The organism is Bacteroidetes bacterium GWF2_43_63, assembly GCA_001769275.1.
Lineage (GTDB): Bacteria > Bacteroidota > Bacteroidia > Bacteroidales > DTU049 > GWF2-43-63.
In genome coordinates this window covers 172,213-221,387 of sequence record MEOQ01000012.1, presented here as the reverse complement: position 1 = coordinate 221,387, position 49,175 = coordinate 172,213, and the positions used below count along the sequence as shown (strand labels likewise).

Annotated in this window: 49 protein-coding genes (1 of these 49 running past the window's edge); 39 read left to right on the top strand and 10 right to left on the bottom strand. The window is 44.1% G+C overall.

All coding sequences use genetic code 11. From position 1 onward, the window contains the following. Window positions 1-190: 190 nt before the first annotated feature. Together A2W93_02125 and A2W93_02120 are read right to left on the bottom strand one after the other, a co-directional pair. On the bottom strand, window positions 191-1,129 hold the full coding sequence (locus A2W93_02125; protein OFY55874.1) for a hypothetical protein: 939 nt from the start codon (window positions 1,127-1,129) through the stop codon (window positions 191-193). A 100-nt stretch (window positions 1,130-1,229) separates the two neighbouring features. Then, window positions 1,230-2,336 carry a hypothetical protein gene (locus A2W93_02120; GenBank protein ID OFY55862.1) on the bottom strand — a complete coding sequence of 369 codons (1,107 nt, stop codon included), beginning with the start codon at window positions 2,334-2,336 and terminating at the stop codon, window positions 1,230-1,232. Between the two features lie 81 nt (window positions 2,337-2,417). Between A2W93_02120 and A2W93_02115 the strand changes: the two genes are divergently transcribed. The 5 genes from A2W93_02115 (at window position 2,418) to A2W93_02095 (ending at window position 7,527) form a co-directional block, all read left to right on the top strand. Next, on the top strand, window positions 2,418-4,913 hold the full coding sequence (locus A2W93_02115; GenBank protein OFY55861.1) for a hypothetical protein: 2,496 nt from the start codon (window positions 2,418-2,420) through the stop codon (window positions 4,911-4,913). 225 nt (window positions 4,914-5,138) lie between these two features. Then, window positions 5,139-5,981: a hypothetical protein gene (locus A2W93_02110; protein OFY55860.1), complete on the top strand. Its 843-nt coding sequence runs from the start codon at window positions 5,139-5,141 to the stop codon at window positions 5,979-5,981. A gap of 27 nt (window positions 5,982-6,008) precedes the next feature. Next, window positions 6,009-6,359 carry a hypothetical protein gene (locus A2W93_02105; protein ID OFY55859.1) on the top strand — a complete coding sequence of 117 codons (351 nt, stop codon included), beginning with the start codon at window positions 6,009-6,011 and terminating at the stop codon, window positions 6,357-6,359. 76 nt (window positions 6,360-6,435) lie between these two features. Then, the gene (locus A2W93_02100) at window positions 6,436-6,711 is read left to right on the top strand and encodes a hypothetical protein (protein OFY55858.1); all 276 of its coding nucleotides are present in this window, start codon (window positions 6,436-6,438) and stop codon (window positions 6,709-6,711) included. Window positions 6,712-6,858: 147 nt separating this feature from the next. Continuing rightward, on the top strand, window positions 6,859-7,527 hold the full coding sequence (locus tag A2W93_02095) for a hypothetical protein (GenBank protein ID OFY55857.1): 669 nt from the start codon (window positions 6,859-6,861) through the stop codon (window positions 7,525-7,527). A 151-nt stretch (window positions 7,528-7,678) separates the two neighbouring features. Here the strand turns inward: A2W93_02095 and A2W93_02090 are convergent, their stop codons facing one another. Both A2W93_02090 and A2W93_02085 read right to left on the bottom strand, forming a co-directional pair. Then, window positions 7,679-8,506: a hypothetical protein gene (locus A2W93_02090; GenBank protein ID OFY55856.1), complete on the bottom strand. Its 828-nt coding sequence runs from the start codon at window positions 8,504-8,506 to the stop codon at window positions 7,679-7,681. Then, on the bottom strand, window positions 8,503-9,306 hold the full coding sequence (locus A2W93_02085; protein ID OFY55855.1) for a hypothetical protein: 804 nt from the start codon (window positions 9,304-9,306) through the stop codon (window positions 8,503-8,505). Before A2W93_02085 ends, A2W93_02090 begins: the two co-directional genes overlap by 4 nt. A gap of 147 nt (window positions 9,307-9,453) precedes the next feature. Here A2W93_02085 and A2W93_02080 point away from each other — a divergent pair, with 147 nt between their 5' ends. The 3 genes from A2W93_02080 (at window position 9,454) to A2W93_02070 (ending at window position 18,698) form a co-directional block, all read left to right on the top strand. After that, window positions 9,454-12,903: a hypothetical protein gene (locus tag A2W93_02080; GenBank protein OFY55854.1), complete on the top strand. Its 3,450-nt coding sequence runs from the start codon at window positions 9,454-9,456 to the stop codon at window positions 12,901-12,903. 11 nt (window positions 12,904-12,914) lie between these two features. After that, on the top strand, window positions 12,915-16,319 hold the full coding sequence (locus A2W93_02075; GenBank protein ID OFY55853.1) for a hypothetical protein: 3,405 nt from the start codon (window positions 12,915-12,917) through the stop codon (window positions 16,317-16,319). A 216-nt stretch (window positions 16,320-16,535) separates the two neighbouring features. Beyond that, window positions 16,536-18,698: a hypothetical protein gene (locus A2W93_02070; GenBank protein OFY55852.1), complete on the top strand. Its 2,163-nt coding sequence runs from the start codon at window positions 16,536-16,538 to the stop codon at window positions 18,696-18,698. Between the two features lie 80 nt (window positions 18,699-18,778). Here A2W93_02070 and A2W93_02065 read toward each other — a convergent pair whose 3' ends face one another. The 6 genes from A2W93_02065 to A2W93_02040 form a co-directional block, all read right to left on the bottom strand. Beyond that, window positions 18,779-19,129 (bottom strand): taxon MazF, encoded by a 351-nt coding sequence (locus A2W93_02065; GenBank protein ID OFY55851.1) that lies wholly within the window; start codon window positions 19,127-19,129, stop codon window positions 18,779-18,781. Next, window positions 19,119-19,352, bottom strand: coding sequence for a hypothetical protein (locus tag A2W93_02060; protein OFY55850.1), 234 nt, complete (start codon window positions 19,350-19,352; stop codon window positions 19,119-19,121). Before A2W93_02060 ends, A2W93_02065 begins: the two co-directional genes overlap by 11 nt. A 79-nt stretch (window positions 19,353-19,431) precedes the next feature. Then, complete coding sequence (locus tag A2W93_02055) at window positions 19,432-20,349, bottom strand: hypothetical protein (GenBank protein ID OFY55849.1); 918 nt, start codon at window positions 20,347-20,349, stop codon at window positions 19,432-19,434. Beyond that, window positions 20,346-21,656, bottom strand: coding sequence for a hypothetical protein (locus A2W93_02050; GenBank protein OFY55848.1), 1,311 nt, complete (start codon window positions 21,654-21,656; stop codon window positions 20,346-20,348). The genes A2W93_02055 and A2W93_02050 overlap by 4 nt, the downstream gene beginning before the upstream one ends. A gap of 11 nt (window positions 21,657-21,667) precedes the next feature. Next, window positions 21,668-22,822 carry a UDP-N-acetylglucosamine 2-epimerase gene (locus A2W93_02045; protein OFY55847.1) on the bottom strand — a complete coding sequence of 385 codons (1,155 nt, stop codon included), beginning with the start codon at window positions 22,820-22,822 and terminating at the stop codon, window positions 21,668-21,670. After that, entirely contained in the window at window positions 22,819-23,529 is a 711-nt protein-coding gene (locus A2W93_02040) for a hypothetical protein (GenBank protein OFY55846.1), read from the bottom strand. Before A2W93_02040 ends, A2W93_02045 begins: the two co-directional genes overlap by 4 nt. A 209-nt stretch (window positions 23,530-23,738) precedes the next feature. Between A2W93_02040 and A2W93_02035 the strand changes: the two genes are divergently transcribed. From A2W93_02035 to A2W93_01885, 31 genes are all read left to right on the top strand, one after another. Then, the gene (locus A2W93_02035) at window positions 23,739-26,735 is read left to right on the top strand and encodes a phosphoenolpyruvate synthase (GenBank protein OFY55845.1); all 2,997 of its coding nucleotides are present in this window, start codon (window positions 23,739-23,741) and stop codon (window positions 26,733-26,735) included. A 632-nt stretch (window positions 26,736-27,367) separates the two neighbouring features. After that, window positions 27,368-28,429 (top strand): hypothetical protein, encoded by a 1,062-nt coding sequence (locus A2W93_02030; protein OFY55844.1) that lies wholly within the window; start codon window positions 27,368-27,370, stop codon window positions 28,427-28,429. Further along, the gene (locus A2W93_02025; protein ID OFY55843.1) at window positions 28,426-29,202 is read left to right on the top strand and encodes a hypothetical protein; all 777 of its coding nucleotides are present in this window, start codon (window positions 28,426-28,428) and stop codon (window positions 29,200-29,202) included. The genes A2W93_02030 and A2W93_02025 overlap by 4 nt, the downstream gene beginning before the upstream one ends. 68 nt (window positions 29,203-29,270) lie before the next feature. After that, entirely contained in the window at window positions 29,271-30,005 is a 735-nt protein-coding gene (locus tag A2W93_02020) for a macrolide ABC transporter ATP-binding protein (GenBank protein ID OFY55842.1), read from the top strand. 6 nt (window positions 30,006-30,011) lie between these two features. Beyond that, window positions 30,012-30,575: an ATP:cob(I)alamin adenosyltransferase gene (locus tag A2W93_02015; GenBank protein ID OFY55841.1), complete on the top strand. Its 564-nt coding sequence runs from the start codon at window positions 30,012-30,014 to the stop codon at window positions 30,573-30,575. Between the two features lie 66 nt (window positions 30,576-30,641). After that, window positions 30,642-31,742, top strand: coding sequence for a hypothetical protein (locus tag A2W93_02010; protein OFY55840.1), 1,101 nt, complete (start codon window positions 30,642-30,644; stop codon window positions 31,740-31,742). 3 nt (window positions 31,743-31,745) lie between these two features. Beyond that, window positions 31,746-36,800 (top strand): hypothetical protein, encoded by a 5,055-nt coding sequence (locus tag A2W93_02005; GenBank protein OFY55839.1) that lies wholly within the window; start codon window positions 31,746-31,748, stop codon window positions 36,798-36,800. 348 nt (window positions 36,801-37,148) lie between these two features. Beyond that, entirely contained in the window at window positions 37,149-37,529 is a 381-nt protein-coding gene (locus A2W93_02000) for a 30S ribosomal protein S12 (protein OFY55838.1), read from the top strand. 20 nt (window positions 37,530-37,549) lie between these two features. Beyond that, window positions 37,550-38,017 carry a 30S ribosomal protein S7 gene (locus tag A2W93_01995; protein ID OFY55837.1) on the top strand — a complete coding sequence of 156 codons (468 nt, stop codon included), beginning with the start codon at window positions 37,550-37,552 and terminating at the stop codon, window positions 38,015-38,017. Window positions 38,018-38,025: 8 nt separating this feature from the next. Next, a complete protein-coding gene (locus A2W93_01990; protein OFY55836.1) occupies window positions 38,026-40,125 on the top strand; it encodes a translation elongation factor G in 2,100 nt (699 codons plus the stop codon). 30 nt (window positions 40,126-40,155) lie between these two features. After that, window positions 40,156-40,464 carry a 30S ribosomal protein S10 gene (locus A2W93_01985; protein OFY55835.1) on the top strand — a complete coding sequence of 103 codons (309 nt, stop codon included), beginning with the start codon at window positions 40,156-40,158 and terminating at the stop codon, window positions 40,462-40,464. 22 nt (window positions 40,465-40,486) lie between these two features. After that, window positions 40,487-41,116, top strand: a complete 630-nt coding sequence (locus A2W93_01980; GenBank protein OFY55834.1) for a 50S ribosomal protein L3 — start codon at window positions 40,487-40,489, stop codon at window positions 41,114-41,116. Beyond that, window positions 41,107-41,745, top strand: a complete 639-nt coding sequence (locus A2W93_01975) for a 50S ribosomal protein L4 (protein OFY55833.1) — start codon at window positions 41,107-41,109, stop codon at window positions 41,743-41,745. Before A2W93_01980 ends, A2W93_01975 begins: the two co-directional genes overlap by 10 nt. Window positions 41,746-41,778: 33 nt before the next feature. Next, window positions 41,779-42,069 (top strand): 50S ribosomal protein L23, encoded by a 291-nt coding sequence (locus A2W93_01970; GenBank protein OFY55832.1) that lies wholly within the window; start codon window positions 41,779-41,781, stop codon window positions 42,067-42,069. 15 nt (window positions 42,070-42,084) lie between these two features. Beyond that, entirely contained in the window at window positions 42,085-42,906 is an 822-nt protein-coding gene (locus A2W93_01965; protein ID OFY55831.1) for a 50S ribosomal protein L2, read from the top strand. 12 nt (window positions 42,907-42,918) lie between these two features. Next, a complete protein-coding gene (locus A2W93_01960; protein OFY55830.1) occupies window positions 42,919-43,188 on the top strand; it encodes a 30S ribosomal protein S19 in 270 nt (89 codons plus the stop codon). 19 nt (window positions 43,189-43,207) lie between these two features. Beyond that, a complete protein-coding gene (locus tag A2W93_01955) occupies window positions 43,208-43,636 on the top strand; it encodes a 50S ribosomal protein L22 (GenBank protein OFY55829.1) in 429 nt (142 codons plus the stop codon). Window positions 43,637-43,644: 8 nt separating this feature from the next. After that, the gene (locus A2W93_01950; protein ID OFY55828.1) at window positions 43,645-44,418 is read left to right on the top strand and encodes a 30S ribosomal protein S3; all 774 of its coding nucleotides are present in this window, start codon (window positions 43,645-43,647) and stop codon (window positions 44,416-44,418) included. 11 nt (window positions 44,419-44,429) lie between these two features. Next, window positions 44,430-44,852 (top strand): 50S ribosomal protein L16, encoded by a 423-nt coding sequence (locus tag A2W93_01945; GenBank protein ID OFY55827.1) that lies wholly within the window; start codon window positions 44,430-44,432, stop codon window positions 44,850-44,852. Between the two features lie 19 nt (window positions 44,853-44,871). Beyond that, window positions 44,872-45,069 carry a 50S ribosomal protein L29 gene (locus tag A2W93_01940; protein ID OFY55826.1) on the top strand — a complete coding sequence of 66 codons (198 nt, stop codon included), beginning with the start codon at window positions 44,872-44,874 and terminating at the stop codon, window positions 45,067-45,069. A 12-nt stretch (window positions 45,070-45,081) separates the two neighbouring features. Continuing rightward, window positions 45,082-45,336 carry a 30S ribosomal protein S17 gene (locus tag A2W93_01935; protein ID OFY55825.1) on the top strand — a complete coding sequence of 85 codons (255 nt, stop codon included), beginning with the start codon at window positions 45,082-45,084 and terminating at the stop codon, window positions 45,334-45,336. Window positions 45,337-45,338: 2 nt separating this feature from the next. Then, window positions 45,339-45,707 carry a 50S ribosomal protein L14 gene (locus tag A2W93_01930; GenBank protein ID OFY55824.1) on the top strand — a complete coding sequence of 123 codons (369 nt, stop codon included), beginning with the start codon at window positions 45,339-45,341 and terminating at the stop codon, window positions 45,705-45,707. An 11-nt stretch (window positions 45,708-45,718) separates the two neighbouring features. Beyond that, complete coding sequence (locus tag A2W93_01925; protein ID OFY55823.1) at window positions 45,719-46,039, top strand: 50S ribosomal protein L24; 321 nt, start codon at window positions 45,719-45,721, stop codon at window positions 46,037-46,039. Continuing rightward, window positions 46,039-46,590, top strand: coding sequence for a 50S ribosomal protein L5 (locus tag A2W93_01920; GenBank protein OFY55822.1), 552 nt, complete (start codon window positions 46,039-46,041; stop codon window positions 46,588-46,590). Before A2W93_01925 ends, A2W93_01920 begins: the two co-directional genes overlap by 1 nt. Window positions 46,591-46,592: 2 nt before the next feature. Next, window positions 46,593-46,862: a 30S ribosomal protein S14 gene (locus tag A2W93_01915; GenBank protein OFY55821.1), complete on the top strand. Its 270-nt coding sequence runs from the start codon at window positions 46,593-46,595 to the stop codon at window positions 46,860-46,862. 18 nt (window positions 46,863-46,880) lie between these two features. Next, entirely contained in the window at window positions 46,881-47,279 is a 399-nt protein-coding gene (locus tag A2W93_01910) for a 30S ribosomal protein S8 (protein ID OFY55820.1), read from the top strand. Window positions 47,280-47,300: 21 nt separating this feature from the next. Next, window positions 47,301-47,858 carry a 50S ribosomal protein L6 gene (locus A2W93_01905; GenBank protein OFY55819.1) on the top strand — a complete coding sequence of 186 codons (558 nt, stop codon included), beginning with the start codon at window positions 47,301-47,303 and terminating at the stop codon, window positions 47,856-47,858. A 14-nt stretch (window positions 47,859-47,872) separates the two neighbouring features. Beyond that, a complete protein-coding gene (locus A2W93_01900; GenBank protein OFY55818.1) occupies window positions 47,873-48,235 on the top strand; it encodes a 50S ribosomal protein L18 in 363 nt (120 codons plus the stop codon). 5 nt (window positions 48,236-48,240) lie between these two features. After that, the gene (locus A2W93_01895; protein ID OFY55817.1) at window positions 48,241-48,759 is read left to right on the top strand and encodes a 30S ribosomal protein S5; all 519 of its coding nucleotides are present in this window, start codon (window positions 48,241-48,243) and stop codon (window positions 48,757-48,759) included. Window positions 48,760-48,770: 11 nt separating this feature from the next. Then, window positions 48,771-48,950: a 50S ribosomal protein L30 gene (locus A2W93_01890; GenBank protein ID OFY55816.1), complete on the top strand. Its 180-nt coding sequence runs from the start codon at window positions 48,771-48,773 to the stop codon at window positions 48,948-48,950. Window positions 48,951-48,969: 19 nt separating this feature from the next. Beyond that, window positions 48,970-49,175 carry the beginning of a 50S ribosomal protein L15 gene (locus A2W93_01885; protein ID OFY55815.1) on the top strand. It continues 241 nt past the right edge of the window, so the window shows 206 of its 447 coding nt (coding positions 1-206); it begins with the start codon at window positions 48,970-48,972; the stop codon falls past the right edge of the window.

Below are 49,175 nucleotides of genomic sequence, written 5' to 3'. Positions count from 1 at the left end.
GGCTTGTGAACTCGAGGAACTCTGTTAACCAAAAGCAAGCAACCATGTATGCTCAATAATACATGCTCTTTGAAAGGTTTCGAACACTCATGATTGCAAATCCGCGCCATGTATTGTCACGGATTATAAAAAAACATCGCGCGGATTTGCAATCCGTGCGATGTTTTTCTTTTATTGTATTTTTTCGATTTTAATCGCGGGGCGTGTAGGCATTGCGTTTTCCGCTGCGTCCAAAGATGCTGAAATGCAGGTAACGCTGCGGATTTTGGCGAATATCTTCGAGCAGTCTGTCCAGTTCTTTCGATGATTTTTCAAGATTGTAATACAAAGTATCGTTGTTTACAAGTTGACCAAGCGAACCCTGTCCCTGATTCACTTTTGTCATCACTTCGTTGAATTTTGCCAGCGATTCGTTGGCATTATTTATCGTTGACTTGAAATTTGTTTTGGCAAGACTATCTGATATGGTGCTCAGATTAGAAAAAATATCACGAATCTTTTCATTATTATCTTTCAGATTTGAAGTGATAGATTCTACATTAGCAAAAATATTCCCCAGTCTGAATCGTTGTGCCGACATGAGTGTGTCAAGATTATAAGAAGCATGTTCAAGGCTGGCAATGGTATTTTTGATGCTTTCGAACGACCGGCTCAGATTCTCACGGGTGTCGTCGTTGAAGATAAGTTGCAGGATTACCAGAACGCTGTCGAACGAAGAAAGCAACTCTTCCGCTTTGTTTTTCAGTGGCAGAATCTGCATACTAACTTCATCTTTCAGGTCAGTCTCAGTCTCGCCTTTCAGATAGTCTCCGCTTTCAGCCGGTTCCGATGCATTGCCGAGTAAAATCTGCATGGCTTTACTGCCGAGCAGGTCGCTGCTAATGATCTTTGCAATTGAATTGGAAGGAATGTCGATATCTTCGGAGAAAAGCATTTTTACAATGAGTTTTCCTTTGCCGCCTGGCTTGAAGCTGATTTCGGCAACCTGTCCGATTTTAAAGCCATTGAGCATAATCGGATTGCCCTCCTGCAAACCGGTTACGTTTTCATATTCTGCATAAAGAATGGTTTGATTGGTGAAGATATCCTTTCCTTTGAGAAAGTTGATCCCCCAATAAACCAGCACCATTCCGAGAATGAAAAATAAGGCAATGCGTACTTCCTTTTTCTTAAACACCTTGGTTTTTTTTACAAATCTAATGTAATTTTTTAACCGGACAATGAAAAAGTTACTGTCCGCTCATCTTTCTTGCGTCCTGGACACTGATCGAGGCACCATTGCTAAATGCAACCATGAATGCATCTTTGTATCCACTGTTGCGAACTTCGGTCAGATAATTCAATGCTTCATTATACGAATTTGTCTCTCCACAAAAATATTTATAAAACGTTCCTGCTTTGCTATATGAAACGTTTTTCAGACTTTTAATCCGCGAATCGCTTAAAGGCACAATTTCCTTGAACGAAGCAAACTGAATTTTAAAAACAACACCAGCGCTTTGCATGCTTGTTTCGTTTTGCACAACGGTTTCTTCTATCTGATTCATTCCAACAGCAATATTGCCAAGATTCTCCGTTTCATTGCTGTATGAAATTATTGCGTTGTAAATGGAATAGGCAATTTTTTCTTTACCAGCATCCGTCATCAGCACTGACTCATCGTTGTAGTTCGAAATAAATCCGGCCTCGATCAGAATAGATGGCATCGCGGTGCGGTATAATACAAAAAACGGAGCCTGCTTTGTGCCGCGGTCGTAGAGTTTTAAACGATTGTTTAGGTTTTTCATGATCAGCTGCGCCATGGTCAGGCTGCGCTCGATATAGATATTCTGAAACAAGCTGAATGCAATATACGCTTCGGTGGAATTCGGATCAATGCCATCGTAACGGTCTTCGTGATTTTCTTCGAGCAGTGCGGCCGAATTTTCTTTCATGGCAACGGCCAGATTGGCTTCGGTTTTATTAAGCCCCATCACATAAACTTCAGTGCCGTTGGGACTGGTTTTTTCGTTTGCGTTGCAATGCATGGAGATGAACAAATCGGCCTTGGCATCGTTGGCAATTTTTGTGCGGCGGTCCAGCTCAACAAACACATCGGTGCTGCGGGTATAAACCACTTTGATGTTGTCGTGATTTTTCAGGTATTTCCCAACACGCAAAACAACATCCAGTACAATATCTTTTTCCTTGCTGCGTTTTCCAAGCGCGCCAGGGTCTTTACCGCCATGACCGGCATCAAGGACTACAGTCCAGTTTCCATTGGTGGAATTTTGAGCTGTGGCGATCTCTGAAACAAGCAGTCCGGCAATGCATAGAATAAAAAGAATGTGCTTCATCCGCGATTATAATTATTTTTGTAATCCGAATCTCGTTACAAATGTAAGAGGTTTTTTCCGTATCAGCAATTATACCATAATTTGAAGTTTCGCAAATTCTATATTGTCATCGTTCTATTACTGGCTGCCGGCGCGGTTTCCGGACAAGTTATAGATACCACCAATGTTGGAAACGACAGCATAAAAGCGACGGTGCAGATTGAGAAAAGTGCGCTGGATGAAGCTATTGATTACAAATCACGCGACTCCATCCGCTTTAATGTGAAACAACAAATCGTGGAAATGTTCGGCGAAGCTGTGGTTGATTACGGCTCCATTCACCTCGAAGCCGGTTATATCTGCATCGATTTTTCGAAGTTTTTGATTATGGCTTATGGAATTCCGGATTCAAACGGAGTGGTGCAGGGCATTCCGAAGTTTAAGGATGGTGAGCAGGAGTTTGAATCCGATACCATTGTGTACAACTATGAAACGAAAAAAGGGATTATTCAGCATATTTTTTCGGAGCAGGGCGGAGGATTTTTACATGGCGATCGGGTGAAAAAACTTCCCGATAACACCATTCTGGTGCGTGATGGATCGTTCACAACCTGCGATCAGAAAGACCCGCATTTTCAGATATGCTTCAACAAAGCCAAGGTAATTCCGAACGACAAAATTGTTACAGGTCCGGTGTGGCTCGAAATTGAAAATATTCCAACACCGCTCGCGCTGCCGTTTGGCTTCTTCCCGAATAAGAAAGGACGCGCATCGGGAATTTTGATTCCATCCTATGGCGAGAGCACTAATCGTGGTTTTTTTCTCGAAAATGGCGGTTACTATTTTGGTATCAGCGATTATTTCGATCTGGCTATTCGCGGTGACATTTATTCACGCGGAAGCTGGGCGCTGAAGACGCAAACGAATTATAAGAAAAAATACAAATACGACGGAAATCTGAGTCTGAATTTTGCCCGCAATATTTTTGGCGAGCGAAACACCCCTGATTTTCAGCGAAACAGTGACTTTTTTGTCAAATGGTATCATACGCAGGATCCCAAAGCCCGCCCCAACAGCCGCTTTTCGGCCAATGTGCAGGCGGGGACATCGAATTACAATACCTACAACCCTTCTTCGGCACAAGACTATCTATCTTCAAATTATTCATCCAGTATTTCGTACAGTACGACCATCGGAAATTTGTTTAATTTCACTGCGAACCTGAATCAGAGCCAGAACCGGCAAACCCATGCTTTTGATATGACCTTGCCCGAATTGTCGCTTTCATCCAACAGAATATATCCGTTCAGGCAAAAAGGTAAAAGCAGAAAAAGGTTCAAGTCCCTGGATAACATCACTGTGTCGTATGCAATGAATGCCAGAAACAGCTTGAATACTGCCGACACATCTTTGGCTGAGGATTTCAACTGGAGCAATTTCAACAATGGAATCAAGCACACCGTCCCGGTTTCAATGCCGCTGAAATTGTTTAAGGTTGTGACGATGAATAATTCTTTTACATTCAACGAACGCTGGTATTTCAGCACCATCGAAAAGCACTGGAGTGCGCCGGATACTGCCGTAATCATCGACACATTGCGTGGTTTCAGTGCCGCACATGATTTTGCAGTTTCTTCGGCATTTACTACAAAAATGTACACGTTCCTTTCTTTCAAAAGGGGGCCTTTATCTGCGTTGCGACATGTGCTAACTCCTGCAGTAACTTTTTCGTATCGTCCCGATTTTGCCGAACAGAACTGGGGCTATTACAAATATTATTTCACGCCGGGCAGCCTGACACCCACCCGATATTCCATTTATGAACAGGGCAATTTCGGTGGACCTGGAGCTGGGAAACAATCCATGGCCAGTTTTTCGCTCGGAAACAATCTGGAAATGAAAGTGCGTTCGAAGAAAGATACCATCAGCGGTTTCAAAAAAATTGCACTTATTGATAACCTGACCCTGAATGCGAGTTACAATGCTGCAGCCGACAGTCTGCGCTGGTCCATGATCAATCTGTCCGGAAGAACCCGTGTGTTTAAAGGACTTGATGTGCGCTATGCAGCTGTTTTTAATCCATATGTTACTGATTCATCCGGGCGCACCATCAATACTTTTGAATGGGATGCCAATCACCGGCTTTTTAAGCAGAAAAACGGTGTTTGGGGAGCAAGTCTGAATTATTTGTTCAACAATCAGACATTTCGAAAGAAGGGCTACAAGCCCGATTCGCTTTCGTTGAAACATTTTGTACCAACGTGGTCGCTGCAGTTTTCCTACACATTGCAATATTCGCAGGATTTTACGGCGAATGCAGCGGAGCCCGGCAAGGTGATTCAAACGCTCTCGTTCAGCGGTGATATAACCCTAACGCCCAATTGGAAAGTGAGTATGATGTCGGGATACGATTTTGTGAATAAAGACTTCAGTTACACATCGGTCAACATTCACCGCGATATGCATTGCTGGGAAATCATTTTCAACTGGATTCCTGCAGGGCCGCGCAAAAGCTACAATATGACCATTCGGGTTAAATCAAGCATATTACAGGATCTGAAACTGGAGAAGAAAACGGATTGGAGAGACATGTATTAGGAGTAAGTAGTTAGTGGTAAGTTGTATGGAGCCAGTGAGGTTAAGGTTGAGGTTAAGGTTGAGGTTAAGGTTGAGGGGCGGAGCCGTCAGAGAAGTTACTAAGTACAAAAAGCGCTGAAAGCGCTGCAGATGTTAGCTCGGGACACAGTCCCGGAAACACAAGAAGGATTAAAAAAAATTGCAGGGATGAAAAGAAGTTTTGTTTTTTATTGTGCGATGACGTTGATGACAACATCTGTTGTGGCGCAGTACGAGCCGGATACGGTGTTCACGCCGGGATGGAATCTGGGTATCAATACCGGATATTACAAGGCGTCTTCGAATCATGCGGGATATTACGATGGCCGACCGCAAAACGAAAATAACATCAATTATGTCTTGAGCAATCCGTATTGGCATCAGGATATCAAAGAAGAATTGATGGATGAAATATCGCGTGATTCGTTCTGGCTCGAAGAATATCCAGCGCAGATGAAATACAATGCTGCCATGATGTTTGGTTTTGTTGCGCGCTACAATTATTCCGCTGATTTTTCTTTAAATTTCCAGTTCAATTTTGCAAAGCTGCATTTGAATGACTTCTTCAATCTCGAGGTTTGGCCTGCTATTCCAGGCAATGTGCAATCATTTGTTTCTTGTCCCATTATCGGCGTAGAATCGCGTTCAAACATCGATTTTTCAATGATGTTTTCTTTTGCATCGGAGAAAAAATCGCCTGTAAAGCCGTTTTTCGAGATCGGAGTGAATCTGAACAGCGTGAATGTGAAGACCGCACAGATACAGATTTTTGACCTGACCTACAATATCCGCGATGTGTATGGCGGATTGCCGTATGTTCCCAATATGCCTCTTTCGGAATATCCGATCAAACAGGGCGGAGTGGGCTATGGGCTTTATTCTTCGGTAGGCGCCCGCTACATCATGTCGAAGGATTTCTGGATCGAATTGCTGGGAATGATTAACTATTCCACCATAAATCTCGAAGGTTACAAGGGCTTCGGGCTGCATTGGGCGCCTGTTTTGCGATTGGTGCTGAGCCCTGCGATGCTGAATGCCCAGGTTTACTGATGCGATTGAATATTTGAAAAAGGGTTTATGAAAGCGTTGAGAATTTTTGGTATTTGCATTTCAATCGCTGGATTTGCCTTGATTGCTTTGTCGCTGGTTGCGATGGTTGTTGTTTTCAACCACTTCGGGTATCTGCCCGTTTATGGAGAACCTGATCCCACCGCTACTGACACTTTAGGCATCACTCTGACATTTGCATATGCATTTTTTCTAATGCACTTCACTATTATTTTGCAATTTGTTTATCTGCTTCTAAAGTTGTTTCTAAAGCAGCTACAATATAAATTAGTGCTGGCTTCGTTTGTTTTAATGGTAGTTTTGCTTTTACTTTTTGAATATTCACAGCTTCATTATTTTTTCGTCTGGGCGCTTGATTAAAACGAGAGGATTTTTGAATCGCTATGTCTGTATTTAATGTTGATTTAATTCACGATTAAGAACCATCAATAATTTCATGAATTTCCTCATTGCATCCTTCATTATCTGCAGCACTGTTTTGTTCTGGTCATCAGTACAATTATTTATTATTTTTCAGAATTTCAGTTATAACGGAACATATTTCGAAATGATAGGCGCAGTGTGGTCTTTCAGATTAAAGCGAATTTGTAAATATTATAAAGTCTCAGACAAGCGTGCGCCTGTTTTTATTTTGAAAATATATTTAGCGTTATTGATGCTTTTTTTATCCTTTTTCGGGCATATGGCTTATGTGATTGTAAATAAGCCATAGCTTCTGAATACGTTCCCGCGAAGGTTTTCAAAGTTTATTAAGGTGATTATTTGCATTGTTTCATCGATGACTTAAATTTTTCAATCAGACTCGAATATTTTACTCATCAAATAAATGTAAAATTTTACTTTTGTAGAAAAATGCGATATGCTCAGATTCTCCTTTTTAGTTATTTTTTTCGCTCTGTTTTGTTCATCATTCGCTCAATTTTTTGATGGTCGGAATTGTTTTGGCGTCGGAGCTTCGTATTCTTCGATATCTTCCAAATCCTTTGATTCAAAAGGCCGCATTGGGTGGAACACCTGTTTTGGTGGCCGTATGGAAACATTGCATGATTTTGATGTAATGATTTATCTCAATTTGGGTACAATGGGCGCTACCTTGCAGGGGCGCGAGCTGGATGGAATGAATCTGAATCCGGAGCCCGTTGAGTATAAATTCTATTTCATGAATTTAATGAATAATTGCCTCATTAGTTACCCGGTGATTGATCCTACTCTGCGTTTAAATGCTGGATTTTGCTTCGGCTCGAAGTGGTTTTTGCAAAAGCAAAAAGACGAAGGCATTTTTTATTTGGGGGATTCAGACGATCCTTATGAAAACATCGATGCCGGGGCTATGTTTAATGAAATATGGGTCGATTTTGGTCTGACAGGGGGCATTTCTGCCGGCACCGAGGATTTTGAGATTGCCATTTCCTATACCCAGTTTCTTAACAACATGTGCAAGCCGGTAAATAGTTCGACTTTGAATTATCAGGCCCGAAATGGCGTGCTGGAACTTAAATTCTTTTACTTTATCGATTTGATGCTGTAATATCTCGCCGCGCGGCCCTGATATCAGTCTGGACGCAATTAGTGCTATGTGTTTAGCCCTGTCACGGATAACATCACCGATAACAATCGTGATCGCGCCAGTGAAGGGGCGTTTAGAAATTCCTCTGCGTCTCCGCGCTCTTTGCGAGATACTATTGTTCAATTTCTCTGCTTAAGTCTCCGGAGACAGGAGTAAGGGGCGCTTTTACCACAATACACCCAAAATAATTATCTCTGAAAGCGTCTGCAGAGCAGGTGATGGTCTTGCCCGGGCCATAGCCGAATGTCCAGATATTGAATGAGACTTTATCGGTTTCGTTGTCAAATGAAAAATGGCCGTTGTAGATGGCGAAATGATTTGATGTCAGCGAGAATTTCCCTTTGTGATACATCCGCGTGTTGATCAGAATGATGGGCGTATGTCCCTGCGCGAAGGCCGAATCAATGCTGCGGAGTGTTTGCAGCGCCGGTTTCCGTATGGGCCAAAACCCGTTCATGTTGTCGCTGATTTTTTCGAAGCCCAGCTTTTTCAGTGTCCGCCTGACTTCCGATGGGAAATTACTGCCGGCAATTTTCTCGTACCATTTGCACATGCGGCCGCCATAGGGCAGGAGATAATTGCATTTGTTGCGCATTGTTGCAAGCAGCAGCCAGTCAGCTTCGGGCAGTTGTCCTTTTTTGAAAAAATTCCGGTCTGTCCGGGTGATACGTGTGCGCACCCGAAGCCTGTAATTACTGTATCTGGCGGCACGGCTTTCGTTCAGGTTTATCATCAAATCGTGATAGCCCTGAGGATCGTATTTGGCAAGAGTCATGGCACAGACAGCCATTCCGCAAAGATTTGTATAGCCCTGATCGATCAGGCCCGGGTTGACCATACGTGCCTGAACCTGACTTTGCAGGATGGAATCAGGAATATGACTGATTGAATCGGGGACGGGAGAAGGGCCTGGGTTATTGACAGCAGAGCTGCTGTTCATTTTTTTTTAATAAGTTCGGTCTTATTGTCGTAATTGACCCAGTATTTTCCAGAAGGAAGGGACGTTACATCAACACTGGTGCTGGTACCTGACAGCATTTTAGCACCTTTCTCGTCGTAAATCTGATATAATGTTTCGCCGCTGAAATCGACCTGAGTATCGACTGTGGTTTTGACCAATAGCACTTCAGGTGTTTTGCTCTGTAGTTTCACCGGAGTGCTGTATGCGATATTTCCTTTTGGATCCACCAGTTTTACCCTGAAAAGATTTTTTCCGAAGTGAGGAACTATTTTGCAGGAGTAGGTGTTTTGAGAAACGCTGTCCTTTGCATTCACCGTACCGATGCGCACCCATTTTTCCCAGCGGTACTGCTCCACTTCAAACGCTTCAGTTCCAGGGGAGCCTGTGATTGTCCAGGCCATTTTTTCGGTTTTCTTTTCAAGGAAAGAGCTTTTGAAAGAAAAGTTACTGGTGGCTTCAAGGGCATCGGGATTGAAAACAATTGGATTTTCAGCTCCGATATAATAACTTATGTTGACGCTCACCGGATCGCCCTGATTGAGTTCAAGAGCTGAAAAATCGATTTCAAAAACACTTGAATTTATCTCGTCTGAAGTTTTGTTGCCATTTACCTCGACGGATTCAACGGCAAAACGGTCACCATTCATTGGATTGATAACAACCAGATTTTTACCGAAATAGTAACCAGTGATTGTCAGCCTGTCCACATTATTGTTTTGTGGTATGGCCTGAAGGACTAGAGAAACGAAAAAGAGAATAGTCAGTAATGATAATCTCATGTTAAATCGTTAAATTTTACCGTTTTAAAGTTGCAAATATAGGGATTAGCTGTTTGGCAACAACAAAAACTTTTCAACAATCAACTATTTTTATTTACTATTGCAACATATTTCAAGCATAGTTGTCTTAATCGCAAAACGGTCTTTATGAAACAGATTCTTACCCTGGCTCTGGCAATTTTCACATCGTTGATTGTGTTCAGTCAGACCTATCAACAGGCAATTGAGCCTGTTAAAATCCTGAATGCAGTTCAAGGAGGACTTCAGATAGAAATATCCGCCCCTTCTTTTGAAATTGAAGCTCAGAAGACTCCATCAGGAATGTTTAACACCATTGTCACTCAGGGAACTGTTTCGCGAAGCGAGGCCGGGGCTCCATTTCTGCCGGCCTACAGCAAACTTATTCAGGTGCCTGAAAAAGCGCAGGTGGTTATTGATGTCGTGAGCAGTAAGTTTACTGATTATCAGCTATCGGATCTGTCGGGGAATAGCTACGAACTGATGCCTTTCCAGCCCAGTGTTTCGAAAAGCCATACCGGCGAAATTCCTTTTTATTTCAACAATGCGGCCTATCAGGTCAATGAGTTTATGCAGCCTGTACGCGCAAAAGCCAGCATACATGGCAATCTGCGTAATATGCGACTGGCAACACTCGACATCAGTCCGTTTGATTACAACCCGGTTACAAACACGCTCCGCGTATATGAAAAAATAGTTTTGAGTATTTCGTTTCCTGGAGCTGATCAGGGGTTGACAAATCTTTTATCGGAGAAATATTCAGATTTCTGTTTTGCCGGATCGGCAAGCCGGATTATCAATCACGATGCTTTCAGAACCGCGAAAGATACCGCGTCGCATTATCCCATAAAAATGGTTATTGTTGCAGACCCCATGTTTCAGACAGTGTTGCAGCCTTTTGTTGCCTGGAAAACGAAGAAAGGTTTTATTGTTGATGAAGCATATACGTCGAACCCTGCAGTGGGCACAACCACAACAAGTATCAGCAATTACCTGCAGGCTCAGTATGACAATGCAAGCACATGGAATCCGGCACCGACTTTTATTCTTATAGTTGGCGACGTGGCTCAGGTCCCTGCTTTCACGGGTACTGCCGGTTCGCACGTCAGCGACATGTACTATGCTGAATTCACCGGCGATATGATTGCTGACGCATATATTGGCCGTTTTAGTGCAACCACGGTTGATCAGCTTCTGCCGCAACTCGATAAAACACTTGAATACGAACAATATTTGTTTCCGACCGAAACTTGGCTGGACACCGTGGTTATGATTGGTGGGGTCGACGCTTCCTTTGGACCCACTCATGCCAATGGTCAGATTAATTACGGGACCACCTATTATTTTAATTCAACCAATGGCATACATTCCTGGACTCATTTATATCCGGCCAGTGGAAATGAAGATGCCCTGATCAGAACTGAAATCGGGAAGGGAGTTGCATTTGCCAATTACACAGCTCATGGTTATAGCGATGGCTGGGGTGACCCGACATTTGATAAAAGTGACATTTCCGCCATGGAAAATGCACATCAATATCCGCTTATGATCGGCAATGCGTGTGTTACAAACAAATTTGAAGAATCAGAATGTTTTGGCGAAGCTTTGCTGCGGGCCAATATGAAAGGTGCTGTCGGATACATCGGAGCATCGAACAACTCTTATTGGGATGAGGATTTTTACTGGGGTGTTGGTGTTCGTGCAGCCATTAATGCAAATCCTGTGTATGACGCAAACAATCTGGGCGCTTACGACCGCACCTGGCACATAACAGGTGAGCCATTCAGCGAATGGTTTGTTTCGCAGGGGCAGATGGTCCTTGCCGGGAATCTTGCCGTTCTTGAGGGCTCGCCGACTTCGTTCAATTACTACAGCGAGATGTATCATCTGATGGGCGACCCGTCGCTGATGATTTATCTGAGTGTGCCTTCGCAGCTGGATGTTACACATCCGGCCCTGATTCCTCTCGGACAGAATACGATGACTATTACAACGGAGCCATATGCTTATGTTGGCGTGTCGCAGAACGGCGTTTGGCACGGCGCTGGAATCGCAGATGCAACTGGCAATCTTGTACTGAATATTATTCCGTTTACAATTCCGGGAACAGCTGATATTGTTGGCACAAAGCAATTCCGCAAACCATACATTTCCACATTCCTTGTTCAGACTCCAACAGGACCCTACGTGCTCATGGAAAGTAAGATGATCAATGATGTGAGCGGGAACAACAATCAGCAGGCCGACGTAATGGAAACTTTAAATCTGAATGTTAAACTGAAAAACTTCGGATTACAAAATGATTCAACGGTGTTTGCAATCCTGTCAACCACCGACTCCTATGTTGAAATTATTGACAGTGTTGGTATCTGGGGTTTGATTTTTTCTAATGACACAATGACGCTGAATAACGCATACACACTGAAAATTGACAGTCTTGTGCCGGATCAGCACGTAGCACAATTTGTTCTTACAATTCACGACAGCACCGGGAATATTTGGCCTTCCAATTTCAATATCAAAATTAATGCGCCTGATTTGCAGATTCTCGGGCTGACGATTGATGATGCGACGGGAGGCAATGGCAACAACAAACTTGATGCTGGTGAAACAGCTGATTTGTATATTCAGGTAGTAAACAACGGTCATGCCGACATCTGGAATGCCGCAGCAGTGCTGAGCACAAGCAGCCCTGACCTTACTATAACTTCGGCAAACTGGCAGCACGACAGTTTGTATATGGGGCTGGTAGAAACCGGCAAATATACGGTACTGGTGTCATCGTCAGTTACTGTGGGAACTCCCGCCAGTGTCACACTCGATCTTGAAGCTATCGCCGGTTATTCAGCCAGTAAAATATTTACAAAAGCAATTGGCCAGGTTGATGAGGACTGGGAGAGCGGTGATCTGACGCAGTATACCTGGATCACAGGTGGCGCTTCACCCTGGATTATTTCAGCGGGAACACCTTTTGAGGGCTCCTTTGCCGCACGTTCAGGGGTTATAAGTGATAATGAGCAATCTGACCTTTCTATACAGATTGAGGTTTTATCCGATGATTCCATTTCTTTTTACAAAAGGGTTTCAAGTGAACAGGATTGGGATTTTCTCAAGTTTCTTGTGAATGGTACTGAAGCCGGCCAATGGAGCGGAGAAGTTGCGTGGTCACAGGAAAGATTCTGGCTGACGGCGGGAATTAAAACACTGAAGTGGTCTTACATCAAGGACTATTCTTATTTAGAGGGCGAGGATGCTGCATTTGTTGATTATATTGTTTTTCCACCAATGCAGGTAATCACTTCTGACATTGAGTTACCTGCTGCCGATAATGATATGATGATTTATCCAAATCCTGCTACTGGCGAGTATGTGACTGTCACGGCTCCGGTTGCGGCAGGTGATGTGCAGATGACTGTTTTTGCCGCTGACGGCCGCATCGTATTTGCAGAACAATTCAGTAACGTCAGAGGCCAGCTCTATTTGCCGGTTGCCATTGCCGGATTCGAAAACGGAATATATACAATCAGGCTTACAGGCAGCAATGTTGACTTTTCGAAATCTTTTGCAGTAATTAAATAACCCCCCCGAATATGAAAAACCTTACAATTTTTCTGCTGCTGCTGGTGGCCTTTGGCCCACTGACCGCGCAAACTTATCATTCGCTGAACAATGATGCGAACAAGCCATTGTACACCATCATTTCATCAAGCCCGGACGAAACCGTAATCGAATACAATTTTCAGGGTTTCTATATGAGCGATGTGGTGACTTCTCAGGGCGTTAAACAGAATGTTTCAATGACGGGTGCTTCGCCAATGCTTGTTGCCGGAGAGCCCGCACTGTGCCAGTTTTCAAATTCGCTGATTATTCCTGATATGGCTGACATGAAAGTCAAAGTGCTTTCAACCGAATATCTCGATTATAGCAATATTGAAATCGTTCCATCCAAGGGGAATCTGACCAGAGACATTGATCCTTCGACCATTCCCTATACCTGGGGTCGCACCTATCAGCAGAACGGAAGTTTTCCCGGCTCTTTTGCGTCTCTATCGGATCCATATATCATGCGCGATTACAGAGGGGTTGCACTGCATATTTCCCCTTTCCGCTATGATCACGCTGCGCGCAATTTGCGGGTAGTAAAAACTATTCGGGTGGTTGTTTACAGAGAATCGGATAATTCCAACGAAAATCCTTTTTACCGCACAAAGTCAGTAACCAAAGTTGATGAGAGTTTTGATGAATTATACAACAGACATTTCATTAATTACGTGGAGACCAGATATACTCCGATTACTGAAAGAGGCAATATTTTAATTATTGCAAAGCCTGAGTATGTGAGCGCGATGGCGCCTTACGTCCAATGGAAAAACCGGATCGGTTTTCCTACAAAAATTGTCAGTACAGCAACAGCTGGAACCACAACCACTGCAATTAAAACCTATGTTACAAATTACTACAACACCAATGGACTAACTTTTCTGCTTTTTGTTGGTGATGGTGCGGATATCCCGCCCATTACAAGTGGTGTGGCAGGTCATTCCGACAATGCATATGCATACCAAACCGGCAGCGATCATTATCCGGAATTTTATGTCGGTCGTTTTTCAGCAGAAAGCATCGCTGATGTTGATGTACAGGTATTACGCACCATATCATATGAGCAGACACCGAACACCAGCAACAACTGGTTAAACAGAGTGCTGGGCATTGCATCGAGTGAGGGTACAGGAGATGATAGCGAGTATGATTACCAGCATATTCGTAATCTTCAGACTCAATGCGACAATTACGAATACGAAACCAAATACGAATTGTTTGATGGCTCTCAGGGCGGCCTTGATGCTGCTGGTGACGCCACAGCAGCAGGGGTTACAACTGTTCTAAATGGTGGAGCAGGTCTGCTTCTTTATTGTGGTCACGGCGGCGATGATTATTTTGTTACCACAGGATTCAGCAACACCAATGTTAATGCGCTTACCAATACAACCCAGTGGCCGATAATTCTATCTGTTGCTTGTGTAAACGGAAATTTTGTTGGAACAACCTGTTTCGCCGAAGCATGGCTGCGCGCCCGTACGGGTACTACTCCAAAAGGTGCAGCGGCAACTATTATGAGTACCATCAATCAATCCTGGGCACCGCCTATGGAAGGGCAGGATGAAATGGTTAATGTAATTTGTGAAACATCTGCCGGCAATATTAAACACACTTTTGGTGGTGTTGTTATGAGTGGTTGCATGAAAATGAATGACAGCTATGGCACTGGCGGCGCAGATATGACCGACACCTGGACCATTTTCGGAGATCCTTCACTTATGATCAGAACGGACACTGCCAAATCGATGACGGTAACTCATCAGGCAACTGTGCCCATCGGCACCAGCCAGCTTGCTGTGAACTGCAATGCCGAAGGCGCATTTATCACAGTTACTTTAAACGACAGCATTATCGGAACCAACATAATAAACGGAGGCACAACAACGGTTAGCTTTACTGCTCTAACAGCTATCGATACGCTGATTGTTACAGCCACTAAATACAATTATATCCCATATGTCGGGGAAGTGGCAGTAATTGCTGCAACCGGACCCTATGTGGTTTACAGCACTTCGACCATAAACGATGCCACCGGCAATAATAATGCTCAGGCCGATTATGGCGAAAATATTCTTTTGAACGTCACCTTACTTAACACCGGCATTGCAAATGCAGCCAATGTTGTTGCAACAATTTCGACGGCAAGTCCGGCCGTTACTATTACAGACAATACTGAAAACTATGGTGCTATAAATGCCAGTGCAACCAAACTTGTGAATAGTGCGTATGGTGTTTCAGTAGGGAGCAATGTGAATGATCAGACCACAATTCCTTTTGACATTGTTGCTGTTGACGGTGCCAATTCATGGAACTCTTCATTCAATATTATTGTTAACGCCCCATATCTGATGATTGGAACACTTACCATTGATGATGCAGCTGGTAACAACAACGGACAACTTGATCCGGGTGAAACAATCAATGTGAATATTGAATCTGTCAATAATGGACATGCCGTTTATACAAATGCAAACGGAACAATCACAAGCGGCAGTTCTTTGGTGACTATTATCACCGGAACTGATAATATTGGCAATCTGAATCCTGCAACTATGATTGGTGCTGACTTTTCGTTATCGGTTGATGCTGGTGCCACTCTTGGCTCAGCTGTTAGCATTACATATACGCTCGGAACTGGATATTATCAGGTTCAGAAAGTGTTTACCTTCAAAGTAGGCATTGTTGACGAAGACTATGAAACCGGTGATCTGTCGCAATTCACCTGGACTACCAGTGGAAATTCACCTTGGATCGTTACAACAGAAAATCCTTATGAAGGAGTATATTGTTCAAAATCGGGTGTTATTTCAGACGATCAGACTTCAGTTATGTCGATTGATTGGGATGTGGCCGCCAATGACAGTATTTCATTTTACCGCAAGGTGAGTTGTGAGAATGGCAGTGCAAGTTCCAGTCAGTGGGATTATCTTGAATTTCTTATAGACGCAGCTTCCCAAGCTTGGTGGGATGGAGAAAAGGATTGGGCACGTGTAGCATATCCGGTTTCAGCAGGACCTCACACTTTCAACTGGAAATACGCAAAGGACTACACTGCCATTGGCGGTTCCGATGCTGCATGGGTCGATTACATTGTGTTTCCACCTTTGGCAACTTCGACGGGCTGCAATGAATTTTCTTTCGGATTTAACATTTATCCCAATCCGTCTACAGACCTGATGTTTGTAGACATCAACCTGGCAAATGCTGATGAAGTCAGCATTGAGCTTCTTGACAACACGGGCCGTCTGATTAATGTTATGTACAGTGGAACCATGGATGCTGGCATTAACCGAACAGAGCTGAATGCAGGCGCTTTGAGTTCCGGAGTTTATTTTATCCGCGTTAAGACTTCAGAAGGAAGCATTTCGCGAATGATCATGACCGCAGGGCAATAAAGCTGCAGATATTTTTCGGCAAATACCGCTTCACCGCAAAGGAGAGGCGGTATTTGTATTTTTATCCCAAAATGTAAATCCTGGGACAAAATTTATCATGTTATGTTTATGAATTTGTCTGGTTTGTCGAAAACAATTTGCTTATTGCCTTTAGATTGGCCTCAAGTGAAAAAAATGTTATAATATTGCGATTCGAAAATGCACCAGTATCAGATTATGAAAAACAGGAAAAGTTTTATTGCGGTTCTGATTGTGATTGTGAGTTTTTTTCAGGCCAGAGCCGATGAGGGAATGTGGCTTCCAATGTTTATTGACCGGCTGAATTACACCGACATGCAAAAAATGGGGCTTCATCTGACGCCCGAAGAAATTTATTCAGTCAATAACGGAAGTCTGAAAGATGCAATTGTGATTTTCGGCGGAGGTTGCACTGGCGAGATCGTTTCCGATCAGGGGCTGATATTCACAAATCACCATTGTGGCTATGCTTCAATCGCTTCATTGAGTACCGTTGAAAACGATATACTGACCAACGGATATTATGCTGCAACCATGGCTGATGAATTATTCCCGGCATCAAACCTAAATGTACGCTTTCTGTTGCGAATCGAAGACGTCAGCAAACAAATCCTTGATTCTATTCCTTTCGAAGCCACTGAAATGGAGCGCGAAGAGATTGTAGACCGCATTTCGAAGAGACTCGAAAAGGGCGCCGTATCGGAAAAATATCAGGAAGCAAGTGTGAAACCCTTTTTCTATGGGAATGAATATTACCTGTTTGTTTATGAGGTTTATTCCGATGTTCGTTTGGTGCTGAACCCACCGTCGTCCATTGGTAATTTTGGCGGTGATACCGACAACTGGATGTGGCCCCGTCACACAGGCGATTTCAGTGTTTTTCGCGTTTACACAGGCCCCGACGGTAAACCAGCCAAGTATAGCAAAGACAATATTCCAATGAAGCCAAAGCATTCTCTTCCGGTTTCGATCAAACCCAAAAAGGAAAATGATTTTGCAATGGTTTTCGGTTACCCGGGTCGCACCTCGCGATACATCACCAGCGAAGAAGTTGAGTCAAATTATTTATATGTCAATCCATCTATTGTAAAGATTCGGGAGAAAAAACTGGCAATCATGGATTTAAACATGAAAGCAAGTGATGAAGTCAGACTTCGTTATGCCAGCAAATACGCTACCACCGCCAATTACTGGAAGTATTATATTGGACAAAACAAGGGAATTGAGCGTAACAATGTGATTGATCGTAAGAAGATATTGGAGGACGATTTTGAAACATGGGTGAATAATGATGGTATTCCCAAATTCGGTTATTACAAAGCCGCATTGGTGAAAACGCACAATTCTATCGAGAAGCTGAGCTTCTTGCGCAAAGTTCAGTATTATATTTCAGAAGCTTTTTTCCGCGGAAGTGATGTAATATCTTTTGCAGGGAGATTCAGGTCTCTGATGGCCGAGCTTTCAGCCGAAAAGCCAAATCTTGCGAAAGTTGAGGAAATGGTAAAATCGTTGAAAAATCAGGCTGAAAAACATTTCACAACTTTTGATCATAAAACCGAGATGCAGCTTTTCAGCGCCATGTCGGCTATGTATGCTGCTGATGTTCCAACGGAATACCATCCTGCTTTTTTCTCCGTTGTCAGCAGTAAATTTAAAAATGATTACAGCCTTTATTCAGATTTTGCTTTTCTCGTCTCAATTTTTTCAAACCAGGATAAAATGGATGCGTTTCTGAATAAGCCAACAAAAGATGTTTTAGCTAAAGATCCTTTATTCGAAGCAGCAGTACAGGTCTATGACATATACAACAAACTGGTCGCTGAAATCAATCCGCTTAATTATCAGCTTACTCAGGGAATGCGTCTGTATGTGCAGGGATTGCGCGAAATGCACCCGGAAAAGCATTTCTATCCTGATGCCAACAGCACCTTGCGTCTGTCTTACGGACAAGTACTTTCCTATAGTGCCGGCGATGCCATTGACTATGATTTTGTGACCACTCTCAATGGTGTTATGGAAAAAGAGAATCCAGACAATGATGAATTTATTGTTCCTGCGAAACTGAAAGAATTGTATGAGAAAAAAGACTTCGGACAATGGGGCGAAAATGGCACCATGATCACCTGTTTTCTCACAAACAATGATATCACTGGCGGAAACAGCGGTTCCCCTGTGCTTAACGGCAATGGCGAACTCATTGGTCTTGCTTTCGATGGCAACTGGGAAGCTATGTCGGGCGACATCGTTTTTGAACCGGCATTGCAGCGTTGCATTTGTGTTGACATTCGTTATGTTCTTTTTTATATCGACAAATATGCAGGCGGAAGCAGGCTCATCGAAGAGCTTGAAATACGCAAATAATTTTTGTTTTTGATTTGGAATGATGGTTTAGGGGCGCAGGGGGACTGCGCCTCTTTGCATTTCAATCACTGTGTGTGATATCAGATTTTTGACAAATCCAGCACAATGGCGATATTCTCTTTCACTTTTTCAATCAACGATTCGGATATACGCCCGACACGTTTCATCAGCCGTTTGTTGTCGATAGCTCTGATCTGATCAATCATAATATCGCAATTCTGTTTAAGCCCGAAATGACCTTTCTTTAAATGAACCCTCAGTATTTCTGCTTTTGGCTGAATATTCGTCGTTATAGGACAAATCAGCGTTGATGGATGAATATCATTCAGGAGGTTGGATTGTATTATCAGAACAGGTCTGGCTTTCCCGGCTTCTGTCCCAAAATGAGGATCCAGATTGGCAATCCAGATGTCAAACTGCTTAATCTTCATAGTCTTCGAGGTTTTCGAATTCATACAGAATGTTCATGGATTCTTCTGCCACCAACCCTGATTCGGTTTTTAATTTTTTTGACAACAACCGCCTTTTCTGTAGTGCGTTATAGAATTTCAGCGCTTCGTTGATGTAGCGATTGCGTGGTTTCTTTATTTCTGATAATACTTTTTCCGTTTCCAGAAACACATTCTCATCCAGTTTTAATGAAAGTGTTTTCATGATGTATCTTATTGGTATATTACAAAAGTATATACTATTCTTGTATTCTGCAAGTATATTTGTTTTTTTTCGAATAATTTCAGACCGAAACCCCTTTGTCTTTCATCCATCGCACAGGAAGCGGCAATCGATTGATCCGCACAAACGGATAGGAAGATTTTTCTCCACCAAATCCAAGATAAAAGCGCGCAAGGTTTTCGTTGTTGCTGCCTTCGAAATCGAATATCTGATGCGTGTTGCAGGTGTCTGCAAGAATTGAATCTATCAAAAAGTGCATGGCGCCCGTTTCACGTGCTTCGCTGCCAGAGCCGCTAAACAGCAGAATCACGCGACCTTCGAATTCCACCGTAAGTATTCCGGCAATGATATCATTATGTTCGTTCAGCGCACTCCAGGTCGTAGCCATGCCGCGATGGCGGAGCTGATAGGAAAGCGTGAGCAGATGGGCATACCATGCATCGCTTTTGCCAATCGCTTCGCCTTTATTTTCGCGAAAGAGAGTGATTATTTTTTCGATATCAAATCCTTTATGCAACGAAACAGCGCTCTGAACGGCTTTTTTGATATTTCGCCGGGTGTTGTCGTTGTATTTATTCCGAAGTTCTTCGATGCTGTAACTGAGCTGAAGTGTAATATTGGTGAGCATTTCAACGCCAGAAACATCAATTGTATTTTGTTCGTTCAGCATGATTTCAGCAAAGCGATACTTTTGCGGAATGGCCTTCAGAAAGCGTTTCACAACATCGCTGGAAATATCTTTCCCAAAAACACCGAGTTGCTGACAAAACGGGGGTTGAAACAAATAGTTTATTCCGAATTTTTTTTCTCCGACGAGTGGCATTACGGATTGATAATTCTCTTCTATCAGACCATTCCAGCCTGGTGCCGTAAGATCGAGATACCAGGACATTGCATAAACCATTGGTTGCGAAGATTGCATCACTGCAGCGTCCCACAAAGTCCTGTCGATATTTTCGTTTACGGCAAATTGTATCATTCGGCTATGGATTGAAACTGACGTATGGTTTTTCTGATGATGTCTGTCCAGCCTTTCCAGCGACCGCTTTCAGAAAGGGTGTCGTTGTGCAGCAACATTTCAAAATGTCCATTCAAAGACCTGATGTAGTCTGCCAGGCGTAAGAGTTCGTTTCGGGTTTGTTCTGGTGTCATTTTCTGATAATCTTTCAGACTGCCGTCCATAATGCAGAAAGGATGTACGGTTAAGGGCAGTACTTTGTCGGTTTCCAGATCGAAAAATCTGAATGGTCTTGATGTCCCGGCCCTGAATCCATGCCCGGATGCAAAGCCCATGGTGAAATCGTTTGTGATTCCAGCCCTGACGAGTTGGCGATACGATTGGGGCAAAGTCATCCGCAGAAAATGTCTCCGTGCAGACGCTACCGAAACTCCAGTAGCTTTTTCCAGTAATTTCTTTTCGCGTAAAAGCTTGTCATCATCGTCCAGACAGTAATACGAAGGATGCAAACCAATCATTGATTCCTGCGCAATTTTTTTTAATTTAGCTGCGGCCCTGCGATGGTGCAGGTTCCCGTTTTTATCGAAGTTGGTTCTTTGCTGTGATGTCAGCATGAAAAACATTACCTGCACGCGAAACTCGCGACTGATTTTATCGATTACTTCAAAAGTGTCAAAAGGATCTTTGCGAAGGCCAAGTAACACCATTGGTCTTTCCACCAATGCGTAAAAACGGCCACTGACCAGGTCGCGGAGCCATCCGGCAATGTTGCGGAACCACCCTTTGGTTCTGTAAGAAAATAGCATATCGACATCGACAGTCAACGAAAAAGTTGGCCGCTCTTTTTTAAACGCTCTTTCGGGAATGTGCATTATCAGACGCTTGCGAAGCATAATGATCCATTCGTCAACAACTGCCCGCAAATGAAAATCATGTTTGAATGCCACCGAGTGCTGCAAATCAAATCGTCCATGATGATCCCGCTCAAGGCAGGTGTATTCCTCATATCTGCTGAGCATGAAAAATATGGCAGAAAAAATATCGAAAGAAAAATCTCCTGATTGCTCCGATGGGAACAAAAGAATATTGTTTTCAGCATCCATTTTAATTTCAGTATTTTGTGCTGAAACGCCCTTCGGGTGCAGAAATCCACTATCGGGTATTGTCACTGTGGCGCGCTGTCCCGGCCCGTAGTCGATGATGCATGCGCCAGTTGAGCTGTTGTCCGGATTCAAAACATACCCGCATCCAAGCCGCTCCCCGAAAATATAATCGAGGGTGTAGCGCAGTTTGGCATTGTCGAATGATGTTCTGACCTCAACAGTCATTGAAAAATATTTTAGTGTTTTTTACTGGTCGATTTAAAAAAATCAAGCATTTTCTCACAAATGAATTCAGCGGCATGACCGTCGCCAAACACAGGCGGAAACTCTGTTGGGGGATAGTTGATCATTGCCTCGGCCTGGGCCGCAATTTCCGGTGCTGTGTGATCGGCAAGGCGTGCAGCGCGCAGTTCGATGATTTCAACCCATTCTGTTTCGGGTCGCAGAATGATTGACGGACGCGAAAAGAAAAAAGCTTCTTTCTGAACTCCGCCCGAATCAGTGAGAACGAGACGACAGTTTTTTTCAAGCAGAATCATGTCGAGAAACGAAGCGGGTGGTATGATGCGAACATCCGCTGTAGCAGGAATATTGCTGCCTATATTCCATTCAGCCATCATTTTTTTTGTGCGAGGATGTACAGGGAAAATGACTGGTAAACCAGTGTTGGCCGATGCAAGACATAAGGCATCAAAGATCATACGTAATCTTTCCTCGTGATCCGTATTATCGTTTCGATGCACCGTTGCGAGAATAAACGGAACATCTTTCAGCTTTTGTTCTTCAATAATTTTTGATTGCTTTTCGGCAATGCCTGCAAAGTGCACCGAGTTGTCGAACATGATATCGCCGCCGTGAAACACTCCGGGTTTATCCAATGAATATGGGCTCATGAGGCCTGCAGGAAATCCTTCTGTTTCAAGATTTCGGATGGCTGTTTTTGTCGGACAAAACATCAGCGTCGAACAATGATCGGCCACAATTCTGTTTATTTCTTCAGGCATTTTTTTATTAAAGGAACGCAGTCCTGCCTCGATGTGAAAAACCGGAATATGCAGCTTCGCCGCTGCCACTGCGCCTGCCAGTGTGCTATTGGTATCGCCGTACACCACCAGTGCATCAGGTTTATACTCCAGTAAAACTTTTTCAAGCCCTTCCATCATACGTCCCGTTTGTTCACCATGGCTGGAAGACCCGACGTTGAGATTGACATTGGGAGCCGGAATGCTGAGTTCGCGAAAAAACACTTCGGACATATTATCATCATAATGCTGTCCGGTATGAACAATAATTTCTTCAATTTCGGAGCTGAAATGCAGTTGTATTTCCCGGCTAAGTGCCGCTGCTTTTATGATCTGTGGCCTTGCGCCGACAATGGTTACAATTCTCATTTTTTGAATGTGTTGATGATTCCTTCGTCCATAAAACTATAAAAGGAATCCTGTGAAATAATGATATGATCGAGTAATCGGATGTCGAAAAGTGCGGCTGCATCGTGGATCTGGCGCGTGAGTGTAATATCTGAATCGCTGGGGTTTAAATTTCCTGATGGATGATTATGTCCGAGAATAAGGCTCAGCGAGCGCGTGTCGAGGGCCATTTTAATAATCTTGCGAATATCGACCTGTGTGGCAGTCATGCTGCCCATGCTTATTCTTTCCTTTACAATGATTTTGTTTCTGCGATTCAGTCCCATGATGCAGAATTCTTCATGTTGCTTATCCCGAAGCATTGGGATGAGCGCCTTCTGCGCATCGCGCGATGATAGAACAAGCTCGTCTTCATCATCACTTTCGCCTTCGCGTCGTCGTGCAATTTCGAGTGCTGCTGCAATGGTCACTGCTTTGGCAGGTCCAATTCCATTTATTTTTCTTATTTCATGAATGGTGATTGCGGATAATTTTTTCAAACTGTTATCAGCATTTTCAAGCATTTCTCTGGCAAGCTCAAGTGCGCTTTTTTTAGTAGTGCCACTGCCAATCAGTATTGCGAAAAGTTCAGCATTACTCAGTGCTTCAGCCCCTTTCGCCAGCATCTTTTCGCGCGGACGATCATCGGCGGCCCACTCTTTTATTGATTTTTTTTTGCTTTTCTCCACAGCTACAAAGTTAATCGGAACTACAACACTGATTTAATTATCTGAGCGTACTTGTTTTTGCCAATTTCAAATCCAAATGTAGTCATTTCAACGTTTAAAATGCAGAAATATTTTTGATGATTTTTATTCCGACATGTAAAAGTTGTACCTTAGAGCTGTCGTTGGCGGATCAGATTACTTTACATTATCACCGCTCAGATCATTGACTTATGAGTAAACAACAGAATAAGCCTGACCTGAATCAGGCACAGTTTCACGATACTTTGTTTGACCATCTGATGGAAAAACGGATTGAGCATATTCTGCTCATCTGCAGCACCTACGATGCCTTTATTCTTGAAGAAGACGGCCGTATAAACGAAGCTATTTTTCAGGAATATGTTTCACTCAATCTGCGCTACCCGCCAAGGTTTATAAAAGCTCACAGTGCCGAAAAGGCCATGGAAATTCTGGAAAACGACCGCGTGGATCTGGTGATTAATATGCTGAGCATTTCGGACCAGAATCCGTTTGAATTTTCGAAAGTAATTAAACATCGGTTTGCTAATATTCCGGTGGTTGTGCTCACGCCTTTTTCGCGCGAAGTGTCGCAAAGACTCGCCGTTCAGGACATGAGTGGTGTGGATTATGTTTTTAGCTGGCTGGGGAATACCAATTTGTTGCTGGCAATTATAAAGCTCATCGAAGATAAAATGAATACTGATCACGATGTTGGCGAGGTAGGTGTTCAGTGTATTTTGCTGGTTGAAGATTCGGTGCGGTATTACAGCTCTTATCTGCCCAATATGTACCGTATTGTAATTGAGCAGTCACGCGCGTTTATGGCTGAAGGGCTGAATGATCATCAGCGCACTCTACGCCTGCGCGGCAGACCTAAAATTTTGCTTGCAACAAACTTTGAACAAGCCCTAAGCATGTATGAAAAATACAAGTCGAACATGTTGGGAATGATATCAGATATTTCGTTTAACCGCAATAATGTAAAAGATAAAAATGCCGGCTTTGAATTATGCAAAATTGTTCAGGCCGACGACCCTTATTTCCCGATACTGCTGCAGTCATCCGATGCCATTACCAGCGAGCTTGCCGAAGGAATCAAAGTAAAGTTTGTTCATAAATTTTCTAAAACGCTTTTGCATGAACTAACCGACTTTCTCCTTGATTATTTGGCATTTGGCGATTTCAGAATCATCAATCCGGCTGATGGAGCCGAGTTATCGCGCGCAAAAGATCTTCAGGCATTGCAGGATCAGATTTTCAGTATTCCCGATGAATCGCTGAAATATCACATCGACCGCAATCACTTTTCGAAATGGCTGCGTGCCCGGGCTTTGTTTTCATTGGGGAAGCTGTTTCGTCAGGCCAATTCCAAAGATTTTGCCTCGCTCGACGAAGTGCGTGAATATCTTTTTAAAGGGATGGCCAAATACCGCAGCGTGCGCGGCCGTGGCGTAATTGCTACTTTCGACCGGAATAAATTCAATGAATACATCTTGTTCAGCAGGGTGGGCGAAGGCAGCATTGGTGGAAAAGCGCGCGGACTGGCGTTTATCGACAATATTCTGAAACGTAATAAGCTTGCACATCGCTTTGATAGTGTTGAACTCACTATCCCGCGGACTGTTGTCCTGTCAACAGATGTTTTTAGCGAATTTATGGTACGCAACGATTTGTATGATTTTGCCATTTCAAGTAACGACGACGAGGAAATTTTAAGTCGATTTCTGGAAGCAGAACTGAACTACGAGACCATTCTTGATTTGAAATCGATTCTCCGTGTAATTAAATCTCCGATGGCGGTCCGTTCCAGTTCGTTGCTCGAAGACAGCCATTATCAGCCGTTTGCCGGAATATACAGCACGTATATGATTCCGAACACCGGCGATGACCGCGACCGGTTGAAAATGCTTATGCAATGCATAAAAGCTGTGTATGCGTCGGTTTATTATAAGGAAAGTAAAGCTTATATGACATCAACTTCCAATCTGATTGATGAGGAGAAGATGGCCATTATATTGCAGGAAGTTTGCGGTTTTACCGAAGGTGATTACTTCTTCCCGGTTTTAAGTGGTGTGGCTCGTTCGGTCAATTTTTATCCAATAAGTCCTGAAAAAGCCGAAGATGGGGTGGTGAGTATTGCTTACGGACTTGGTAAATATATTGTGGATGGGGGAATGTCGCTCCGCTTCTCGCCTCGTTTTCCTGAAAAAGCCATTCAGCTGAGTTCTATAGAAATGATGTTGAAAGACACTCAAAAAGAGTTTTTTGCGATCAATCTCAAACGGAATCTATTTACGCCGAAAGTAGATGATAACGCTCACATAGAGCGGTTCTCGGTTTCAGAAGGTGATCAGTTTACAACTTTTCGCATGGCCGCTTCAACCTACGTGTATCATGACGACCGGGTCGTAGATGGCATTAGCCAGAAGGGTATGAGAATTATTACTTTTAATAATTTCCTCAAGCATAATGTTTTTCCACTGGCAGAAATGATGACCGACATCCTTGAAACCAGTTCGCATGAAATGGGGAAACCTGTTGAAATTGAATTTGCGATAAATATGGACGGACACGGACATCATAAGGTTTTCAATTTGCTGCAAATCAGACCAATTGTCAATAACAAGGAAAACCTGACCATTAACCTCGAACAGATAAACCGTGAAAAATGCATTGTTGTTTCTGAATCGGCGCTTGGCAATGGTATTTATGACAGTATCTGCGATGTGGTTTATATTGTCCCTGAAAAATTCAATGCTGCCGAAACATGGCAACTGGCGCAGGTAATTGAACAACTGAATAAATCGCTGACTGAGGAAAAACGAAATTATCTTCTGATTGGTCCGGGCCGCTGGGGCTCGAGCGATCCATGGTTGGGAATTCCTGTGAAATGGTCGCAGATCAGTGCTGCACGTGTTATTGTTGAAGCCGGATTGAATAATTTTCATATTGAACCAAGTCAGGGTACACACTTTTTTCAGAATCTGACTTCGTTCAGAGTGGCCTATTTCACCGTGAATGATTTTATAAAACAAGGTCTTTACAACACTGATTTTCTGAATGCCCAGGAAGCTTTGTTCGACAATGGCGTAGTGCGTCATGTACGATTTGACCGGCCCATGGAAATCCTGGTAGATGGCAAAAAACATTTCGGAATAGTGGCCATGCCCGGGCTGAAGGCGATTTCGGCAGAGCTGAAGGCATAGGGCATGCGGCAAAATGCTCAAGGCAATACGCATAGTGCATGGAACATGGGCACTTCGTTCTCGCTCAGATATTCGCTTCCAACCTTCAAAAGCCAGAAATAAAATGGAGTTCGCCACGGCCTACTGTATGAGTCGGACGCTGAAGACATTCTAAGCAACGACGATCCCAAATCCTCTCTGCGGTCGAGAGTTTATCCCGCTTCGGCGGGAATGGAATATCGTAGTGACTTTTGGAATCATCCATTTCGCTATAGCTGAAACATCTCACTAACTATTTCAAGTGCTGTTTGTAGTCTTTTAATTCTTTCTGCAGAAGCCGTCTCAAATATCAATCGACAGAGCAAAAACATCATTCCACCGTCCGAAAGCGACGAAGGAGCTGAAGGACATGGAACCGTTGTTTTTGCTGTTGTTACGACGGTTCCATGTTCCGGCCGGCTTAGAAAACCCTCGAAGAGTTCGGAACTCTTCGAGGGTTAATTGTGGCCGGAACGGTGGAATGTCGTAACAAAGTTTTGAGACAACCTAGAAAATTAATCCGGATGGCACTTTCAGAAAGATTTCTCAAAATATTTGACCTTTTTTCTGGTATTCACTTTACAATTGCCGTATCTTTGTAAAAACCATTTGTCATGGCAGCACCAGGATTTAAAATGATAGTCGCAGGACCATGCAGCGCCGAATCCGAGAAACTCTGTCTCGATGTTGCAGCTGGTCTTGCCCGCTCGGGTTACGTGGACCTTTTTCGCGGTGGAGTGTGGAAACCCCGCACCCTGCGCGGAATGTATGAAGGACCCGGCGATGAAGGCCTGAAATATTTATTGGCAGTGCGCGACAAGTTTCATTTTCCGGTTGTTACGGAAGCTGCTACTACAGCGCATGTCGAAGCTGTTCTGAAAGCAGGCCTTGATGCCATCTGGGTTGGTGCCCGCACTGTGACTGATCCTTTCAGCGTGCAGGAACTGGCCAACGCATTGCAGGGAAGCAATATCCGGATTCTTGTAAAAAACCCGCTGGTTCCCGATGTGCGTCTCTGGGCCGGGGCCGTCGATCGCTTGATGAACAAAGGCCTAAACGTCGAAGCGCTCATTCACCGCGGTTTTGTGACCTATGCCGAAAGCAAATTCCGCAACGAGCCACTCTGGGTGCTCATGTCTGAGATGCGGCCCCGATATCCCAATCTCAAAATTATTGCTGATCCGAGTCACATGGCTGGCAATTCTTTTTATGTGGCCGGACTGGCTGCACAAGCCAAAGAAATGGAAGCCGACGGACTTATGGTCGAAGTCCATTCCGATCCGAACAGCGCTTTGTCAGACGCCAATCAGCAGATCACTCCGGCTGAGTTTGTATTCCTGATCGACAGTCTGTGTGGCAAGGAATCGGGCGCACTGCAGGATGCATCGCTTGAGGCGTTGCGTCGCGAAATTGACGAAACCGACGAAAGGCTTTTACGGATTCTTGCTCAGCGAATTGAAATTGTAAAGCGCATGGGAATTGTAAAACGTGATGCCGGCATGACCATCATGCAGGGCGGACGTTGGAAGAGTCTGGTGGATGATCGTCTGAAAAAAGCTGCTGCTCTGGATATCAATGAAGATTTTATTCGCGAATTACTGCAGGTCATTCATGATGAATCGTTGAGAATACAATTATCAATCATCAACAAGGATAACGAAGAATCACAATCATGAATCGATCTGGTTTAGTAGCTGCCATACGACATTTTTTTAAAGCTGGTGGACTTAAAAGTGTCCATTCACCTTGGCTGTATAAAATCTATTATTCATTGCGGCATCCGAAAGCGCTGAAGGACTCAGCCATCGCAAAGCTTGCTTTTCTGCATGGACAGCTTAGCGTTGACAAAACGCCGCTTGTGTTTAATGAATTGGGATCGCGTGAAGGGCGCTTAGAATCTACTGTTTCGGAGGTTTTTAAAAGAACATCAACTTCAATTAGCGAAGCAGAAATGATTGCTGAGCTGGCAATGCATTTCAATGGAAAAACCATTCTGGAAATGGGAACGGCTTTCGGTACAACAACGCTGGCTATGCATTTTGCAGCGCACAAAAGCCGCATTATTACACTCGAAGGCGTTCCGGAAATTGCAGCCATTGCGCAAAGCCATTTTAAAAAGTATGAAGCGGATAATGTTATTCTGAAAATCGGGCGCTTTTCAGAAACATTGCCTCAGGTTGTTGCAGAGGAAAAAGATTTTGGTCTGGTGTTTATCGACGGCCACCACAGCCGCAAACCGACGCTTGATTATCTTGAAATGATTTTGCCCGTGCTAAGCGAAAAAGCCATTGTGGTGTTTGACGATATTTATTATTCGCGCGACATGGCAGAATGCTGGCAGGAATTGTTGCAGCATCCGGCCTTTCAGGTAAAGATGGATTTTTACCGCTTCGGCTTGCTGATTAAAAATTCGGATCTGTCTGCGGAGCGTTTTAGGTTGAAGTTGTAGGTAGAGCGCAATTGATTGTTGGTTTATTCAACCAAAAAATCAATTAGCTTTGTAAAAATATTTTCATCATGCCAGAAGTTATCAGACTGGAGAACATCAGCCGCCATTATAAAGTCGGAACCGTGCTTGTGAAGGCACTCAACAGCGTTTCGTTCAGTATTGAACGGGGCGAATATGTTGCGCTGATGGGGCCTTCGGGTTCAGGAAAATCGACGCTGATGAATATGCTGGGTTGTCTCGACACCCCGACCGGCGGCATCTATATTCTGAACAATCAGGATGTAAGCCAGCTTGACGATAATCAGCTGGCCGAAATCCGCAACAAGGAAATCGGTTTCGTTTTCCAGACTTTTAATTTACTCCCCAGATACACGGCGCTCGACAATGTTGCGCTGCCGCTTATTTATGCGGGTATCAGGAAAGAAGCCAGATTGCTGCGTGCCGAGAAATCGTTGACCGATGTAGGTTTGAGCGACCGAATGGAACATAAACCTAATGAATTGTCCGGAGGACAACGGCAGCGCGTGGCTATTGCAAGAGCACTTGTAAACGATCCTTCCATTATTCTGGCTGACGAACCCACAGGAAACCTTGATACACGCACGTCGGTGGAAATCATGGGCCTGCTTGATGAGTTGCATAAAAAAGGTAATACGATTATTGTTGTCACGCACGAAGAGGATATAGCAAAATATGCACAGCGAATTGTGCGTCTGAGAGACGGTTTGGTTGAATCGGACGCATTGAATCCGCACGTAACCAGCTATCAGAATGTGCTGGCCTCGCTAAAAGAAAACGTATAATTGTTTATGGAAAACAAGGATAATAAAATTTATACCCGTAAAGGCGACTCCGGCACTACATCGCTGATAGGCGGAAAAATTGTGTCGAAAGCCAGTATCCGGGTCGAGTCTTATGGAATGGTGGATGAACTGAATTCTTTTACCGGATGCCTGTATGAGAAAGCGCAGGATGAATTGGTGAAGACGTTTTTGTTTCAGGTGATGAATAAATTATTTCTGATAGAATCGCATCTGGCTGTAGATCCGGCTGAATCCTGCAAAAGACATTTCACTGAAATTGTTGCAGCTGACGCTGAGGCCATCGAGAAAGAGATTGACCGGATGAACGAAACACTGCCGGAACTGAGTAATTTCATCCTTCCTGCGGGCAGCGAAACGGCTGCTGCTGCGCATGTATGCCGCACCGTTTGCCGGAGGGCAGAACGAACTATTTTGCGTTTACACGAAACGGAACCGGTGCAGCCCGAAATCCTGAAATACATCAACCGCCTGAGTGATTATTTTTTCGTGCTGGCGCGCTGGATTTCGCACTCAAGTGGAAATGGCGATGTTGTTTGGATTGCGAAATGATTTAATTTGTATACACTAATTTAAACTTGTCCGCGTTAGTACACTCAAAGTTGAAGAAAACAAGAAATGAATAAGATTCTTATATTACTATTTGTGTTTTTTGTGGCTACGGAGTCTTTTGCACAGGCCCCCAAATATTCAAATGAATTCCTTGCCATCGGCGTTGGAGGGCGGGCTTTGGGCATGTCGAATTCGGTAGTCGCTTCCGTTGGCGATGCTTCGGCGGGTTACTGGAATCCAGCCGGGCTGGTTGATTGCGAAGCCCCGCGTCAGTTGTTTCTGATGCATTCGGAGTATTTTGCTGGCATAGCCAAATACGACAATATCTCGCTGGCCGCGGTTACAAGCGATTCTTCGGCACTTGCATTTTCATTCATCCGCTTTGGCGTGGATGATATTCCAAACACCACGGAGCTGATCGACGCCCAGGGAAACATCGACTACGACCGCATTACAACATTCAGCGCAATCGACAATGCTTTCATCGTCAGCTATTCGAAAAAACTTCCGATAAAAAATTTACAGGTAGGTGGGAATTTGAAAATTATTCGTCGTAAAGTCGGTGATTTTGGCGGCAGCTGGGGCTTTGGCATTGATGCTGGTGCGCAGTACCGAAAAGATAAGTGGCGCTTCGGTGCCGTGCTGCGTGACGTTACTTCAACTTTCAATGCGTGGTCGTTCACGCTCGACGACGCCACCAGAGAGGTTTTTACACTCACAGGGAATGAGATCCCACAAAACAGTCTGGAGCTAACAATGCCGCGGCTTTTGCTTGGTGCCGGCCGAAATTTTGAAATATCAAACAGCTTTTCAGTATATCCTGAAGCGGACATGGATATTACGTTTGACGGAAAAAGAAATGTATTGCTAAAAACTGGTTTTGCCAGTATGGACATTCATGCGGGATTCGAAGTGAATTATAAAAACGTGGCTTATCTGCGTGGAGGATTTGGCAATATTCAGCAGGAAACCAATTTCGACGGAAAAAAAGTTACTACGCTACAGCCCAATATGGGCGTAGGAATCAGAATCAAAGACATAATGAGCATTGACTATGCGCTGACCGATCTCGGCGATGTAAGTGTTGCTTTGTATTCGCATGTATTTTCGCTGGTCTTCAATATACGGCCGAAAGGCACAGGCACGAGTATCAATCCAAGTATCTGATGAATGAATAAACTTTTACTGCTTATTATCTTTCTGTTGGGTATTGGTTGCTGTAATGATGTGATGGCGCAGAATTACGGCAATGAGTGGATCAATTATTCACAGCAATATTATAAAATCAGAGTTGCGCAGGATGGGGTTTATCGCATATCCTATTCAGCGCTAGCCACATCCGGCATTCCATTCTCAACATTCGATCCCCGGCAGATTCAGATTTTCGCCAATGGCGTTGAACAATACATTTATGTACATGGCGAAAATGATGGTTTTTTCAATTCCGGCGATTACATTGAATTTTACGGAAAGCGCAACCGGGGCGACTTTGATGCAGGTGTGTATGATAATCCTGCAGATATTCCAAATATTGATTACAGTCTTTTCAACGATACGACTGTATATTTTTTTACATGGAATTCCTCAATTACAAACAGGCGTTTAGTTGTTGAAACAGACAAAAACTTCTCGGGCTACACCTCTGAAAGTTACGTATGGTTTGATTCACGCACCAATTACATTGCGCGCTATTTTAATGGAAAAACCGATATTAATGGCATTACCGATCCACGCTACACCAACTGTGAAGGTTGGTTTGACTCTGGCTTTGACGCAAATGCATCGGGCTCCTACACCCGCAGTATTCCAACACCGTCGGTTTTTTCATCCGGGCCGGCAGCTACTGTTGATTTGCTGCTTTTAGGTGCATCCGATTATATCAATGCCGCTCCTGATCATCATGTCGTGTTCAATTTTACAGGATTAAGTGTTGATACAATTTTTGAAGGATATGTGCCAATCAGAATTCAGAAAAGCAGACCAGCTAGTACGCTTACATCAGGTGCCACAAACTTCAACATCAGTTTGCCGAATGACCTTGGCAGTCTGGCTGACCTGACGACACTCAGTTATATTGATATCCGATATCCCCGACAACTTAATCTGAATTCATCGGGGAATTTATTATTTGAATCAAATGACGGATCTGGTGCTAAAACTTTTTTCGCATTTACCGGTCTTACTGCGCCAACAACAGATACGGTGGTTGTTCATGATTTAACCAATCACCGCCGCATTCTCACTACGCGTGCAGGAGCCAGTGTGAGTTTTCTTGCACCCAACAGCGGCGCTTTGAAAAAATTGTATCTTGCTTCAGAAAGCAGTGTGATGCCGGTTACTTCATTGAATCCGGTGAACACCAGCATAGCTCCCGGTTATTTTATTAATTATAGTGATGGAGCTTATTCTGGCTCCGATTACCTTATTGTTACGCATCGCTCCTTGCTAAACAAGGCCAATGACTATGCCGCATACAGAGCGACAACCGGATACACCCCGCTGGTTGCTGACGTTGATCTTCTGTACGACGAATTCGCCTACGGAATAAATAAACATCCATTAGGAATATCGAATTTTACGCGGTTTGCGCGGGCCAATTTTGCCGACACCATTCATGGTCTATTCCTGATTGGAAAAGGATATCGCGCAGGCGACACGCAGTATAATTATCGCAGGAATACAACTTATAATTCATTGACGCTGGTTCCTTCGTTCGGCAATCCGCCCTCGGACAATCTATTCACATCTGAACTGGAAGACAATAATTATGCACCGGCCATTCCGACCGGAAGGCTTGCGGCACGCAATTCCACGGCCGTTGGGTGGTATCTTGAAAAAATGCAGGATTTCGAAACGGAGCAAAACCAACCGTATAATCCGGCTGATCCATTTTCCAATCAATGGATGAAGCGTGTGCTGCATTTTGCAGGTGGTTCCGATTACGGCCAGATGATGGCATTGCTTAATTATCTGAATCGTTATCGTGATACGCTCATGGCTCCGTATTTTGGCGCTGACGTAAAGACCTTTTCCAAATCATCCACCGCGCCAATACAGCAGAACCAAAGCGATAGTCTGAGAAACCTAATCAACGAAGGAGTTGCTATTCTGAATTTTTTCGGCCACGCAGCAGGCATTGGTTTCGACATCAGTATTGACAATCCGCAGGACTACAGCAATTACAAACGCTATCCATTTTTAATGGCCAATTCCTGTTTTGCCGGTGATCTTTTTCAGCCTACAAACAGCTCTTCGGAAGAATTTGTAATTATAGAAAACAAAGGCACCATCGGCTATCTGGGCTCGATCACCAAGTCGCTGATGACTTCACTCGATAGTTACAGCTCCGAACTGATCCGAAGAATGTCGAAGCAGGACTACAACAAACCCATCGGATATATAATGATGGAGACCATTAAGACTCTGCAGAGTTACACTACCTCATCATATATTCGGGATGTTTGTCTTGAAATGACTTTGCACGGCGATCCCGTGTTGCGCATTGGCGGCCAGCCGCAGCCCGATCTGATGCTGACCACCGGAAGTATTTATTTTAATCCGGCAAATGTCACCAGTGATCTTGATTCATTCACCGTAAATGTAATTACGCATAATGTTGGCATGGCTGTTTCTGACTCTGTCATTTTGGAACTCACCAGAATATTTCCGGACAATACAACAGAGGTGTTTCCGAAAATGATTAAATGTCCGGCCTTTTCCGACACCATCCAATTTTTGCTTCCGGTGAGTCCATTGAACGGCGTTGGTCTGAATTCCTTCTCAGCTTTAGTTGATGCATATGATGCGCTTTCAGAAATGGATGAAACAAACAATTCAACAAATACAACACTGTTCATTGTTTCGAACGATGTTAATCCTGTTTATCCTTATGAATTTGAGGTTCTGCCCGATACTTTTGTAACGCTGATTGCAAGCACTGGCTACGCAATGGCGCCAACAGGTTCGTATGTGTTTCAGATTGATACAACCGATGCTTTTAATAGCCCTTTCCTGGTGCAAAGCAGTCCGGTAATTCAGAGCGGAGGCATTATAGAATGGGCTCTGCCATTCAGCATGCTTGCCATGCCGGATTCGACCGTTTATTTCTGGCGGGTGAGTTCAACAGCCAACAGCAATTGGCGTGAAAGCTCCTTTCAGTACATCACTGGAAAACGCGGCTGGGGCCAGGCACATTTTTTTCAATTCAAGAAAGACAACTTCAATTATGTTTCCTACAACAAGCCTTCAAGAATCCTTGAATTTATAAACACAATTGTGAATATCCAGGCTCAGACCGGCTATTATCCGTATATATTATGGTCAGAGGAATGGTATAAAATCAACAATTCGATCAAGGGACAATGGTCTTGTACAAATTACAACGGCGACGGGATGAAATTTGCTGTTTTCGATACATTGAGCATTTCTCCCTGGGCCAATACAGATCCGGATCTCAACGGACTCGGTCCATTCGACGCACTCAACTGCCGCTCGTATGTGTATTATGATTTTGATTTCTTTACCTATGGAGAGCCCTGGTACACACGAATGATTAATCTTATCGACAGTGTTCCTGATGGCTTTTATGTTTTGGCGTTCAGCCACCGCAACCACAATGCTCAAAACTGGCCCGACTCATTGTACGAAGCCTTTGAGAGTATTGGGTCAAATGTAATCAGGACCTTACCGAATAATTCACCTTATATCATTTTTGGTCGTAAGGGGTATCTGAATATGGCTGATGAACGGGTCGGAGCAGGGATTACAAGCATTATTCCCGGTTCGTGGGATATTTCCACAAACTGGAAAGAAGGATATGTAGAATCCACCACCATTGGTCCGGCGGCAGAGTGGGGAAGCCTGCACTGGCGGGTGAAGAGTTTTGAACCAGGCGTGTGGACCGATACGGTCCGATTGTCTGTCATTGGTATCCGGCCGGATGGAACTGAAGACGTTGTAATTTCCGACTTGCCTCCGATTCCTGATTCGCTTGATATTCTGAATCTGAATTCCCGCATTGATGCTTCCGTTTATCCATATCTCCGGCTGCATTTGAATATGAGCGACGACAGCCTGCGTACACCGGCTCAGCTGGAACGCTGGCAGGTTTTGTTTGAGCCAGTGCCTGAAACAGCTATCGATCCGGTTTCGCATTTTACTTTTCATAACGATACACTTCAGGAAGGAGAGTCCGTGAAGATGGCCATAGCCACCCGAAATGTGGGTCCTGTCAATTTTCCCGACAGTCTTTCGGTTGCGTATTGGCTGATAGACAATGACAGAAATATTCACGAAATTGCGAGAAAGAAACTGCGTATGCATCCCGTGGGTGATATCCTGGTTGATTCAGTTTCTTTTTCCACGCAGGGATTTGCAGGAATCAACAGCCTTTGGGTTGAATTCAATCCGGTTGATCCGGCCACAGGAAGTTATTATCAGCTGGAGCAATATCATTTTAATAATATCGCCGAGATTAAATTTCTGGTTGAAAAGGATCTGATTAATCCTATGCTGGATGTCACTTTCGATGACGTTCATATTCTCGATGGGGATATTGTAAGTGCTCAGCCATTGATAGAAATTTTGCTGAAGGACGAGAATCAATATCTTTTTCTCGATGATACTTCGGCATTCAGAATTTATCTCCTGCGACCGGGAGCAACAGATCTGGAGCGTGTTTACTTTACGGAAAACGGACAGGAAAATATGAGGTTCTATCCGCCGTCGTCAACAGCAAACAACATAGCTCGCATTGAGTTTCCGGCTGGAGCGTTCCCCGACGGAGTGTATAAACTGGTGGTGCAGGCGCGCGACAAGAGTGGCAATGAGAGCGGCAGCATCGATTATTCTATAAATTTCGAAGTTGTAAACAAGCCTGCCATTACCGATGTGCTGAATTGGCCGAACCCGTTCAGCACCAAAACGCATTTTGTTTTTACACTCACCGGCTCTGTTGTCCCGGAATATTTCAAGATCCAGATAATGACCATCACAGGGAAAGTTGTCAGAGAAATTGACAAATCAGAGCTCGGCCCGATTCATATCGGCCGCAATATTACAGAATACGCATGGGACGGTCGCGATGAGTTCGGCGATCAGTTGGCAAACGGTGTTTATCTGTATCGTGTTATCGTAAAACTCGAAGGACAGCAGATGGAAAAGATTGAAACTCCGGCAGGGCAATATTTTACAAAAGAATTCGGGAAGATGATGCTGATCCGGTAGGCGCGCAACGTGCGGGCACAATGCATAAGGCCCGAAGCACAACCTCGACCATTTTGAATATTGAACAAAGAACAAGGACTTGTGAATGAAGAAGTAAGTATGAGGTGACATCCATTTGTCTTTCTCTCTTCCTTATTCCTTGTTCAGTGTTCGTATTACCTCAACCTTGACCTCGATCTTGACCTCTACCTCACCGACCAATATATATAATGTAGCCCATCATAAATGGTAATAAATTCATCCTCAAAAAATTATTTTTCTTAAAGTGTTGGTTAATTGAAATAAACTATCTACCTTTGCAGTCCCAAAAAAATTGGGGTAACTAAACTGTAAATAAATCGTTATTGTATGCCGACAATACAACAATTGGTTCGTAAAGGCCGCAAGGAGCTTCAGTATAAGAGCAAGAGCCCTGCGTTAGCCTCCTGCCCGCAGCGTCGTGGCGTATGTACCCGTGTGTATACTACCACACCAAAAAAGCCGAATTCGGCAATGCGTAAAGTGGCCAGGGTTCGCTTGACCAATCAATTCGAAGTAACAGCCTATATTCCGGGCGAAGGACATAACCTGCAGGAACACAGTATCGTTCTGGTACGTGGCGGCAGAGTAAAAGACCTTCCTGGTGTTCGTTATCACATCGTACGTGGTGCACTTGACACTGCTGGTGTTGAAGGACGTTCACAGCGCCGTTCGAAATATGGAGCCAAAAGACCGAAGAAAAAAGCATAATTGAATAATATCGGTTCGATATGAGAAAATCAAAACCAAAAAAGAGAATCATCCTTCCTGATCCCAAGTTCGGCGACCAGCTGGTTACCAAGTTTGTGAATAATCTGATGTACAGTGGCAAGAAAAACGCCTCTTATCAGATTTTTTATGATGCTATTGATCAGATTGCTGAAAAATCGAAGGAGAATGGTCTCGAAGTGTTCAAAAAAGCACTTGAAAATGTAACACCTTCTGTTGAAGTTCGCAGCCGCCGTATTGGTGGTGCCACTTTCCAGATCCCTTCCGAAATTCGTCCGGAACGTAAAAGCAGCATCGGGATGAAAAACCTGATCACTTTTGCCCGTAAGCGTCACGAAAAATCAATGGCCTCTAAACTGGCTTCTGAAGTTCTTGCAGCTTTCAAGGAAGAAGGTTCAGCGTTCAAACGTAAGGAAGATATTCACCGCATGGCCGAAGCCAACAAGGCGTTCTCACATTTCAGATTCTAAACCTTTTCATGACAGTCCTGACTCAAATACGGAATATTGGCATTATGGCTCACATCGACGCTGGTAAAACAACGACGACTGAGCGTATTCTGTATTATTCAGGCATCAATTATGAAATTGGCGAAGTTGATGATGGCGCAGCCACCATGGACTGGATGATTCAGGAACAGGAACGAGGCATCACGATTACTTCGGCTGCCACGACTGTTTATTGGGTTTCCAATAATGAAAAGTATCAGGTCAATGTTATCGATACTCCGGGCCATGTTGATTTCACTGTCGAGGTGGAACGATCTTTACGTGTACTGGATGGCGCAATTGCCGTCTTCTGTGCCGTGGGTGCTGTTCAGCCTCAGAGCGAAACTGTATGGCGCCAGGCCAATCATTATCGTGTACCTCGTATCTGTTATGTAAACAAAATGGATCGTCAGGGTGCCGATTTTCTGAGAGTTGTAACTCAGATTCGTGAAAAACTGCGGGCAAATCCAATCGTCGTTCAACTACCCATTGGCGTTGAAGACGGTTTTACAGGCGTTGTTGACCTCGTCGAAAACAAAGCATACGTTTGGGATGATGAAAGTCTGGGTAAAGATTACTCAGAAATTCCTGTCCCGGAAGACATGCTTAAAGTTGTTGAGGAATACAGGCTCAAACTGATTGAAGGTGCTGCCGAGGAAGATCCGGAACTTCTTGAACGATACATGGAAAATCCGGCATCAATCTCAGGTGACGATATCAGAAAGCAACTCCGTAAAGCCACGCTTGAAAGCAGGGCTTTTCCTGTTTTTTGCGGATCTTCATTTAAAAACAAAGGGGTTCAGACTCTTCTCGATGGTGTAATTCATTATCTTCCGTCTCCTGTCGAAATGGAAGAAATTGAAGGATTCAACCCCAAAACCGAAGAGAAAGAATCAAGAAGCAATGCTGTTGAAGCTCCCTTCTGTGCATTGGTTTTTAAAATTGCAAATGACCCATACGTCGGTCGTCTGGCTTTTACACGTGTTTACTCAGGTTCTCTGCAATCTGGAGTAATGGTGTATAACAGCTGCACGGAACAAAAAGAGCGGGTTTCCCGCCTGATCCGGATGCACTCCAATAAACAGAACCCGCTCGAAACTATCGAAGCCGGTGACATCTGTGCAATTATTGGACTGAAGAACATTCACACCGGCGACACTCTCTGCGATGAAAAACATCCAATTGTTCTTGAGTCGATGGATTTTCCTGAACCGGTTGTTAGCATCGCCATTGAGCCAAAAACTCAGAATGACCTTGATAAATTAAACGCATCACTCCAGAAAATTGCTGAAGAAGATCCGACCTTCACCATCCGTCAGGATGACGAAACCGGGCAGACTATCATCAGCGGCATGGGTGAATTGCATTTGGATATTATTGTTGATCGGCTGAAACGTGAATCGAAAGTAGATTGTACACTTGGAAAACCGCAGGTTGCTTATCGCGAAGCCATCGGCGCAACTATTTCTCATCGCGAAGCTTATCGTAAACAAGCAGGTGGCCGTGGTCGCTTTGCTGAAATTGAAATTATCGTTTCTCCGGCGCCCATCGACCAGAAAGGTCTGCAGTTTATCAACAGTACCAAAGCCAGCGTTCTTTCGAAGGAATTTGTTGCGGCTGTTGAAAAAGGTATTAAAGCAGCCATGGGCACTGGTGTAATGGCCGGATATCCGGTTTTTTGCGCCAAGGTCGAGTTGATTGATGCAGTGATGTCGTCTGAAAGCGATGCCCTTGCATTTGAGATTTGCGGGACCATTGCGTTTAAAGAAGCAAGTCGCAAAATCAAGAGTAATCTGCTTGAGCCGATTATGAAACTGGAAGTCGACACTCCTGAAGAGTACGTCGGCGACGTTACCGGAGATATCAACCGTCGCAGAGGCGAGATCACAGGTATTGAAGCCCAGATTTATTCAACAGCGGTGAAAGCTATGATCCCTTTGGGAGAAACTTTCGGATATATTACCTCTTTGCGTAGTCTGACCTCAGGCCGCGCAAACATGAGCATGGAATTTTCGCACTACAGCATAACCCCCAATGAGTTGGCACAGGATATCATTTTCAAAATGAAGGGAATCCGTGTTAACTTATAAATCAGATGTCAAACTGAAAAATCATATACAGTGAGCCAGAAAATCAGAATTAAACTCAAATCGTACGATCATTATCTCGTTGATAAATCAGCTGAGAAAATTGTGAAGATCGTTAAGGCAACGAATGCCGTTGTAAACGGACCTATTCCTCTGCCAACAGACAAGAAATTCTTCACAGTAAACCGCTCGACGTTCGTGAACAAAAAAGCGCGCGAACAGTTCCAGCTCTTTACCTACAAGAGATTGATCGACATTTATTACAATCAGCAATCGAAAACCATTGATGAGCTGATGAAGCTCGAATTGCCACGTGGTGTGGAAATCGAGATCAAAGTGTAATTACTAAAACAAAATAGACAACATGTCAGGTTTAATTGGAAAAAAAATCGGAATGACCAGCTTTCACGAGGCCTCTGGGAAGATCGTCCCATGCACAGTTATTGAAGCTGGTCCTTGTGTCGTGACTCAGGTCAAGACCAAGCAGACTGACGGTTACGAAGCCATCCAGCTTGCTTACGACGAAAGAACAGAAAAAAGCACTTCAAGTGCCATGAAAGGCCATTTCAAAAAGGCCGGCACTTCTCCCAAGAGAATGGTGATGGAATTCACCCGTTTCGAGGAAGGCCATCAGAAGAGTCTTGGTGATGTACTGAATGTTGATGTATTTCTCGAAGGGGAATATATTGATGTTACCGGTCATTCAAAAGGAAAAGGCTTTCAGGGTGTTGTAAAACGTCACGGATTTAAGGGAGTTAACCAGCAGACTCACGGACAGCACAACCGTGGCCGTGCTCCAGGATCCATTGGTGCATCATCTTATCCCAGCCGTGTATTTAAAGGTATGCGAATGGGCGGTCATGATGGAAACAGCAGGGTTAAAATGATTAACCTTCAAGTAATGAAATTAATTCCGGAAAAAAACCTTGTTGTTGTTAAAGGTTCAATTCCCGGTCCGAACGGCTCATACGTAATTTTGGAAAGATGGAAGTAAAAGTATATAACACCACCGGAAAAGAAAGCAGCAAGACTGCGGTTCTAAAGGATGAGATCTTTGCGATCCAGCCGAATGACCATGCTATTTACCTTGATGTTAAAAGAATCCAGGCCGACAAGCGCCAGGGCACATCAGACAGTACTGAGCGCAGCGGATTAAGCGGCAGTACAAGGAAGCTCTTTCGTCAAAAAGGTACAGGCGGAGCTCGCCGTGGCGACATCAAATCACCGCTGCTTCATGGTGGAGCACGTGTATTTGGTCCGCACCCACGCGACTATAACTTTAAGGTAAACAAAAAGGTTCAGGTACTGGCTCGTAAAAGTGCCCTTACCTACAAAGCCATCGAAGGCGCAATACGCGTGATTGAGAACTTTGATTTTGAAGGTCCGAAGACCAGTCAAATGATGGAAATTCTGAAAAATTTCGAAACTTCAGAAAAAAAATCTTTAATTGTGTTGGATGAATCAAAGAAAAACGTATATTTGTCCTCCCGAAATTTGAAGAAGGTAAAGGTAATAAGTGCTTCAAAATTAAACACTTACGATATTCTGAACGCTCAGATCGTAATATTTTCAGAAGCATGTTTGCCCCAATTGGATACAATTTTTCTTGGAACAGAAGAATAACGACGTCAGGAATGACACTAAAAAATTGAAAAAATGGACGTATTAATAAGACCATTGGTAACAGAAAAGATGACAGCTAAGAATACTGAGCTGAATCAGTTTGGTTTTATCGTTGCAAAGCGTGCCAACAAGATTCAGATCAAGGAAGCCGTTGAATCTTTGTATAGTGTTAAAGTTCTTGATGTTAATACAATGATGTATGCCGGCAAACGTAAGTTCCGCGGAACCCGCAGAGGTTATGTTCATGGACGCACCAACGCATTCAAGAAAGCTATTGTAACTTTAAAAGAAGGAGAGAAAATTGACTTTTACAGTAACGTATAAAACAAAATAGATTGCATGGGACTGAAGAAATTTAAACCGACAACTCCCGGTCAACGTTTTAAACTGGTGAGTTCGTTCGACGAAATAACGGCAACGGCTCCGGAAAAAAGCCTGGTAGTTCCTAATAAAAGAAGCGGTGGTAGAAATAACACCGGTAAGATGACAATGCGCTACATCGGCGGTGGACACAAGAAGATGTATCGATTGATCGATTTTAAAAGGGAAAAAGAAGGCATCCCGGCAACCGTTAAAACCATAGAATACGATCCTAATCGTAGTGCTCGTATCGCTTTGCTGTTTTACAGCGATGGCGAGAAGCGCTATATCATTGCACCCAATGGTTTGAAAGTTGGTCAGGAAATTTTTTCCGGTAAAGGAGTAGCTCCTGAAATCGGAAACACTTTATATTTAAGTGAAATTCCTTTCGGAACAGTAATTCACAACATCGAACTTAATCCTGGTCAGGGTGGAAAACTTGCCCGTAGTGCTGGTTCATACGCTCAGCTTCTTTCACGTGACGGCAAATATGCTGTTGTGAAGATGCCAAGTGGTGAAACCCGCCAGATTCTGCAATCATGCCGTGCTACTGTAGGTACTGTTTCGAATACAGAACACAACCTCGAAGTGAGTGGAAAAGCTGGTCGCAGCCGTTGGCAGGGTCGCCGTCCGCGTAACCGTGGTGTTGCCATGAACCCTGTTGATCACCCGATGGGTGGTGGTGAAGGCCGTCAAACCGGTGGACATCCTCGTTCACGCAAGGGCATTCCTGCTAAAGGTTTCAAAACCCGCAGGAAAAAGGCTTCAGACAATTTAATCATCGAACGTCGTAAAAAATAACAGGGATACACTATGAGTCGCTCATTGAAAAAAGGTCCTTATGTGCACCACAAACTCGAGAAACGAGTTACCGAAGCACAGAAATCCAGTAAAAAGATGACTATTAACACCTGGTCACGCGCATCGGTTATCACTCCTGAGTTCGTAGGCGCAACCATTGGAGTTCACAACGGAAATAAATTCATTCCCGTGTATGTTACCGAAAACATGGTGGGTCACAAACTTGGAGAATTTTCTCCAACCCGCATTTTCCGTGGTCATGCCGGTCAAAACAAGAAATAATCATTAAAAGGTAATTGTCATGGGAGCAAGAAAACGGATAAGTGCCGAGAAGCGTAAGGAAGCCCGTAAAGAGCAGTTCACTGCAAAACTAACGGGTTGCCCAATCACCCAGCGCAAAATGCGCCCGGTGGCCAATTTGGTCAGGGGTAAAAACGCTGATATCGCACTGGCAATACTGAAGACAACTTCTAATTCGTCGTCAGACTATTTGTACAAGCTGCTTACGTCAGCCATCAACAACTGGCAGCAGAAAACTGAGAATAAAATCAGAATGGAAGAAGCCGGACTGTATGTAAAGATAATCAATGTTGATGGTGGTCGCATGCTAAAACGCATTCAGCCTGCTCCTCAAGGCAGAGCTCATCGCATCAAGAAGCGTTCGAACCATGTTACCATTGAACTGGGCAGCAGAAGCGAAGAAGTAACTAATGTTGAAACACAAGAATAAAGAGCAGAATGGGACAAAAAACTAATCCTATAGGCAACAGACTTGGTATCACCCGCGGATGGGATTCTATCTGGTATGGTGGTAAGACTTTCGGTGAAAAACTCGTCGAGGATGACAAGGTTCGTAAGTATCTGAATGTACGTCTGGCAAAAGCCAGTGTTTCAAAAATATTTATTGAGCGCAGCGTGAAGCTTGTGACTGTCACCATTCATACCGCAAAACCCGGTTTCATCATCGGTCAGAAAGGTAAGGATGTTGACGAACTTCGCGAAGAGCTGAAGAAAATCACTCAGAAAGAAGTTCAGATTAATATATCTGAAATAAAACGCCCTGAAGTTGAAGCCGTTCTCGTTGCAAACAATATTGCACGTCAGATCGAAGGCCGTATGTCACACCGAAAAGCCATCAAAACCGCTGTTGCATCAACAATGCGCATGGGTGCTGAAGGCATGAAAGTGTCCATCTCTGGTCGAATCGGTGGAGCTGAAATGAGCCGTACCGAACATTATAAAGAAGGACGCACCCCGCTTCATACGCTCCGTGCTGATATCGATTATGCTCGTTCTGAAGCTCACACCACCTACGGCCGTCTCGGCATAAAAGTGTGGATTTGCAAAGGTGAAATATTTGGCAAGCCAGATTTCTACGGAATCGATGCTCCCAAAAACGATAAAAAACAGCGTCGCGGTGACAGACCCGACCGTGGTAGCGACCGTGGTGGTCAGCGTCCGGGCGGATTTAGCAAGCCGAGAGGTGGTAAAAAGAATAACTCTAATCAATAAACGGAAGAGTCATGTTACAGCCAAAGAAAACAAAATTCAGAAGGGTCCAGAAGGACAAAATGAAAGGCAATGCCAAACGTGGTCATCAGCTTGCATTTGGTTCATTTGGACTTAAAACCATGGAAGAAGCCTGGCTTACAGGACGACAGATCGAAGCAGCCCGTCAGGCTCTGACCCGTTACATGAAACGTGAAGGACAGATCTGGATCCGCATATTCCCCGACAAACCTATTACCAAGAAGCCTGCTGAAGTGCGAATGGGTAAAGGTAAAGGTGCTCCCGACTCTTTTGTTGCCCCGATCACTCCGGGCCGCATTATGTTTGAAGCCGAAGGCGTATCGCTTGAGATTGCAAAAGAAGCACTGCGTCTTGCTGCTCAGAAACTGCCGGTGAAAACCAAATTTGTTGTACGCCGTGACTATAGCGAAGCATAGTTCATAAAACAGAAATGCCATGAAGATAGAAGTAATAAAAGAAATGACAACGGAAGAACTGAAGGAGCGCCTGACCGAGGAGAAAAAACAGAGTGCAAAACTTCGGATGAACCATGCAGTGAACCCGCTGGATAATCCTGGCGTGATCGGGCAGACAAAGAAAACCATCGCACGTATCCAGACGGAACTGCGTAAACGTGAATTGGAAATCAAGTAATTTTTCAGCATAATGGAAAGAAACTTACGTAAAGAGCGAATCGGTGTAGTGACCAGCAACAAAATGGATAAATCTATGGTTGTTTTGGTTGAACGTCGCCTCATGCACCCTAAATATGGAAAGTTCATTAAGAAAACTACCAAATTTGCGGCTCATGATGAAAAGAACGAGTGCACAATAGGTGATAAGGTCCGCATTATGGAGACCCGCCCTTTGAGCAAAACTAAACGCTGGAGACTTGTTGAAATAATTGAAAAGGCTAAATAACCATGATACAGCAGGAATCAAGACTTAATGTAGCTGACAACAGCGGGGCCAAAGAGGTACTTTGCATCCGTGTTCTGGGCGGTACTAAACGTCGCTATGCTTCTGTGGGAGACAAAATCATCGTAACGGTGAAAGATGCTATCCCTTCAGGAAACATTAAAAAGGGCACCGTGTCCAAAGCAGTTGTTGTTCGCACTAAAAAAGAAATACGTCGCCCCGACGGTTCTTATATCCGCTTTGACGATAATGCAGTTGTGCTGCTTACCGCTACGGATGAATTGCGCGGAACCCGTATTTTCGGCCCCGTGCCACGCGAACTCCGCGACAAACAGTATATGAAAATTGTTTCACTTGCCCCCGAGGTACTATAATTCGCAGCGCTATGAAAGTGAAAATTAAAATTAAAAAAGGCGACAGTGTGAAGGTGATTTCCGGAAACGACCGTGGAACAGAAGGTCGTGTACTGGAAGTTTTCCCGGATTTAAACACTGCCATTGTGGAAGGTGTCAAGATTGTTTCCAAACATAGTCGCCCTTCAGCCAAAAACTCAAAAGGTGGCATTATTAAAAAGGAAGCACCCATCAATATTTCTAATCTGATGCTGGTTGATAAATCAGGCAAAGTCACCCGCGTGGGTCGTCAGGTGAAAGAAGATGGTACAATCGTTAGATATTCCAAAAAATCAAAGGAGGAAATTAAGTAATGGCTTACATTCCGCGATTAAGAGAAAAGTACGACAAGGAAATTGTTCCCGCTCTGATGCAGGAATTCCAGTTCAAAACAGTCATGCAGGTGCCAAAGCTCCTCAAGATTTCTGTCAACCAAGGTGTTGGCGGTGCTGTTACTGACAAAAAACTCATTGATTTTGCAGTGGACGAGATGACCAATGTAACAGGTCAGAAAGCTGTTCAAACCAAATCGAGAAAAGACATTTCAAACTTCAAGGTGCGTAAAGGCAACCCAGTGGGTGTTCGCGTTACGCTCCGTGGAAACACAATGTATGAATTCCTCGACCGTTTGATTTCGGTTTCCATCCCTCGCGTCCGTGACTTCAGGGGAATCAATGACAAAGGATTCGACGGCCGTGGTAATTACACTTTTGGTGTTACCGAACAAATTATATTCCCGGAGATCAATATTGACAAGATCAACAAGATCACCGGAATGGATATTACTTTTGTGACATCGGGCAGTTCCGATAAAGAAGCTCATGCATTGTTAAAGTCATTCGGTTTACCCTTCAAAAAACACTAGGTATGGCAAAAGAATCGATGAAAGCCCGCGAAGTAAAGCGGCAGAAAATGGTTGAAAAATACGCTGCTAAAAAAGAAGCTTTGAAAGCCGCCGGTGATTTCACTGCTCTGCAGAAAATTCCTAAAAACGCTTCTAAGATCAGATTGCACAACCGCTGCAAACTGACCGGACGTCCAAAAGGATATATGCGCATGTTCGGAATTTCGCGCATCAATTTCAGGCAAATGGCCCTGAATGGAGAAATTCCCGGAGTTAAAAAAGCAAGTTGGTAAATTATAAAACGATATAGAATGGTAACGGATTCCATTGCAGATTTTCTGACCCGCGTAAGAAACGCCATCAAAGCCAACCACCGCATTGTGGAGGTTCCATCCAACAAAATGCTGGTTGAACTGGCCAAGTTGTTACACGAGAACGGTTATATTCTCAATTATAAAGTTGAGGAAAGTACTTTTCCCAAGAGCCTTAAAGTGGCCCTAAAGTACAATCCTATTAACAAACTGTCGGCAATCACCGAGATTAAACGCGTGAGCCGTCCCGGTTTGCGTAAGTATTCTCCGAGTGATGAGATCCCGAAAGTGATGAACGGCCTTGGCATTGCCATCGTCAGCACTTCGAAGGGACTCATGACCGACAAGCAGGCCCGTAAAGAAAACGTTGGCGGCGAAGTCATTTGTTTTGTGTCATAATTAATAACAGGAGGAATTCCAATGTCAAGGATCGGAAAAAAACAGATTGATATACCGGCTGGCGTTCAGGTGAACGTTTCTGCGGACAATATCGTTACCGTAAAAGGTCCGAAAGGAGAACTGAAACAACAGATAGCTCCCGAATTAAAAATCAACATAGAAGGTTCGGTTCTTCATATGGAACGCTCAAATGAAGAGCGCCAGGTGAGATCTTTCCATGGTTTGTATCGTTCATTGCTGGCCAATATGGTTAAAGGTGTTTCCGAAGGGTTCACCACAACCATGGAGCTTGTCGGTGTAGGTTACAAATGCCTGGCTACCGGACAACTGCTTGATCTCAGTCTTGGTCATTCGCACAACATTTTGTTTGAATTACCAAAGGAAGTAAGCATCGAAACCATAACTGAAAAAGGAAAGAGCCCAACCATCATTCTGACGTCGCACGACAAGCAGCTGATCGGTCAGGTGGCAGCCAAAATCCGTTCGTTTCGCAAACCGGAGCCGTACAAAGGCAAGGGTGTCAGATTTAAAAATGAAGTTTTACGTCGTAAGGCTGGTAAAGCTGCTGCGGCTAAATAATAAAAGAGGCAACTATGGCTATCAAAAGCAGAAAAGAGTTCAGCAGAAAACGCATCAAGATGCGTATCCGCAAAGTGGTTTCGGGAACCGGCGAGTGTCCGCGCCTGTCAGTTTACCGCAGCTGCAAGGAAATTTATGCCCAGATTATCGATGACAAATCTGGCAAAACACTGGCTTCCGCATCATCACGCGTCAAAGGCGTTGCCGAGCAGAAAGTCACTAAAACCGATAAAGCGAAACTGGTTGGAAAGCTCGTAGCTGAGCGCGCTGTTGAAGCAGGCATTAAAGCAGTTGTCTTTGATCGCAACGGTTATCAGTATCACGGTAGAGTAAAAGCTTTGGCTGACGCAGCCAGAGAAGGTGGATTAAAATTCTGAGAAATATGGCTAATATCAGTATAAACAGAGTAAAATCGAGCGACGTTGAATTCAAGGATCGTCTCGTAAGCATTCAAAGGGTTACAAAAGTGACCAAGGGCGGACGCACCTTCAGCTTCTCAGCCATTGTGGTTGTGGGCAACGAAGATGGTGTTGTCGGTTACGGCCTCGGCAAAGCAAAGGAAGTAACTTCAGCCATCGCTAAAGGAATTGAAGATGCCAAGAAAAATCTTGTACGTGTTGCCATCCTGAAAGGGACTCTGCCTCACCAACAGGAAGGTAAATTTGGCGGTGCTACTGTCTTTCTTAAACCGGCCGCACCTGGTACCGGAGTCATCGCTGGTGGCGCCATGCGTGCTGTCCTTGAAAGTGTTGGCGTGAAAAACGTACTTGCAAAATCAAAGGGATCATCAAACCCGCATAACGTAGTAAAAGCTACTGTTGATGCACTGATGAACCTTAAAGATGCTCGCATGATTGCGCAACTTAGAGGCATTTCAATGGATAAAGTGTTTAACGGTTAATCTGAGAAAATATGAAAAAAGTTCGCATTACATTAATTCAGAGTCTGATTGACCGTCCTGCAATTCAACGCAAAAATATCCAGGCGCTGGGCCTCGGTAAAATGCATTCAAGTGTTGAACATACGGCAACCCCGCAAATTCTCGGGATGATCAGAAAAGTGAATCACCTGGTGAAAGTGGAAGAAATCTGACCTTAAAAAACTGACAACAATGGATTTAAGTAATTTAAAACCGGCAGACGGAGCAACAAAAAAAGATAAACGCATCGCTAGAGGCCAGGGATCCGGTCACGGTGGAACTTCTACTCGTGGTCACAAAGGTGCCCAGTCTCGTAGTGGTTACAGCCGTAAGATTGGTTTCGAAGGCGGCCAGATGCCTCTGCAACGTCGTGTTCCGAAATTCGGCTTCAAGAATAT

What these genes read in the sequence shown, in the direction of transcription:
- A2W93_02010 (OFY55840.1), top strand. Translation starts at nt 30,642, where the DNA reads ATGAATAAGATTCTTATATTACTATTTGTGTTTTTTGTGGCTACGGAG.
- A2W93_01915 (OFY55821.1), top strand. Translation starts at nt 46,593, where the DNA reads ATGGCAAAAGAATCGATGAAAGCCCGCGAAGTAAAGCGGCAGAAAATG.
- A2W93_01890 (OFY55816.1), top strand. Translation starts at nt 48,771, where the DNA reads ATGAAAAAAGTTCGCATTACATTAATTCAGAGTCTGATTGACCGTCCT.
- A2W93_01980 (OFY55834.1), top strand. Translation starts at nt 40,487, where the DNA reads ATGTCAGGTTTAATTGGAAAAAAAATCGGAATGACCAGCTTTCACGAG.
- A2W93_02045 (OFY55847.1), bottom strand. Translation starts at nt 22,822, where the DNA reads ATGAGAATTGTAACCATTGTCGGCGCAAGGCCACAGATCATAAAAGCA.
- A2W93_02125 (OFY55874.1), bottom strand. Translation starts at nt 1,129, where the DNA reads ATGGTGCTGGTTTATTGGGGGATCAACTTTCTCAAAGGAAAGGATATC.
- A2W93_01965 (OFY55831.1), top strand. Translation starts at nt 42,085, where the DNA reads ATGGGACTGAAGAAATTTAAACCGACAACTCCCGGTCAACGTTTTAAA.
- A2W93_02100 (OFY55858.1), top strand. Translation starts at nt 6,436, where the DNA reads ATGAATTTCCTCATTGCATCCTTCATTATCTGCAGCACTGTTTTGTTC.
- A2W93_01960 (OFY55830.1), top strand. Translation starts at nt 42,919, where the DNA reads ATGAGTCGCTCATTGAAAAAAGGTCCTTATGTGCACCACAAACTCGAG.
- A2W93_01925 (OFY55823.1), top strand. Translation starts at nt 45,719, where the DNA reads ATGAAAGTGAAAATTAAAATTAAAAAAGGCGACAGTGTGAAGGTGATT.
- A2W93_02015 (OFY55841.1), top strand. Translation starts at nt 30,012, where the DNA reads ATGGAAAACAAGGATAATAAAATTTATACCCGTAAAGGCGACTCCGGC.
- A2W93_01950 (OFY55828.1), top strand. Translation starts at nt 43,645, where the DNA reads ATGGGACAAAAAACTAATCCTATAGGCAACAGACTTGGTATCACCCGC.
- A2W93_02070 (OFY55852.1), top strand. Translation starts at nt 16,536, where the DNA reads ATGAAAAACAGGAAAAGTTTTATTGCGGTTCTGATTGTGATTGTGAGT.
- A2W93_01990 (OFY55836.1), top strand. Translation starts at nt 38,026, where the DNA reads ATGACAGTCCTGACTCAAATACGGAATATTGGCATTATGGCTCACATC.
- A2W93_01935 (OFY55825.1), top strand. Translation starts at nt 45,082, where the DNA reads ATGGAAAGAAACTTACGTAAAGAGCGAATCGGTGTAGTGACCAGCAAC.
- A2W93_02120 (OFY55862.1), bottom strand. Translation starts at nt 2,336, where the DNA reads ATGAAGCACATTCTTTTTATTCTATGCATTGCCGGACTGCTTGTTTCA.
- A2W93_01975 (OFY55833.1), top strand. Translation starts at nt 41,107, where the DNA reads ATGGAAGTAAAAGTATATAACACCACCGGAAAAGAAAGCAGCAAGACT.
- A2W93_02020 (OFY55842.1), top strand. Translation starts at nt 29,271, where the DNA reads ATGCCAGAAGTTATCAGACTGGAGAACATCAGCCGCCATTATAAAGTC.
- A2W93_01930 (OFY55824.1), top strand. Translation starts at nt 45,339, where the DNA reads ATGATACAGCAGGAATCAAGACTTAATGTAGCTGACAACAGCGGGGCC.
- A2W93_02080 (OFY55854.1), top strand. Translation starts at nt 9,454, where the DNA reads ATGAAACAGATTCTTACCCTGGCTCTGGCAATTTTCACATCGTTGATT.
- A2W93_01970 (OFY55832.1), top strand. Translation starts at nt 41,779, where the DNA reads ATGGACGTATTAATAAGACCATTGGTAACAGAAAAGATGACAGCTAAG.
- A2W93_02025 (OFY55843.1), top strand. Translation starts at nt 28,426, where the DNA reads ATGAATCGATCTGGTTTAGTAGCTGCCATACGACATTTTTTTAAAGCT.
- A2W93_02005 (OFY55839.1), top strand. Translation starts at nt 31,746, where the DNA reads ATGAATAAACTTTTACTGCTTATTATCTTTCTGTTGGGTATTGGTTGC.
- A2W93_01920 (OFY55822.1), top strand. Translation starts at nt 46,039, where the DNA reads ATGGCTTACATTCCGCGATTAAGAGAAAAGTACGACAAGGAAATTGTT.
- A2W93_01940 (OFY55826.1), top strand. Translation starts at nt 44,872, where the DNA reads ATGAAGATAGAAGTAATAAAAGAAATGACAACGGAAGAACTGAAGGAG.
- A2W93_02055 (OFY55849.1), bottom strand. Translation starts at nt 20,349, where the DNA reads ATGATACAATTTGCCGTAAACGAAAATATCGACAGGACTTTGTGGGAC.
- A2W93_01955 (OFY55829.1), top strand. Translation starts at nt 43,208, where the DNA reads ATGGGAGCAAGAAAACGGATAAGTGCCGAGAAGCGTAAGGAAGCCCGT.
- A2W93_02090 (OFY55856.1), bottom strand. Translation starts at nt 8,506, where the DNA reads ATGAACAGCAGCTCTGCTGTCAATAACCCAGGCCCTTCTCCCGTCCCC.
- A2W93_01895 (OFY55817.1), top strand. Translation starts at nt 48,241, where the DNA reads ATGGCTAATATCAGTATAAACAGAGTAAAATCGAGCGACGTTGAATTC.
- A2W93_02110 (OFY55860.1), top strand. Translation starts at nt 5,139, where the DNA reads ATGACAACATCTGTTGTGGCGCAGTACGAGCCGGATACGGTGTTCACG.
- A2W93_02030 (OFY55844.1), top strand. Translation starts at nt 27,368, where the DNA reads ATGGCAGCACCAGGATTTAAAATGATAGTCGCAGGACCATGCAGCGCC.
- A2W93_02075 (OFY55853.1), top strand. Translation starts at nt 12,915, where the DNA reads ATGAAAAACCTTACAATTTTTCTGCTGCTGCTGGTGGCCTTTGGCCCA.
- A2W93_02060 (OFY55850.1), bottom strand. Translation starts at nt 19,352, where the DNA reads ATGAAAACACTTTCATTAAAACTGGATGAGAATGTGTTTCTGGAAACG.
- A2W93_02035 (OFY55845.1), top strand. Translation starts at nt 23,739, where the DNA reads ATGAGTAAACAACAGAATAAGCCTGACCTGAATCAGGCACAGTTTCAC.
- A2W93_01995 (OFY55837.1), top strand. Translation starts at nt 37,550, where the DNA reads ATGAGAAAATCAAAACCAAAAAAGAGAATCATCCTTCCTGATCCCAAG.
- A2W93_01945 (OFY55827.1), top strand. Translation starts at nt 44,430, where the DNA reads ATGTTACAGCCAAAGAAAACAAAATTCAGAAGGGTCCAGAAGGACAAA.
- A2W93_02000 (OFY55838.1), top strand. Translation starts at nt 37,149, where the DNA reads ATGCCGACAATACAACAATTGGTTCGTAAAGGCCGCAAGGAGCTTCAG.
- A2W93_01900 (OFY55818.1), top strand. Translation starts at nt 47,873, where the DNA reads ATGGCTATCAAAAGCAGAAAAGAGTTCAGCAGAAAACGCATCAAGATG.
- A2W93_02105 (OFY55859.1), top strand. Translation starts at nt 6,009, where the DNA reads ATGAAAGCGTTGAGAATTTTTGGTATTTGCATTTCAATCGCTGGATTT.
- A2W93_02065 (OFY55851.1), bottom strand. Translation starts at nt 19,129, where the DNA reads ATGAAGATTAAGCAGTTTGACATCTGGATTGCCAATCTGGATCCTCAT.
- A2W93_01905 (OFY55819.1), top strand. Translation starts at nt 47,301, where the DNA reads ATGTCAAGGATCGGAAAAAAACAGATTGATATACCGGCTGGCGTTCAG.
- A2W93_02095 (OFY55857.1), top strand. Translation starts at nt 6,859, where the DNA reads ATGCTCAGATTCTCCTTTTTAGTTATTTTTTTCGCTCTGTTTTGTTCA.
- A2W93_02085 (OFY55855.1), bottom strand. Translation starts at nt 9,306, where the DNA reads ATGAGATTATCATTACTGACTATTCTCTTTTTCGTTTCTCTAGTCCTT.
- A2W93_01910 (OFY55820.1), top strand. Translation starts at nt 46,881, where the DNA reads ATGGTAACGGATTCCATTGCAGATTTTCTGACCCGCGTAAGAAACGCC.
- A2W93_02050 (OFY55848.1), bottom strand. Translation starts at nt 21,656, where the DNA reads ATGACTGTTGAGGTCAGAACATCATTCGACAATGCCAAACTGCGCTAC.